We start from the raw sequence: 57,671 nt of genomic DNA, 5'->3' as shown, positions 1-57,671 counted from the left end.
CCCCTTCCGGGGTGCTTTTCACCTTTCCCTCACGGTACTGGTTCACTATCGGTCACTAGGGAGTATTTAGCCTTGGGAGATGGTCCTCCCGGATTCCGACGGAATTTCACGTGTTCCGCCGTACTCAGGATCCACTCAGGAGAGAACGAAGTTTTGACTACAGGGCTGTTACCTTCTATGGCGGGCCTTTCCAGACCTCTTCATCTACCTCGTTCTTTTGTAACTCCGTACAGAGTGTCCTACAACCCCAAGAGGCAAGCCTCTTGGTTTGGGCTGATCCCGTTTCGCTCGCCGCTACTCAGGGAATCGCATTTGCTTTCTCTTCCTCCGGGTACTTAGATGTTTCAGTTCCCCGGGTCTGCCTTCTCATATCCTATGTATTCAGATATGGATACCACTCCATTACGAGTGGTGGGTTTCCCCATTCGGAAATCTCCGGATCAAAGCTTGCTTACAGCTCCCCGAAGCATATCGGTGTTCGTCCCGTCCTTCATCGGCTCCTAGTGCCAAGGCATCCACCGTGCGCCCTTTCTAACTTAACCGTTAAAAAGAATCACTATGTGATATCTTGTCTTACTAATTGAATGTGATGTCTACTGTTATCTAGTTTTCAAAGAACACGTTTCGAAGGAATGATCCTTCAAAACTAAACAAGACAGGGAACGTTCTGTTTATAAGACCCAAGGTCTTATATTCCGTATATATCCTTAGAAAGGAGGTGATCCAGCCGCACCTTCCGATACGGCTACCTTGTTACGACTTCACCCCAATCATCTGTCCCACCTTCGGCGGCTGGCTCCTAAAAGGTTACCTCACCGACTTCGGGTGTTACAAACTCTCGTGGTGTGACGGGCGGTGTGTACAAGGCCCGGGAACGTATTCACCGCGGCATGCTGATCCGCGATTACTAGCGATTCCAGCTTCACGCAGTCGAGTTGCAGACTGCGATCCGAACTGAGAACAGATTTGTGGGATTGGCTTAACCTCGCGGTTTCGCTGCCCTTTGTTCTGTCCATTGTAGCACGTGTGTAGCCCAGGTCATAAGGGGCATGATGATTTGACGTCATCCCCACCTTCCTCCGGTTTGTCACCGGCAGTCACCTTAGAGTGCCCAACTGAATGCTGGCAACTAAGATCAAGGGTTGCGCTCGTTGCGGGACTTAACCCAACATCTCACGACACGAGCTGACGACAACCATGCACCACCTGTCACTCTGCCCCCGAAGGGGACGTCCTATCTCTAGGATTGTCAGAGGATGTCAAGACCTGGTAAGGTTCTTCGCGTTGCTTCGAATTAAACCACATGCTCCACCGCTTGTGCGGGCCCCCGTCAATTCCTTTGAGTTTCAGTCTTGCGACCGTACTCCCCAGGCGGAGTGCTTAATGCGTTAGCTGCAGCACTAAGGGGCGGAAACCCCCTAACACTTAGCACTCATCGTTTACGGCGTGGACTACCAGGGTATCTAATCCTGTTCGCTCCCCACGCTTTCGCTCCTCAGCGTCAGTTACAGACCAGAGAGTCGCCTTCGCCACTGGTGTTCCTCCACATCTCTACGCATTTCACCGCTACACGTGGAATTCCACTCTCCTCTTCTGCACTCAAGTTCCCCAGTTTCCAATGACCCTCCCCGGTTGAGCCGGGGGCTTTCACATCAGACTTAAGAAACCGCCTGCGAGCCCTTTACGCCCAATAATTCCGGACAACGCTTGCCACCTACGTATTACCGCGGCTGCTGGCACGTAGTTAGCCGTGGCTTTCTGGTTAGGTACCGTCAAGGTACCGCCCTATTCGAACGGTACTTGTTCTTCCCTAACAACAGAGCTTTACGATCCGAAAACCTTCATCACTCACGCGGCGTTGCTCCGTCAGACTTTCGTCCATTGCGGAAGATTCCCTACTGCTGCCTCCCGTAGGAGTCTGGGCCGTGTCTCAGTCCCAGTGTGGCCGATCACCCTCTCAGGTCGGCTACGCATCGTCGCCTTGGTGAGCCATTACCTCACCAACTAGCTAATGCGCCGCGGGTCCATCTGTAAGTGGTAGCCGAAGCCACCTTTTATGTTTGAACCATGCGGTTCAAACAACCATCCGGTATTAGCCCCGGTTTCCCGGAGTTATCCCAGTCTTACAGGCAGGTTACCCACGTGTTACTCACCCGTCCGCCGCTAACATCAGGGAGCAAGCTCCCATCTGTCCGCTCGACTTGCATGTATTAGGCACGCCGCCAGCGTTCGTCCTGAGCCAGGATCAAACTCTCCGATAAAAGTTTGACTGACTACGCACATCGCTGTGCGATTTGTTTAAAAATGAATTAACAGGTACGTTTTGTCTTGTTTAGTTTTCAAAGATCATTTTTGTCAACTTCTTTCAAGCGACTTTATTATTATAACTCGTCGACTCACTGAAGTCAATAACTTTTTTGAATTTCTATTATTCGTTATCGCCTTGTTTAGCGGCAACGAATAATAATATACCACCTTGTAAATAATAGCGCAATAGTTTTTTTGAATAAATACTTAGGAATTTAAAAAGAGCAGCATCCCTTTATAAAAAAGGATACTGCTCCTCTTTATTAGCGTTGTCTCATTTGCGGGAATAACAGCACGTCGCGAATAGAAGGAGCATTCGTCAGCAGCATAACCAGACGATCGATACCGATGCCTAAGCCTCCTGTTGGCGGCATACCGTATTCCAGAGCTTCAACAAAGTCTTCATCCATTAGATGAGCTTCATCGTTACCAGCTTCGCGCTCTTTTAATTGATCTTCAAAGCGTTCTCTCTGATCAATAGGGTCATTCAGCTCTGTAAACGCGTTCGCATGTTCACGACCGACGATAAACAGTTCAAAACGGTCTGTAAAACGCGGATCCTCAGGATTTTTCTTAGCTAGAGGAGAAATTTCCACAGGATGTCCGTAAATAAACGTTGGCTGAATAAGTGTTTCTTCAATTTTTTGTTCGAAGAATTCATTGATGATATGACCTACTGTCATAGAATCTTTGATCTCTACGTCATGTTCTTTTGCATATTCGCGTGCTTGCTCAACAGTGACCTCTTCCCAGAAATCAACACCAGTTGCTTCTTTAACTGCGTCAACCATGTGGAGTCTTTTCCACTCCGGTTTAAGATCGATTTGTTCTTCTCCGTATTGGATCGTAGTTGTTCCAAGCACTTCTTGGGCGATATGGGCGACAAGGTTTTCAGTTAAGCTCATGATATCTTTATAGTCCGCATATGCCTCATATAACTCAATCATCGTGAATTCCGGGTTATGGCGTGTAGAGACACCTTCATTACGGAAAACGCGGCCGATTTCATACACTTTTTCTAAACCGCCGACGATTAGACGTTTTAGGTGCAGTTCGATTGCAATACGCATATAGAGCGGAATATCTAACGCATTGTGGTGGGTGATAAACGGACGTGCAGAAGCTCCCCCAGGGATGCTGTGCATTGTTGGTGTTTCCACTTCTAAGTATCCGTGATCATCAAGGTATCTTCTCATAGCTTGAATGATCTTGCTTCGTGTGATGAACGTATGTTTGCTGTCCGGATTTACGATTAGATCCAGATAGCGCTGACGGTAGCGCTGCTCAACGTCTTTTAGACCATGGTATTTGTCAGGAAGCGGACGAAGTGCTTTTGTCAGTAATTCAAAAGAAGTTGCTTTTACAGACAATTCGCCTACATTTGTTTTGAAGACTTTTCCGGTTACGCCGATAAGATCACCAAGGTCAGAAGACTTGAAGATTTCGTATTGGTCGTCACCGACACTGTCTTTTCTTACGTAGATTTGAATTTGGCCTTCTAAATCCTGAAGATGCGCAAAGCCGGCTTTTCCTTTGCCGCGTTTTGTCATCATGCGGCCTGCGATTGTCACTTCGATCGCTTTTTCTTCTAACTCTTCTTTTGTTAGTTCTTGATATGCTGAAATAACTTCCTGAGACTGGTGCGTTCTTTCAAAGCGTGCGCCGAACGGATCAATGCCGTTATCTCTCAGTTGATTCATTTTATCGCGTCTGACTTGCAGCTGATCGTTCAATTCTTCATGGTTATGCTCTTCTTGACTCATTGTTATCACTCCATTACAGATATTGTTTCATGAAAAAAGCAGAAAAACTGCCAGCGCAATACTGGCAGTGAGCAGCAAATAGAAGTAAGTATTATCCTACTTTTGCGTCTTGAAGCTCTTTTGCCTCAACCTCAACAGTAAATGCATCTAAAAGCTGTACAAACTCTTCTCTTGTCTCGCAATGGTTGATTTCATTACGAACCTTCGCATTGCCCTTAACACCTTTCAGATACCAAGCAGCGTGTTTTCTCATTTCTCTTACCGCTACATTTTCACCTTTTAAGTTAATGAGGCGGTCAAGATGCAGTTTGCATACCGCCATTTTTTCGCGCACTTGCGGCTCTTCTTTTAATTCGCCTGTTTCAAGGTATTGAACCGTACGATAAATCATCCACGGATTGCCCAGTGCGGCACGTCCGATCATGACACCGTCTACCCCTGTTTCTTCAAGCATACGTTTAGCATCCTGCGGCGTCTTGACATCGCCGTTTCCGATAACCGGAATCGATACTGATTGTTTTACTTCTTTGATGATATCCCAGTTTGCCGTTCCTTCGTACATCTGCACTCTTGTACGGCCGTGAAGCGCAACAGCTTTTCCGCCCGCACGTTCTACAGCCTGTGCGTTTTTCACTGCGAAAATGTGGTCTCCATCCCAGCCCATTCTCATTTTGACTGTAACTGGTTTATCAACGGAATCCACTACCGCGGACACCATTTCGTAAATCTTATCAGGATCAAGAAGCCATTTGGCGCCCGCATCGCATTTTGTAATCTTAGGTACAGGACATCCCATGTTAATATCAATAATATCAGCAGTTGTGTTTTGGTCTACAAACTTCGCCGCTTCCACAAGGGTTTCCTTTTTTCCTCCGAAAATCTGAAGGCTGAGCGGTTTTTCACGTTCATCAATGTAAAGCATCCCCATTGTTTTTGCATTATTGTAAAGGATCGCTTTGTCACTGACCATTTCAGCGCATACCAATCCGGCTCCGAATTCCTTTACAGTCAATCTGAATGCTGAGTTGCAGACACCAGCCATCGGGGCTAGCACAACCCGGTTTTTCAATTGAATATCACCGATTTTAAACATTTTCCCCCTCCTTTCTCATTTGTTTATTTTTCTGGCGGAGCCAATTCTTCCGCACTTATATTTAAAACCTCTGCAGCATCTTGAATGATGGCAGCTGACGGCAATCGGTTTCCGCGTTCGATTTCGCCGAGAATAGAAACTGATATACCTAACGCTTTTGCAAATCCTTCTTGAGTATAACCTTTCAGCTTTCTGAATGCACGAATTCGTCTACCCCAGATTTCTGCTTCCATACTCTTACACCTTCTTGGTTTGGTTCCGCGTTTTTTGCCTCTTTTTCAACCTGCGGGAAAATCTCCGCAAGCGGCGCAAGGACAAACAAACGCTCATACATTCTCGGGTGCGGAACAATTAGTTGCTCTGTTTCAATATTTTCACGATTAAACAGCAAAATGTCAAGGTCTGCCGTCCGCGGCCCCCACCTTACTTCCCTTGTTCTGCCTAATTCATTTTCTATATGCTGCGTCAGTTTAAGGAGTTCAAATGGGTTAAGCGATGTCTTGATTTCAACGGCCATATTTAAGAATTCATCTTGGTCTTCGTATCCGACCGGATCAGTTTCGTAAATAGACGACACCTTGGTGACTTTCACAGCGTCATGCTGGTGCAGCATGGTCACCGCTTGTCTTAAGTACGTTTCTTTATCTCCAATATTAGACCCTAGTGCAATATAAGCTATGTTGTTCATGATTTTTTTCTCGTGATTTCAATTGCTACTGATTTATAGTGTCCGGGAATCGGCGGGTCGGGCTTAATCACTTTCACAGTACATTGCTGCACCGGCTGAAATTGTTTGAGAACCGTGTCTGCAATGCGTTCTGCCAGTGTTTCTACCAATTTCACAGGCTCCCCCTCTACAATATCTTTACATACGTGATAGAGCTCAGCATAGTTGATCGTATGCTCAAGGTCGTCCGTTTGTCCGGCTTTGCTTAAATCCAGCTCAGCGGTTAAATCAACTTTAAACCGCTGACCGAGCTTGTTTTCTTCTTTGAACACACCGTGGTATCCGTAAAACTCCATGCCTTCTACGTAGACTTTATCCATGGTGCACCCCTCCCTTATTCAGCATTGCGTCCATCATTTTCGCCATTCTGGCAATTTGTTTCACATCATGGACTCTGACAATGTCACAGCCTTTTTGAATGCCGAGACACACAGTTGCGCCCGTTCCCTCAGCCCGCTCCTCAGGCGGAAGATCCAGAACATGTCCGATGAATCTTTTTCGGGAGGTTGCCAGAAGAACCGGATACCCCAGTCCGCTGAAAATCTCGAGCTTGTTCATCACTGCCAGATTGTCATGATAAGTTTTCGCAAAACCGATACCTGGATCAAGGATAATGTTCTTCTCCTCTACTCCGGCCTCAACAGCGATTTTTACACTCTCCATTAAGTCCGACAGCATATCGGGCAATATGTCGTTGTAATTTCTCTCTGGGCGGTTATGCATAAGAACAATGGGAACATTGTGTTCGGCTGCAACGGAAGCCATCTTCGGGTCATGTTTCGCTCCCCAAATATCATTGATGATGGATGCGCCCGCTTTCACAGCTTCATCTGCGACAGAAGCTTTGTACGTATCTACTGAAATCGGCACAGCCAGTTCATTTGTGATCCGTTCAATCACTGGAATGACTCTTGACATCTCCTCATCCTCTGACACATACTCGGCGCCGGGTCTTGTCGATTCTCCTCCGATATCAATGATATGGGCGCCGTCATCGATCATCTCTTTCGCATGCAGCAGCGCCCTGTCCAAGCTGTCATATTTTCCGCCGTCCGAGAAAGAGTCAGGCGTTACGTTTAAAATTCCCATCACCAGCGTCTTCTCTTTATATGATAAAGCGCTGGGCTTGGTATGGATTACTTGTGTTTGGTCTATCGTTTGCTGCGCCATTCTCTTCCTCCCTTTTCATGGATCATGTTCTTTATTTCTTTGTTGTATAGCTTCTGAAGAGCAGCGGCTGCTTCTCCTCTTCGTCCTGCATAGTTTACTTCCTCTATTTTAGTAAATGGGATGATCTCAAGAACAGAGTTTGTCATCCATGCTTCGTCAGCTGACAAAAGAGCCTTCAGCTCATATCGGCCCGTTTTGAGTTCCAATCCTATTTTCTTTGCATTTTCTATGACAAAACGCCTCGTAACACCGTCCAGAATACCGGTATCAAGTGATGGCGTATAGATGCAGCTGCCTTTTCTCCAGAAAACATTTGATATGATGCCTTCTGCAACAGCTCCATCCTCTGTTAAGAAAATTCCTTCGATACGCGGATCATTTCCGATTTCTCTTTTCGCATACATATTATTTAAATAATGATGAGATTTTAACCGAAATGGCCCCTCTGGTGTGTTTCTCCGTAACGATAAAACCTTTCCTTCTTTTTGCGAAGGAAGGCTTTCTGGTTTCAGCTGGTTCATAAAACATAATACAGTGGGCTTATCATATGTCTGGGAGACAAAGCCTTTGTCGCTGATCCCGGCTGATATGTCCAGTCTTACGCGGGCATTGCCATCCTTGATTTCATTCAGCAAAAGAAGCTTGTCCAGCATCTCATGAATCTCATGCTTCGAAACAGTATATTCAATTTGCAGATCGTTAAGCGCGCGCTTAAGCCTTTCTATATGCCAATCAAGCAAAAATGGGGATCCTTCGTAGAGCCTGAAGGTTTCGAAAACACCGATCCCATATAAAAATCCATGGTCAAAAGGAGAAAGAACTGCATCTTTCTCCTCTAGATACCGGCCGTTCACATATATCATCACGCAATAACTTCCTTGCGGTATGTTTCAATGAAATTTCTGAGCATTTCTTTTCCAAAGGAGGTCATAATTGACTCCGGGTGAAATTGCACGCCTTCTATCGGAAGATCATTGTGGCGAATGGCCATAATTTCTCCTTCTTTCGTTTGTGCTGTTACTGTAAAACAGCTTGGCAGGGTCTCAGGTTTTACGATCAGCGAATGGTAACGAGTCGCGACAAGGGGATTTTTCAAACCTTCGAAGATTGTCTTGCCGTCATGCTCGATATCCGAGGTTTTCCCGTGCATAAGCCGCTCTGCCCTAACCACATCGCCGCCAAACACCTGTGCGATGGACTGATGTCCGAGGCATACACCAAAAATGGGGATTCTGCCTGCGAAATGTTTAATAGCTTCAAGGCTGATTCCCGCCTCATCAGGACTGCACGGTCCAGGTGAAATCATCAGAAAATCAGGAGACAGCTCTTCGATTTCTTCGATCGTGATGCTGTCGTTGCGTTTCACAATCAGTTCTTCCCCAAGCTCGCCCAAATACTGCACCAAGTTGTACGTGAATGAATCATAGTTATCAATCATTAAAATCATTTCTCCGCTCACCTCATCTAATTTTTGTCTCTTCTTTGCTCAGCTCTAATGCCTTTTGCATTGCAAAAGCTTTTTTGAATGATTCCCTGTATTCGTGCTTTGGAACGGAATCAATCACAACTCCTGCGCCGGACTGCATAAATGCCTGCCCTCCGGTTGCATAAATGGTTCGAATGACGATATTAAACTGCAGATCGTGATTATACCCAAACCATCCTATAGATCCAGTATAAAGCCCGCGGCGTGTCGGCTCAAGTTCTTCTATAATTTCCATCGTTCTTACTTTGGGAGCACCTGTAATGGTTCCTCCGGGAAATACAGCATGAATAATATCTACCGCGTCATATCCATCCTGCAGTTCACCTTGGACATTAGATACAATATGCATCACATGCGAGTATTTTTCAATTGCCATGAATTCGTTCACGCTCACAGACCCGTAACGTGATACTCGTCCAAGATCATTCCTCTCTAGATCAACCAGCATGACATGTTCTGCGCGTTCTTTTTCATTATGGATCAATTCGTTTGCCAGCGCCTCGTCTTCTTCATCGGTTTCCCCTCTGGAACGGGTGCCTGCAATTGGCCTCGTCTCTAATAGCTTGCCCTTTTTGCTGACAAGCAGTTCAGGCGATCCGCAAATGATTTGGAAATCAGGTGTTTCTAAATAGGCCATATAAGGAGAAGGATTTACTGCTCTCAAAGTCTTGTAAATTTGATATGGGTGGGCAGACAGTGACTGCGACTGTCTGATTGACAAGTTGACTTGAAACACATCTCCGCTGGCGATGTATTGTTTGATTTTCTCTACAGCTTGCGAGAACCCCTCCTCCGTAAATGGTGCCGCGAAGGAGCCGTCTGTTTCATGCTTCATCTCTCGCGAAGAGACAGCAGGGAGCTCAGTCAGCCACAGCCGCTCCAGCTCAGATAGCTTCATATCCGCAGTTGCGTGATCAGAACCATTCACATGAGTAATCAGCCACAGAGACTCTTCTTGATAGTCATAAACTGCTATATCATCAAAAACAAGAAAATAAATATCCGGTGTTTCCAAATCATCTAGTGAGAGCATTTTAAAATTTTCAATGTAACGTGCGTAATCATAGCTGAGAAATCCGATTGCCCCGCCTTGAAAATCCGGAAGCTCGTGATCTGTTTCTGTTTCCAGCGTTTTAAACCAGCTGTGGAAGGCCCGTAATGGGTCACCTTCTTTAAACAGCATCTCATCTCCATGCTTAATTGTGGTTATTCCGTCTTTTCCTTTTACCGTCGCAATCGGATCAAGACCGGCTATGCTGTATCTGCCGCCTCTTGCACTTTCAAGGAGTACATGCTGTTTTCTGGATTGCGCAAGTTTCTCATATTGTTGTAAGAATGAGTCTTTTTGAAAAGGTACTTTTTTGCCTGCCGGTCTGCGTTGTGCCATTGATATCATTCCTCTATTTTCTTTTTTGCTTGTTTTTTTATTGTAAAGCAATCTTGTTATTGAAAAAAGTGAATTTCTCTTCCAAGCATAACATTCGGCGTAGACATGGCATATTTGATGCACGAATATAAAAAAACTCCCGGCAGACCGGGAGTTTGGCATTTTAATCGAATTGATACAGCGGCGTGCTCAGATAACGTTCGCCGTTACTTGGAATGACGGCCAAAACTTTTTTGCCTTTTCCGAGTTTTTTCGCTACTTGAAGAGCAGCGTAAATTGCCGCGCCTGATGAGATGCCTCCGAGAATTCCTTCTTCACGTGCAGCTCTGCGCGCATATTCAAACGCTTCTTCATTCTTCACAGGGAAGATTTCATCGTATACTTCGGTGTTTAAGATGTCTGGCACAAATCCGGCTCCGATTCCCTGAATTTTGTGGGGACCTGGTTTTCCTCCGGCAAGCACTGGAGAATCCGAAGGTTCAACAGCGTAAATTTTGATGGAAGGGTATGCTTCCTTCAGAACTTCGCCCGCTCCCGTAATCGTTCCGCCTGTGCCGATTCCGGCCACAAATGCGTCAATCTGATCATCACCGAATTGCTCAACAATTTCTTTACCTGTTGTTTGGCGGTGAATTTCTGGGTTAGAAGGGTTATTAAACTGCTGCGGCACAAAGTATCCGTGCTTCTCAGCAAGCTCTTCAGCTTTCTGAATGGCGCCTTTCATGCCTTCCGCGCCAGGCGTCAGCACAAGCTCAGCACCGTATGCGCGAAGAAGGTTGCGGCGCTCCATGCTCATTGTATCAGGCATCACCAAAATAGCTTTGAAACCTTTAGCCGCAGCAACCATCGCAAGCCCGATTCCAGTATTTCCGCTTGTCGGTTCAATGATTGTATCGCCGGCTTTTAATTTTCCTTCTTTTTCAGCGGCTTCAATCATAGCTAAACCGATACGGTCTTTTACACTGCTTCCAGGGTTCATATATTCAAGCTTCAAATATACATCCGCACTGTTTTCATCTGTAAGGCGATTTAATTTAACGATTGGCGTATTCCCAATTAATTCAGTAATGGAGTTTGCTACACGTACCATTCTCGACACCTCAATTTCCGACTATTTGTATTGGTATTATGTATATAATCTATCAATTTCAAAATTTTTTGTCAATCACTTAGTACTTTTTTCCCCATAAAACCATGATACATCAGCTTCTTTCCAAAGTGTTTTGACTGAGGCTTTATCACCTAGCTGATCCATTGCGATTTGACGTCTGATCTGATCTTTCACCTCATCGTATGAAAATGTCCTTGCTTTTAGTTTTTCTTTCAGCTGAATGACGGCGTATCCGTTACTGACCTTTATCGGTTTGCCAGACCATTCATCCTCTTTGAGTGTTTTTGCTTCTTCAATGTATGCTGAAGGAATGTTGTCTGATGCTTCTGTAACAAAGCCTAAATCTCCGCCGTATGGCGATGTATACCTGTCTGTAGACCTTTCCGCCGCGACAGCTTCAAAGCTCGATCCGCCATTCAGTTCTTTTAGGACTTCTCTCGCTTCTTCTTCATCTTTTACCACAATATGCCGAATTCGATACGAATCATCAAACTGATACAGCTCTTTATTTTTATTATAGAATGATTTCAATTCTTTGTTTGAGATATCAATATCCCTTGTTAACAATTCTTCAAGGAGGATATTATAACGAATTTGGTCTTTCCACTCTTTCTCAGTCGTATGTTCGTTTTCGTAAAAGGAATTGTTGACCGCTTTAATCAGCAAAAACTCACGATCAATTTCGCTTTTAGATACTTTTAGGTTGTTCTTTTTGGCCAGCTGTTCAACGACTCGGACGTTGATCATATCTTCAAGCGTTGACTTACCATATTGGTCTTCCATTTCTTTTAGCCATTCTTCTCTTGTTACGCTCTTACCTCCGATAGTCGCAATAGACTCACCGGACGATGATGCGCCGGCTTGGGATTTTGTCAGTGTATATGCAACAGATATACAGCAAACCAGCAGCGCCCCTAAAATAATGGTCCAGATTGTTCTTGATTTCAAACCTGCTTTCAGCCCCTTTTCTTAAATTAAAAACCCGCTAAAGAGCTTAGCGGGTAGTTTGGTCACGAAGCCCTTCCAGCTCTTCTTTTGTAAATAAGTACTTTTCATTACAAAAATGGCATACTGCTTCGGCTTGTCCATCTTCTTCTATCATATCTTGAATTTCTTTTTTGCCTAGTCCTAAAATGGCTGTTTCGAAACGTTCTTTTGAACAAGGGCAATGGAATTTAACAGGCATCGTTTCCAAAATCTCAGGCTTCTCGCCTAGGACTTCTTCTAAAATTTCTTCTGGTTTCAGTCCTTTTTGGATGAGCTTGGAAATCGGCTCAACTTGGGATAGACGCTGCTCAATTTTTGTAATCGTTTCATCATCTGTTCCCGGCATAAGCTGAATAATAAAGCCGCCGGCCGCAAGAATGGAGTTGTCAGGGTTTACGAGCACACCGACGCCTACAGATGAAGGAACCTGCTCAGATGACACAAGATAGTAAGTGAAATCATCTCCCAATTCACCCGAAACGATTTCAACTTGTCCTGTGAAGAACTCGCGCAACCCTAAATCTTTTACGACACTTAACGTTCCGCTTGTTCCCACCGCACGTCTGACATCAAGCTTGCCTTGTTCATTTAAATCAAAATGAACTTGCGGGTTAGAGACGTATGCTCTGACTTCCCCTTTGGCATTGGCATCAGCCACAATTGCTCCGATTGGGCCTCCGCCCTCGACTTTCACGGTCAGCTTATCATCGCCCTTCAGCATAGCCCCAAGCATAAGTGAAGCTGTCATTGTACGGCCCAGTGCAGCGGATGCTGTCGGCCACGTACCATGGCGTCTCTGTCCCTCATTTACCATATCAGTTGTTCTCGCTGCATAAGCGCGAACTTTTCCGTCATACGCAAGTGCTTTTACTAAATAATCCATTACAAGACCTCCTATACACTACCTACGCGGTTTCGTTCATAAATCAATTCCAGCCCTTTTAGGGTTAAGAATGGATCTACGATATCTATGCAATCTGATTCGTTTGCAATGAGCGGAGCAAGACCTCCTGTCGCAATGACCTTTGGTTCCTGTTTTGCCTGCCACTTCATTCGCTTGACGATTCCTTCTACTTGACCGACATAGCCAAATAAAATTCCAGATTGCATCGCGCTCACAGTGTTCTTTCCGATAATATTGTCAGGCCGGGTGATTTCGATACGCGGAAGCTTTGCCGCACGCGAGTAAAGCGCCTCTGTCGAAATCGTAATCCCAGGAGCAATCGCCCCGCCCATGTATTGTTTGTTTTCATCAATATAGCAGTACGTTGTAGCAGTTCCGAAATCGACAACAATTAACGGATTGCCGTATAAGTGTATCGCAGCGACAGCATTTACGATTCTGTCTGCTCCTACTTCTTTCGGATTGTCATATTTTATATTTAAACCGGTTTTCATACCCGGACCGACAATTTGCGGTTCGATATGAAAGTATTTTGTGCACATTCTTTCTAAAGCAAACATGATTGGCGGCACTACTGATGAAATAATGATTCCATCTATCTGTTCAAACATGATTCCGGAGTGGTCAAATAAGGAGCGCAAAATCATTCCAAACTCATCTTCTGTTTTATGCCTGCTTGTTTCTATACGCCAGTGATATTCTAATTTTCCATCATGATATACACCAAGTACAGTATTGGTGTTCCCCACATCGATAACCAGTAACAACCTCTATCACCACTTTTGAATAGTTTCTCTACTTTACTTTTTACAAACATTCTACAATACCATACACGATCAGCGGCTCATTTGTAAACAAATCGATACCAGAATTGGATGATTGCAAAAGAGGCTGCCGAGGCATGATTGACATAAAAAAACTGCCGGCATCAGCCGGCAGTTTTCAGAGAAGACGTTACTCTTTTGTATCGTCTTTCTTATCTTCTGTTTTTGTCAGAATGTTTACTTTCACATCATCGTTCTTCTCATCGTCAGAGAAATTGCGCTCAGGCAATGTCCCGTGATCAATAAGGTGTTTGATTTGTTCAGCGTCAAGCGTTTCAACTTTCAGAAGCGTTTGGGCGATCAATTCAAGCTTGTCACGATTTTCAGTCAGGATTTGTTTCGCGCGTTCATAACATTCTTTAATGATACGCTGAATCTCCTGATCGATTTCGTAAGCGATTTGATCACTGTAGTTCTGTTCGTTGTTGAAATCACGGCCTAAGAATACCTGACCGCCTTGAGACTGTCCAAATTGCAACGGTCCCAGTTTTTCCGACATACCGAATTCTGTAACCATTCGTCTTGCAATATTCGTCGCACGCTGGAAGTCATTGTGCGCTCCAGTGCTGACTTCACCGAAGATAATTTCTTCAGCGACACGTCCGCCCAAGAGGCCGACAATTTTATCAAGCAGCTCTGGCTTTGTCTGGAAGTAACGGTCTTCTCTCGGCAGCATAACAGCATAACCGCCAGCCTGGCCGCGAGGAACAATCGTTACTTTATGCACCATATCAGCCTCATCTAAAACGAGTCCGATCACGGTGTGTCCGCCTTCGTGATAAGCCACGATATTGCGTTCTTTCTTGGAGATGACGCGGCTCTTCTTAGCAGGTCCGGCAATAACACGGTCCGTTGCTTCGTCAATATCACGCGCATCGATTTTTTTCTTGTTTTGACGAGCGGCCACGAGAGCAGCTTCGTTCAATAGATTTTCTAAGTCCGCGCCTGAGAATCCTGGTGTTCTCATGGCAATTGATTTCAGATTAACCGTTTCATCCAGCGGTTTATTTCTCGCATGGACTTTCAATACAGCTTCACGGCCAATGACGTCTGGGCGGTCCACTGTGATTTGACGGTCAAAACGTCCCGGACGAAGTAAGGCAGGGTCCAAGATGTCCGCACGGTTCGTCGCAGCAATGATGATAATTCCTTCATTAGCGCTGAATCCGTCCATTTCAACAAGCAATTGGTTAAGCGTCTGTTCACGTTCATCGTGTCCGCCGCCGAGACCTGCTCCACGCTGGCGTCCGACTGCGTCAATTTCATCGATAAAAATCAAACAAGGCGCATTCTTTTTTGCATTTTCAAACAGGTCACGCACACGGGAAGCACCGACACCTACAAACATTTCAACGAAATCAGATCCGCTGATGCTGAAGAAAGGCACGCCGGCTTCACCCGCACAAGCTTTTGCCAGCAATGTTTTACCGGTACCCGGAGGTCCGACTAATAGCACGCCTTTAGGTATTCTTGCGCCAAGCTCAGCAAACTTGCGGGGATCTTTCAGAAACTCAACAACTTCAACAAGCTCTTGCTTTTCTTCGTCAGCCCCTGCAACGTCCTTAAATTTGACGCGTTTCTTTTCCTCTGTATACAGCTTCGCCTTGCTCTTACCAAAGTTCATGACACGGCTGCCGCCGCCTTGAGCCTGATTGAGCAGGAAGAAAAACAGAATAAAGATAATGACAAATGGAATGATGGTCGTCAGGAATGTCACCCATCCGCTTGTTTCTTGAGCGGGCTCAACCTTTACATCTGTCTTTTTCAAAGCATTAAATATCTGGTCTGCTCCCTTTCCTTCAGGAACATGAGTCAAAAAGTATCGATCTTTGTCGTAGTTTTTCAGCTGTCCTTTTACCTCATAAACACCTCTGACAGGCTGAACCGATACGCTATCAACTTTCCCGTCATCCAGGTTATTGATGAACGTACTGTACGACATATTTTCTGTTTTCGGATTTGAGGTCTGGAAGTAGCTCACAACCCCGATTACTACTAATAAAATAAGTAAATAAAAAATGGTATTACGGAAGACCCGATTCATTCCTTACCTCCTCCCACAGTAAGCACAACTATGTTCAATAGTACCATAGAAAATCATTCCAATACAAACAATAACCATCTCGGAAGCAGGCTGCCGATCAGCTTTCATAAACTGCCGGTTTTAACACTCCGATATAAGGCAGATTGCGATAGCGCTCAGCATAATCAAGTCCGTAACCCACAACAAACGCGTCAGGCACTTCAAAGCCTACAAAATCTGCTTTGATGTCCGCTTTTCTTCCGCTCGGTTTATCCAAAAGGGTAACAATCTTAATTGATTTTGCTTTACGGTATCGGAAGAGCTCTACTAGATAACTTAAGGTTAACCCACTGTCGATGATATCTTCAATAATTAAGATGTCCCGGCCCTCTACAGATGTATCCAAATCTTTGATGATTTTTACTTCTCCAGATGAAACCGTAGAATTTCCGTAGCTTGATACATCCATGAAATCCATTTCCAAATATGTATCAATATGCTTGATAAGATCCGCCATAAAAGGAAGTGCTCCTTTTAACACACCGATTGCCAACGGAAATGTATCTTGATACTCGCTCGTTAATTCTGCGCCTAACTCTTTTACTTTCTCCTGTATCTCTTCCTCTGAGATCAGTACTTTCTCGATATCATGTTTCATCATGATTTTGCTTGCCCCCTACACTTTTCATGCTGTCTATATTGTAATACAATGCGGTCGCTGTTTGGAATCACAAGATCTTCAAAAATTGATTTTTTCAAGCCCGGTATCCAGATAATTTCACCGCTTGCATCCGTCACAATCGGCCAGTTGTCTCTTTCTCGGAGAGGCACTTTCTTATCAATAAATATATCCTTTACCTTTTTCGAGCCGTTCATCCCTTTTAGTTTGATCCGGTCTCCAGTTTTTCTCATCCGGATCGTTAAGGGAAATCGCACCTTTTTTTCACTTGTAATAAAAACAGCATTCCCATGTTCTTCAGGCGAATCCGCATAATGCTTTGCCTCTATCAAAAATCCATTGGGGAGCACTGCCGTTTCATCAGCAGCTCCGCTTATCTGGTATTCAAAGGGAACATTTTTGCACTGCCATTGTTCAAATGTAAACAAACATGTCTGATATGATTTGACCACCTTCAGCCCTTGTGGGAAGTCCAATACTCCTGAAGGACCGCCCTTTTCCGCCCAATCAAGAAACTGCTGTATATGATGAGCTGAAAAGGATGATGGACCGTTTTCATAAAGATAGTTTAATATTAGTTGAACTCCTCTTCTTTGTAAAGGCATCGGGAGGGCAAGCAATAGAGAGGAATTGATTTCAACTGATGTATTAGACTTGCTTGTGATTACTTTATTCATTTCATCTTTCGTTAATGACTGTAAGAATTGCTCATCTTCCGTCAGTGCCTCACTGACTTTCTGAAACCTTTTATGCACATCCGGCGACTCCTGTTTTAAAAACGGGAGCACTGTTTTTCTGAATCTGTTTCTTGTGTAGTCGTCTGTGGCGTTGCTTTCATCCGTCCGGTAGCTCAATCCGTTTTTATGGCAATAATGAAGGATCTCTTCCTTTGTAATGGTTAAGAATGGCCTGATGATCCGCCCGGCCCCAAAACGTCTGACCGGCTGCATACCCGCAAGTCCCGCTCCAAGCGTGCCCTTAGCCAGCCGCATAAGCATCGTTTCAACTTGGTCGTCACCATGATGCGCGAGCGCCAGATAGTCCGCTTGATGCTTCGTCATGATTTCCTCAAAAAACTGATAACGGCAATCACGTGCTGCAGCCTGCTTGTTGAGGCCTTTTTCCTGTGCATAAGCGGTTACATTGATTTGAACCGTTTCGCAAGAGAGCTGTTCAGCCTTACAATAAGCTTGGACAAAACGCATGTCTTCCTCAGATTCCAGGCCTCTGAACCGATGGTCGACGTGAGCCGCAATAATGTTCGCTGAACAGCCGTATAATGTATGCAGCGCGTGAAGAAGAGCCATTGAGTCCGGACCGCCGGAAACGCCTACAATAATTGTCGCCCCTTTTAACGTAAGATTGTGTTTATTAAAAAAATCTTCGACACTTTTCACAATATCCTCCTCACAATGAGCAGGTTTTTTAAAGATATTCATATCCTATCACTTTCAATCCTTCCAAGCAAAGAAGAAGCATAGGCTTTGCAGTTCGCGCCATTCAGATTAAGAAAAAGATAATGTAGGCGAAATAAAGCGCTAAAACACTGATTACGATAAGTGTTGTTTCAAATAATCCTCCCGACTTAGCCGGCTTCTGTTTAGGTGTGTATCGCGTCTTTGTTACTTTTCCTTGGCGCGGTTTTTGCTGCCTTTGTCTCGCGGCCGGCCGCGGTGCTGTTTTTACAGCTTGTTTTCTCTGTGCTGCCTTTTGTCCCGCGTCAAGCATCCCCTTTTTCATTTCGTCTGCGGATTGATAATTTCCGTTCAGAGCTGAAAAAAGCACTTTTTTATACTTTTGCAGCAGCGGGTGCCCTTCGATCAGAGAATTAAGCTGTTCCTTAGGCTGGTTTGTTTTCTTGAATTCTTTTTTATACACACTGTTGATCATAATCATGGCAACCGCGAACAGATCATAGGATGGCTCTGCTTTTCTTGTTCCATACCCCCAATAGCCTCTGTCGTAAAACTCCGTATACTCTTTTATCGCCCGGCCTTCCTTTGTCGTGCCGCCTACATCAATACAGCGAATTCTTGCGGGCGGGCCAGTGACGATCAGATTATCAGGTTTTAGATCTCCGAATATCCATCCTTGCTGGTGAAGCGCCGACAGGCTGGATAACAGCTGAATCATCAAAACCGGTATCCATTCCGCTCCTTTATCATTGACATACTTTAAAAGCAGCGGACCTTTTATGTATTCCATTGCATAAAATGAAACTTTCGTATTGGCACTGGGGATATAAGCATCATCCGTATCAAAAAAAGAAGGCCCCATCGTAACGGACTGGGCCTTTGAGAAAGATTTCAAGACATTCACTTCAGAAGTAATAGACAGGCTGTCATCACTCACCTTTAAGGCAACATGTCCATCTGATGCTTCTGCCAAATAAACAATTCCATTAGCCCCTTTTCCAAGCTGTTTACGCAATGTATAAGTGTTTCCGTTCCACTTTCCTTTAATTGCCACACCCGGTTTAAGGCTACATGCCAAACTCGTCAAAGCGTCGTTCATCATCTGCCAGCATGCTCCTTCTTGAGCGGATTTTTTCAAACTGCATTGCCGCTTCACGTATCGCCGGACCTGTCGGCGTGATGCCGCCTGTCGAAAGCTTTGCAAAGAGTGTGGAAAGAGATTGCAGCTTCGGTGTCCAGTTCAGCACAAGCTCGACCTCTTGTTTTTTCCCGGGAAATATACACATGGCAAATTCGTTATTCCCGATTCGGGAATTGAGGCTGACAGACAAATCAATCAGCGCCTCCTTTACTGTAGGAAGCTTAGGCGCCATACTTGCGCTTGTATCCACAAGAACCAAAACCTGAAGATGCACCGTTTCTCCAAGCTCGTCTACCACTTCCATGACTTCGCCGCGTTTTTCCGGAGAAAGCTCTTCCATTTCCACATTCTTTCCGAGAATTTGTTTCAGCTCCTGATTGACTACACCTTGTAAGGTTTGCGTCATCGCTTTTTTTGTTACCATTTGTACGGTTTGTGAAAGCTGAGAAGCATAAACGACCTGATGCACGCCGCCTCCGGCAAGTGCAATCCCTTCGACTTCCTTCATTGCCTCAGGGTCAATTTGATTTTCTTCCATTATCCCTATGACATTTACCGTAATCCCCTGCTCTTTAGCAAAAGCAGCCATTGCAAGAGGGTCTTCCCCGTGGTTCGAGCAGCCATCCGTTATCAGCAAAATTTGATTCAAATGTCCGTTATTCACATTCATTCCTCCTGGAGAATACGAGGATTCTCAGATTCATATATTTCCATCTTCGCCAGAAGAAATTTGATTTATACGGAAGCGCTATGAAATTTCTTGTTTGTTTTGAAAGATGGCAGGGACAGGGATGGATGCCCACTTCGGCGTATTATGATCAATCCGGACGACAACAACTGTCATATCATCCTCAATTTGACCGGATCTCGTACGGATGACTTCTTCCATGAGCAAATCGGCAATCTCCTGCGGGTCATTTGTTTTCAGCCCCTTCATTTTGCGCTTCATCCATAAATCATGATTTTCTACATGCTTAGGCCCCTCAAAAATGCCATCACTCATCATAATTAAGAGGTCACCCGCTTTCAGCTGCTCACTCACAACCTCCACATCGAATTCATTAATAATGCCGATTGGCAGATTACTCGCTTGAACTTTCATGACCTGATCGCCCCGTTTGATAAAGCTTGGCGTCGATCCGACCTTCAAAAACTTACAGCTGGCATCTTGAAGATCGATAATAGACAGGTCAAGCGTGGAATATATCTCATCAGTTGTCCTCAGGGACAGTATACTGTTGATGGTTTTAATCGCTATTTTTTCATCAATGCCGGATTCAAGTATTTTTTCAAGGAGCTTGATCGTTTCATTGCTTTCGAAGTGCGCTCTTGCGCCGTTGCCCATTCCGTCACTGATTGCCGCAGCATACTTTCTGGCCCCAAGCTCCATCATGCTGTAGCTGTCGCCGGAGACAAGGCCGCCTCCCTTCGCGGCGTGGGCAGCACCTGTAGATACCTTGTATGATTTCGTTGATCCAAAGGCGACATGGCTGTATCCATTTGGATGCGGAGAATGCTGTTCGGCTTTCACAAGAATTTGCTCCTCCAGAATGTCAGAAAGCATAGGGGCAATGATTTTTTCACTTTCTCCATGTCCGCTGAACGGAATGGTCATTTCGATATCGATATTTCCTTGTTCAAGGCTATAGATCTCCACATGCTGAATCTCGATTCCAAAATGCTGAAGCGCCTCTATAATCTGCTCTTCCTGAAGAAAGTGCTGTTCGCGCTCTCTTTTTATTTCCCGAGAAAAGTCTGCCATGACCTCAGAAACACCTAAAAGCTGTTCAGCAACAAGCCGCCTGCTGTCCTGCACCTTTTTCTTGAGCGTTAGATGGGCATGATGATGTGCGAGTTCATCCTCAATCAGCTCTTCAACCTGCCTTGATTTCGAGCAATGCTGATGAAATTCTTTTTTCAGCCTTCGGTTTGATGCATATTCTTTTTCTTCTGTTTCAAGCATAACTTGTTTCATTAAGTCATATGTTTTATCAAAGTTCTGTACCCAGCACTTGTTTTTCTTGTAGCATGTCTGACAGGAATGCTCCGTGATTTTGCTTAAAAACAGATCAACTTCGCTGTCATCTGTCTGCTCGTCTGATGCTTGGTAAAAGGTCGCGAAGCTTTCAGACAGCGCGTGAAAAACATTGGAGAACTGATCTACCTTTTGAGCGGTGACATCTCTTATTTTCCTTGCATATTGCTGCTGCTCTTGAAGATGCTCGACGGTTCCCGGAATATATCTCGCCACCTTCCTTGTAATCGATTGAGGTGTAAGTAAAAACAGGCCGACTGCAATTAATGACTCATAGAGCGTTGTCATCAGGCCGGCAGAGCCTTCACCATATAAAGAAATAAGAAGCGATCCGACGATCAGCCCGATTGCTGCGCCCGCTTTTTTCCCTTCCTTCAGCAAACCGCCTAATAGACCTGAAAAAGCGAGCAGACTCATTTGATAGAGGTTTCCGATATTTGCCAGACCGAGAATCAGACCGGTCACAACACCAACCGTACAGCCAATGCTTGCTCCGCCAATAAAGGAAAAACTCAAGACCACATAACGCGCCAATATGTGTTCTGCCTGCATCCCTTGGTAGGACAAGCCGGCAAGCCCCGTCAAAACGGAAGCGATAAGGATCATAAAGCAAATGATTTCTTCTATTTTTAATGATTGTTTTACTTTTTTCACTGTGAAAACCGGAAGACTCTGAAGAAAAATCAGCGTTAAAATAAAGGATAATCCAGCCTCAACAACAGCCATCACATAATCATAGGTTGTGAACGTGCCATTTTGAGCGTAAACAAACCCAGCTCTTGCTGCAGCCATGGAGAAGAACACGACAATCGGGAGTGCTTTCACGCGATCGTCGGTGATGAAAGCCGCCACTTTAGAAAATACGAAGAAGGCCAGCAATGCTCCTAGTATGAGCAAAGAGTGCTTCGGGGAAATGGTCAGCGCACCTGCAAGCACAGCCAGCACCGCATAAAGCGCCTTGTCTCTTCTAATGAGTAGCATCGCTCCAAAGAAAGGAAGTGCGAAAGGAAGCACCTCGGATAATATGAACGCTCGTCCAAGCAAAAATCCGATGACAACATAAATAAATCCTTTATAGAAAAACAGTGAATGCAAATGATGAGTCACCAGCTTCGTGCCCCTGTCCAAAAACGATTGGAGTTTTTCCAAAGCTTGTCCCGTCATTGGCCCGTTCACTCTTCTTTCTGCTTTTTCCATTCCTCTCATCTCCCACCTGTTATATTCGTTGCCTGTCATTATAGCGAAAACACAGATAGGATTTTGTCAAAAGAAGGTAACAATACCATAGAAGTCTTCGACGGTTTCTGCCTTGATATTCGTTTATCAAAAGAATTTCCGGAATGTTGTCTAAAAATGAAAAAACTCGGTTTCTGCAAGAGAAACCGAGTTTTTCAGGATGACCCGTACGGGATTCGAACCCGTGTTACCGCCGTGAAAGGGCGGTGTCTTAACCGCTTGACCAACGGGCCAAACAAATATGATAGCGGCGGAGGGGATCGAACCCCCGACCTCACGGGTATGAACCGTACGCTCTAGCCAGCTGAGCTACACCGCCATATTTTCTGGTGCTTCTAAGCACAAGTTATATAATACAAAGGTTTGTTCCTTTCGTCAACAGAAACTTTAATGTTATAATTTTCAGACTCTTATAGCGGGTGAGGATAATAAAAAAAAGCATCCGTCGGGATGAACGGATGCTTCATTTATTTATAGAAAGCAGCAAGGTTATCCTCTTCTTGCTCCGCGCCCTCCACGTTTTGATTCCGTATTGCGTTTTAAAGATGACAAGCGGTCTTCGCTGTCTTTTAAAAACTTATTCATTTTCTGTTCAAAAGATTCTTTCGGACGGAAATCATTTCTAGGTCTGGCTTGCGGACGGTCTTTAGCTTTTTTAATAGATAAACCAATTTTCCCGTCTTTTTCAACGTTGATGACTTTCACTTCAACTTGGTCGCCGACTTTTAAGTGATCGTTAATGTCTTTGACATAGTTATCAGCTACCTCACTGATGTGAACGAGACCGGTTGAGCCTCCAGGCAATTCAACAAATGCTCCAAAATTTGTAATACCTGTTATTTTCCCTTGCAACTTGCTGCCAACTTCAATCGACATAAAAAAAGTGCTCCTCCTTAGGCTTATAAAAAGATCGTTTGCTTAATTATACCTAAATAAAAATTTAAGTGTCAACAAGGCTACTTGCTCTTCTTCTCCACATTGAAGATAATTTCTCCGTCTCCAGACATGAATAAGTCCCTTCTGGCAAGCTCTGTGACGTAATCCTCATCGTTCAATTTGGATATTTCTTCTTTTAAATCTGTTTGCTTTGTCTTTAAACTCTTCAGTTCCTTTTCAAGCTGTTCTTTCTTTTCTTCTTTTGCGCTAAGGGAAGATGTTTGGGACCATACGGAGCTTGCCAGCACGATTGCCGTCAGGAATACTAGGGCGCCGAAGACCGTTAACCGTCTGTACAGTCCTTTTCGTCTTCTTTTCTTCAGCTGATTTTGCCGCTCTACTTGTTCTTTATATTCGTTTTGTATTTCAGCTATCGTTCGTTCTCTGGAAAAATTCAAACCAGACGGTCCTCCTTTCATCTCTTCAAAAAACGTGTAATGGTCGTTCTTATGGTTACCAATAGTTTCTTCTTCTTTTTAAGAAATCCTGCACCTTTTTCAAAATAACGTCTGAAAGTTAGACGCAGTTTTACAGGAAGAAGTTTCAAACATTGTTTTGCGATAAAACGGATCGGAAAACACAGAATCATGGTTATTTTATATAGACACAACAAGAGAAAAACGATCAGGCTGTATGCTTTCTTTAACAAAAACGCTGCCAGCCAGAGGATCGCTCCGCATGTCCACACAATTGGACGAAAGAACACGTGCTGAATGAGCCTTTTGAAGAATTGATAAACAGAAACAACAAGGTAAATGACGAATTTCAGTATTTTTATATAGATTCGTTTGCAAAGACTCTGATACGTCGCAACGCCGAGCAGAACCGCTAAAAAGATGTACAGCCTGAATTCTCCCTCATTTACATGAAGCAAGACATAAAAGAATAGCAGCCCTTGCAAAATCCAGAAAAGAATATCATGAATAAATAATAGCCATCTGGCTGTTTTGGCACGAATGACAAAGAGCCGGTATGTATCAAGCGATGCGCCAAGCCAGAGACCCATACCGGACATCGCCAGCATTGTATAGAATTGTGTCGTCAGCGTCATTTAAACAACTTGCTAAAAAACCCTTTAGCTTTATCCCCTTGTTGTTCGTCTAAGTACACTAGATCAAATACCCTGCCTTTAATAGAAACAATCCCTTTTTCCACATCCAAATTTTTCATCTGCAGGTTTTGCCCTCTGACTGAGAGCATTCCCATTACCGTTTCCAGCAGGAATTCTTCATTATCAAAGCTCTCCACCTGCTTAACCCCAGAAATATCTAAATGCTTCCGGCCTTTCATTGTCACATCATGCTGCTCCGGAACAGACGAAGAACCTTTTTGCTCATAATATGAATTCATCTATTCAGCCCCCATATCCTCGATACTTTTAGCATTATTACTGCATTGTATGAGGCGGGGGATTTTTTTAGAACAAGCCTATTCGCCGAGTTTTTCTTCCTTTAGGATCGTATACATGTTTGCAGCCTCTTCTTTTTTCGTGGTGTCTTTCAACTCATTGACTTGAACCGTCACAAGCTTTTGGCCGAAGCGGACCGTTAGTTCGTCTCCCGGTTTTACATCAGAGCTTGCTTTAGCCTGGTTTCCGTTAATAGAGATTCGCCCTTGGTCAGCTACTTCCTTTGCTAGTGTACGTCGTTTAATCAGCCGTGATACTTTCAAAAATTTATCTAATCTCATAGTTATGATCTCCTCTCAGTTTCTTTTGCTTCATTCCACAGTTTGTCCATGTCCTCAAGAGACATATCAGCCAGCTCGATTCCCTTTTCCCTCGCTGTTTCCTCAATGTAAGAGAACCGTCTCCGGAATTTGTCATTGGTCATGGCCAACGCTTCCTCCGGTTCTATTTTGTAGAAGCGGGCTACATTTACGAGTGCGAATAAAATGTCGCCAAACTCAGCCTTGAGATTGTATTCATGAGGATCTTCAGAAACCTCAGAAGAAAATTCCTTCATTTCCTCGCTTACCTTTTCCCAAATGTCGCTGACGTCTTCCCAGTCAAAACCCGTCTTCGCTGCTTTTTTCTGCAGTTTAGCAGCTTTTGAAAGGGCTGGAAGGGTTTTCGGTACGCTGTCTAATAAGGATGCTTCGGTTGTGTTTTTTTCAGCCTTTTTGATGTCTTCCCAATTTGCCAAAACATCGTTTTCATCCTGAACCTTAACATCTTTAAACACATGGGGATGTCTTCGGACCATTTTTTCACTGATTCCTTTTATGACATCATCAATTGTGAAATAACCTTCATCTTCACCGATTTGCGCATGAAGTAAGACCTGAAGCAAAACATCGCCAAGCTCTTCGATCATATGGTCTGTGTCTTCTTCGTCAATTGCTTCGAGAAGTTCATAACATTCTTCAATCATGTATTGTTTTAATGACTGATGCGTCTGCTTTTTATCCCACGGACATCCATTAGGCCCGCGAAGCTCTCTGATGATGCTTCTGAACGCTGAAAATTCGTGGTAAAGCAGCTTCTCTTCTTTAATCGGCGGAATATATACACTTGTTAAGTTATTTAGGGTGACATTGCGGTCCAGCTCAAATAAAGGCACTGCCTGGATCACCTCGTCACGGCTTCCTGCCGCAGTCACGATCACAACCTCGTAATCGTCAGGCAGCTTTTCCATCAATGTCAGCTTGACTTCAGAAGCTGTCATTTGGTCGTAAACCTGACAAATGATCAGGTGATGTCTGAGCTCAAGCTCATCCGCAGACAGCGTACCGGCATCCACAAATTGAAAGCCTTCAATCGGGTCGATTTGCAAGGCATTAAATGTGGCATCAAGAAAACTTTGTCCTCCTGCGACTTTTACTTGAACGTTTTTCTCTTTCTGACGCTCCGTCAGCAGCTGTACGGTTTTTTCCGCAACAAACGGGTGTCCCGGCACAGCATAAACCACGTCCTCACGCTGTGCCTCCTTAAATAGGATATCAGCGATTTCTTCGTATACGGCATCGAACTGGTCGTGTTTCTCATAAATATCGTCAAAGAAACGGATGTTCTTCGTTTCCTTTTCAAGCTCCTGAATTAAGGGATGATCCTTGGTTCTGACATACAGCGTATCTGCCTTCGTCAACAGCTTGTATATACCAATTGTCAATTGGTCCATGTCACCGGCGCCAAGTCCGACGACTGTAATATTACCCGCCATCTCGTCCTCTCCTTCTTATGATTTTGCTCAGCCTATTGCCAAAAGGCACACTGTTCAGCTCTTCATCTGTAAATATTCCCAACCTCATCATACAATAAATAAACACCGCGCCACCAATGGCGACAGCAGAAATACTTTCAATCACAGCCGCTCCTCTTCCTGATGCTGGAAACAAGAAAGTCCAGAGACGCCTATACGCAAGTAAGACAGCCGACATGAATAGGGAAGATCCAACTACTCGAATCAAAACGCCTCTCAGCTTATTGAGCCATTCCTTCTTCCGAAGCTGATACAAGTTAAGACCGGCGACAGCCGCAAAGGAAGCCGCTGTTGCCAGCGATGCGCCTTCAATCCCGTAGCGCGGTACTAAAAGAGTGTTTAGCACCCATTTCACCGCAACGCCCGCTCCCACCGCTACCGCAGGGAAAACGGTGTGTCCCGCACCCTGCAAAACTGCAGCTGACGTGACTGCCAGAGACGCAAACAATATGGAGCAGCTGAATACTTGTAATGCAGCTGTCCCTTCACCATTTTGAAACAGCATGATATTCACCGGCTCAAGAATGCAAATCAACCCAGCTGACGCGCCTGCCCCCAGTACAAAACACAGTTTTAAAGAAGACGTGGCTTTTTCTTTTATGATCCTCAGCTCATTGTTCTTTACGGCTTTAGAAATATACGGAACGAGTGACGTCGCAATGCTCACCGCGAAAACCGAACCAAGCTGCAGCAAGGGCTGCCCCCGATCATAAATCCCCTTTAGGCGTTTCGCTTCTTCACTTGCCTCACCGCCCGAAAGCAAAGCGTATAAATTCAATGCATCGACAAGCTGGATAAACAAAAGCAGCAAACTGCTTACACAAATGGTAACCGAATATAAAAGCAGTTTTTTTGCCAATTCTTTTGTTGTTATCACATTTTCATTTTTCCAATCTGTTTGGTTGTCTCTTTTTGCTTTGAACCAAAAAACTGCGAGTATGAGTAACGCTACGCAGCTACCGGCAAGAGACCCGGATGCGGCTGCCGCTCCCGCGGTGTAAAGCGAAGCTCCCTTTTTGACGAGCCAAAATGATAAGCTCAAGAGCACCGCAACCCGCAGAAACTGCTCTGTCATCTGCGATAAGGCAGACGGGAGCATATCCTGCCTTCCTTGAAAACCGCCTCTCAGCAATGCGACCAACGGGAACAGCAAAAAGGCATACGCGGTCACTTGAATTAACACTGCCAGGTGTGAATCTCCCATAAAAAAGGCGATTGGAACAGCTCCAAAATATAAACAAAGAAATAACAAAACACCGATTAAAGACAAAAACACCGCTGCTATTTTTAATATGGTGTGATGGCTTTTTTCGCTATAATCATTCATCAGCTTTGATATAATGACCGGAAATCCTGATGTTGACAGCATAACCGCAATACCAAGAAACGGGTATACCTGCTGATATATATAAAATCCAACATCGCCGACAATGTTTTGAAACGGGACTCTGTAAACGGCGCTTAATATTTTTGAGATGACGCCTGCCAGAATTAAAACAAAAGCCCCCTGCCAAATCCAATGCCGTTTAACGCCTATTGAATCATCCATCCAAAAGCTCCTTCCCAACGTCAGAGGCAATACGGTTTACGTATTACCGAGGCACACATAAAAACGAGGTTATTATACCACAACCAACCCTTGGAATCCTTTTTGGGCCTGCATAAAAAAGAACAGCGTCCCCAGGGAGAGCTGTTCTTTTCATACCTATTTTCGATAAAAGGAATAAGACCTACTGTTCCATTTGACGAGCTAAAAATCCAGCAGCTGTCTCAACGGCTTTATGTTCTACTTCGCCCATTGTCTGATCCTTAGAAAAAATCACCACGGCGCCTATCGGATCGCCATTTGCTACAATCGGGCCAATAGTGTAAGAATTCATATCCTCATCTATGCCATTCAAAAGCTGTACTGATTTTGCATCACTTTCAAGCACGGAACTGCGCTGATCCATAGTTCTTTCGAGCATTTCGCTGATCGCTTTGTTTAAGTAGTCTTTTTTTGAGCTGCCAGACACGGCGATATATACGTCACGGTCACAAATAAGGACTGAATGTCCTAGACTGTCGTAAAGCGCGTCTGCATACTCCTTTGCAAAGTCTCCAAGCTCACTGATCGGAGAGTACTTTTTCAAAATCACTTCCCCGTCGCGATCTACAAAAATCTCAAGCGGATCGCCTTCCCTGATTCTCAGAGTTCTGCGAATTTCTTTTGGAATCACGACCCGTCCTAAGTCATCAATACGACGTACGATACCGGTTGCTTTCATCTCTGGTGCCTCTCTTTCATTTGATGGTATATACATGTGGGAAAGACCTAAAGCAGTTACTTTATGTACCTTCCGCCTCGCTTGAAATTAGTATCCGTCACATCAAATGTAATATACACCAGAGAGTAACAAAATTTACGTAGATGAAATGGTTTGCTTTTTCACATCTTTAAGGCCCTTCAGCATGCCCAGCACGGTTTCGAGCCATTCATCGGCACTGCGGCCTTTCGTCTGTATGGAGATTTTGAGTTTTTTTCCTTCCATTCCCAGTCCGATTTGTCTGCCGTATTTATTGCCGAGCTCAAATAGCTTCTGGCCGTCAATTTCAGCACTTGCGTCTTCTGAAATCGTCAATCTGACAGCATCTTTATCCTGCTTAACCAGCTCCACACGCTCTTGTTTCGCATAAACCTTCATTTCCGCAACAGTAAACAAGTATTCAACTTCTTTTGGATAATTGCCAAACCGGTCAATCATTTCGTCTTGAAGCTCATTCTTCTCTTCAATGGTAGCCACAGACCTGAAGCGTTTATACATATCAATTTTTTGTTTGCCGTCTTGGATATAGGTTTCCGGAATATACGCATCAAGCTCGACATCAATTTCTGTTTCAAATTGCTCCGGCTTCGCTGTGTCCCCTTTACGTTCTTCAATGGCCTCTTTCAGCATCTGTGAATAAAGGTCAAATCCGACTGAATCGATGAAGCCATGCTGCTGGGCGCCAAGAAGATTCCCGGCTCCGCGGATCGTTAAGTCACGCATGGCGATTTTAAAGCCGGAACCAAGTTCTGTGAACTCTTTAATGGCCTGCAGCCTTTTTTCAGCGACTTCAGTCAGCACCTTATCCCGACGGTACGTGAAATATGCATACGCCACACGGTTAGAACGGCCGACACGCCCCCGCAGCTGGTAAAGCTGGGAAAGACCCATTTTATCGGCGTCAAATACGATCAGCGTATTGACGTTCGGAATATCAACACCCGTTTCGATAATGGTTGTACTGACGAGAACGTCTGATTCTCCTTCAAGGAAACTTAGCATAACGGTTTCTAATTCATTTTCTGTCATTTTCCCATGCGCATACGCTACCTTCGCATCAGGGACAAGCATTGAGATCTCATCCGCTTTCCGCTCGATATCCTCTACCCGGTTGTACAAGAAATAGACCTGTCCTCCGCGTGCAAGCTCACGTTCAATCGCCTCTCTGACAAGAGCGCCGTTGTATTCCACAACATACGTCTGTACAGGGAAGCGGTTTTCCGGCGGAGTCTCGATCACTGAAAGATCCCTTACGCCAAGCATAGACATATGCAGCGTACGAGGAATCGGTGTCGCCGTTAATGTTAATACATCAACATTGGCTTTGATCTGCTTGATCTTTTCTTTGTGGGTTACACCGAAACGCTGCTCTTCATCAATGATAAGGAGCCCTAAGTCTTTATAAACGACATCTTTTGACAGCAGCCGGTGCGTCCCGATAACGATATCTACAGTACCATTTTTCAATCCTTTGATCGTTTCGTTCGCTTCTTTTCTCGTTCTGAACCTGCTGAGAAGGCCAATATTAATCGGATAGTCTTGGAAGCGCTCAGTAATGGTTTCATAGTGCTGTTGTGCCAAAATGGTTGTCGGGACGAGCAGTGCTACCTGCTTTCCGTCACCAATCGCCTTAAACGCTGCGCGTATGGCAACCTCTGTTTTCCCATAGCCTACATCTCCGCACAGCAAGCGGTCCATCGGACGTTCTCTTTCCATGTCCTGTTTGATCTCATGAATGGAACGAAGCTGATCCTCAGTCTCTTGATAAGGGAACGCTGACTCAAATTCACGCTGCATCTCATGATCTGGAGAAAACGCATAGCCTTTGCTTGCTTCTCTTTCGGCATACAGCTTAATTAAGTCATCGGCAATATCCTGAACAGAGGTCTCTACTTTCTTCTTGACCCGCTTCCATTCGCTTCCGCCTAATTTGTACAGCTTAGGCTCTTTTCCTTCGGAGCCGACATATTTTTGCACCTGATCAATTTGTTCTACAGGAACGTAAAGCTTGTCGCTTCCCTGATAATGGATATTTAAATAGTCTTTATGAATTCCATTGATTTCAAGGGTCTCAATTCCTAAATACTTTCCGATCCCGTGATTAATATGAACGACATAATCACCGATTTGAAGCTCGGAATAGCTTTTAATACGCTCCGCATTGGTCAGCTTCTGTTTTCGCGGCTTCTTTTTCACACGGTTTTTGAACAGTTCTTCTTCCGTAATAACGGCAAGCTTCATTAACGGCAGCTCAAATCCCGACTGAAGCTCGCCTTCCATGATATAAACCTGTCCCTGAACAAGCGCCTTTTTGCTGTCTGTCATGGCGGCTTCGATTTCATAATCAGTCAGAACAGAAGATAATCTCTGTGTACGTTCTTTGTTTGCCCCTAAAAATACAACAGTGAAGTTCGACTTTTTAAAGCGTTCCATTTCACCCGCAAGCACGTTCATTTGGCCATGGAAACTTTGCATTTGTCTGCTCGACACATTGACGATATTTTGCGGACTAGTATGGTGTACATGCCGTAAAAATAAAGAATAGTACAGCAGAGGGCGTTTTTGCCCAGCCACTATTTTCTGGAAGCTGAATGACAAACTGATGTCATGCAAAATCTTCCCTTCCTCAAGAAGATTAGTGATAAATTCCGCTTCTTCTTTTTGAAGCTGTTCTTCCATCTCATGAATCCGGCTGACTTCATCCAAAATCAGAAGCGTATTCTCAGGTGTATAATCTAGTAAACTAGCAGGCTGTTCATAGAAATAAGAGAGATACTTCACCAGCTCCTGATCTGTCTGTCCTTCAGACAAGCGTTCTTTATCATGAGAAATATTGGCGTGAAGAATTTCTTTTTGCTTGTCAGCCTTTAATTTTTTCAGGCTTTCGGCAAGGCCTTTATCGATCTTCTCCATCGCACGCGCTTTTTCTTCAGGTCTGATAATCAATTCCTTCGCGGGACCGATATTGATTGAGGTCAGGGTTTCGATTGACCGTTGATCATCTGAATTAAAGCTGCGGATTGAATCCACTTCAGTGTCAAACAGTTCAATTCTCACCGGATGCTCTGAAGTAAGCGGATAAATATCAATGATTCCTCCGCGAATGCTGAATTCTCCGGGTGCGGAAACCATATCAGACCGCTCATATCCTACCTCCACCAAACGTGATGCAAGCTGATCAGGTTCGATATCATGACCCACTTGAATGAGCATTTGGCTGTTTCTCCACACCTCTACAGGCGGGAGCATTCTTCTGATTGCAGCTACAGGAGCCACGACGATTGGTGCTTCTCCATTCGTTAATCTATTAATGACATCTAATCGCTGCGCCCGCAATTCAGGGCTTGCGACTGCGATTTCTGATGAAATGAGTTCATTGACGGGGTACAAAAGGACAGACCGATCCTCTAGAAGTGAAGTCAGATCATCCGTTACTTTTTGGGCTTGATATAAGTTATGGGTGATTAGAAAGATTGGCTTATTCGTTTCATTAGCCAGAGCGGAAGTAAAAACAGAACGCGCGGAACCCGACAGACCCGCAAGCAGTTGTTCCTTCAGCCCCTCGTGTAAACCGTTGATGATGGATTTAAAGTCATCGCTCTCTTTTATAAAGGTTTGAATGTTGTCCATATAGCCCCTCCTCTCTGTTTCCTGTGAGAACAGAAAAACGCTTTGGTCTAGTGTCTACACCAAAGCTTTTTATTGAATAAATGTGTGATGTTCGTGATAATGCGGATTTCGGTCAAGCGCCTCTTGGCAATCTTCACATATTGTCAAAACATGGACATCTCCATTTTCTTTATAAGAAATCATATCGTTTCTTTCGTCGTTTGTTAAGTGCTGAAATCCAAGTGAGTCAGTCGAAACCATGGAAGATTCGAGACTGCCTACTTTCACTCCGCAATGACGACAATAATAGTGCAAAGCCATACAAGGGACCTCCTGATGAAAAAGTCATTTTGGTGTAGTATGGACTTTGATGATTCATTTTATACCTTTGCGTTAAATTCGTTCATGACTTCTAAAAACGGTTTGCTCAGAGCAGCTTCACAAGCCTTAACAGATTTATCAATCGCTCCATCAATTTCAGGTGCCTCCTCCTTAGTGAAGGAACCTAACACATAATCAACGACCTTCATGCCATTTATAGGCCGGCCGATCCCAATGCGGATGCGGTCAAATTCGGATGTTCCAAGATGCTGGATCAATGACTTAATGCCGTTGTGCCCTCCAGCACTTCCTTTCGTTCTTAAACGGATTTTTCCAGTCGGAAGATCAAGGTCATCGTAAATGACTGTCAAATCTTCATTATCGACATCATAGTAGTCCATTAACGGCCGCAAACATTCTCCTGATAAATTCATATATGTAAGCGGTTTAACAAGTAGAACCTTTTTGCCGGAAACAAATCCGGTTCCATATAATCCGTTGAATTTATTTTGATTCAGCTCTATATTCCATTCCTTCGCAAGCTGATCTATCACCATAAATCCGACATTATGCCGTGTGTTTTCATAGTTCTTCCCCGGGTTTCCGAGACCGGCAATTACAAGCATGGCGAATCCTCCCTTAGTCACATAACTCCCGTCTGTGTATGCGGGCTATAATTCTTCTCATTCTAGCACAAAAGACGTAACCTCGGGAGGGTTACGCCTTAAGCTATTATTGTTCTTTGTTTTCACCTTCAGGCTGAGCATCGGCAGATTCCTCTTCATCTATCTCAGCTGCTTCCTGCTGCTGCGGAGGAAGGATAGAAGCCACGACCTCATCTGATTCATGGTTAAAGGAGTAGTCACCGCCAACAGGCAAATCTGCAATCGTCAGCACTTCATTTACATCGAGCTTTGAAATGTCTGCCTCAATCGTTTGCGGAATGGCTTTTGGCTTAGCCTTTACGGTTAGTTCATACAGCGGCTGCTGCAGCACGCCTCCGTTTTTCACTCCAATGGCCTCACCGGTCAAATGAATCGGCACTTCTACCTCAATGTCTTCACTCATATTAACCACTTGAAAGTCAGCATGAGTGATTTCATTTTTCAGCGGGTCCGTTTGCAGGTCAGTTACCATGACAGAATGCTGTTTTCCGCCGACCTCAAGCGTGAGGACTGTATTTTTCCCTTCGTCTCTCAGCGTTTTGATCAGCTCCACACTGTCTAATGATACAGGTTTGTTTTCCGTGTCTTTCCCATATATGATACCTGGAACATGTCCTGAAGTACGGATATTCCGAAGAGACGAACGAGTAAAGTCCGTTCTTTCTTTTGCCGTTAAAGTTGCCATATTCAGCACCATCCTATTATCGTTTTATTGTCCTATTACAAACAATACCCAAAACGATAAGGATTTAAACCTCAAATATCGGTTTAGCTGAATAGATAGCTGACGGATTGCTGCTCATGAACGCGAATAATCGCTTCAGCCAGAAGCGGTCCGACTGAAAGCTGCTTGAACCGTTCAATTTTCTTTTCTTCAGGAAGCTTGATGCTGTTTGTCACAACAAGCTCTTTGATTGTTGAATTGTTAATCCGTTCAACAGCAGGACCTGAAAGCACAGGGTGTGTGCAGCATGCATATACTTCTTTCGCTCCGTTTTCAACGAGCGCATTAGCAGCAAGTGTAATGGTGCCTGCAGTATCGATAATGTCATCGATAAGGATAGCGGTCTTCCCTTCGATATTACCTACAATATTCATGACTTCCGCCACGTTTGGACGCGGACGGCGTTTGTCGATAATCGCAATCGGCGCTTTTAATCGGTCAGCCAGTTTGCGGGCGCGCGTCACACCGCCGTGGTCTGGTGAAACAATGACGATATCTTCAAGATTTTTGCCTTCAAAATATTCTCCTAAAATCGGAACACCCATTAAGTGGTCAATCGGTATATCAAAGAATCCTTGAATTTGCGGCGCATGCAGGTCAAGTGCAATCACGCGAGTCGCACCGGCTGTTTCAAGCAGGTTAGCGAAGAGTTTTGCTGTAATTGGCTCACGGGATCTTGCTTTTCTGTCTTGACGCGCATAACCGTAGTAAGGAATCACAATGTTAATCGTTTTTGCAGAAGCGCGTTTTAACGCATCTACCATAATCAATAATTCCATAATATGCTCGTTAACGGGGTCACTTGTAGACTGGATGATATAACAGTCACATCCGCGAATACTTTCTTCGATATTAATTTGGACTTCTCCGTCACTGAATCTTTTGACAGAACATTTTCCTAATTGAACTCCAACTATATCTGCGATTTCTTTTGCAAGCTCTGGATTCGAATTCAAAGAAAAAATCTTTAAATTCTTATCTCCGTATTGATTAGACATGGATAAACCTCCGAATTTAGGATTAATTTTTATGAATATTTTTTACATAATCGTCTTTGTTAACTTGTCTCGCTCTGGCAATAGCAAGCGCTTTTCCAGGTACATCTTCCGTAACAGTTGAACCTGCCGCCACATAAGCGCCTTCTCCGACTGTGACAGGGGCAACCAAGTTCGAGTTGCAGCCGATAAACGCGCCATCTTCAATTCTCGTCAAATATTTATTCTTTCCATCATAATTGACAGTTATTGAACCGCAGCCCAGGTTTACATCTGTGCCTACCTCAGCGTCACCGACATAGCTTAAATGAGAAGCCTTGCTTCGGTCTCCGAATTGGGTCTTTTTGATTTCAACAAAATTCCCGATCTTCACTTCATTCCCGATGACAGAATCAGGTCTGATGTGAGCAAAAGGTCCTATGTTAACATCATTCCCCACTTTACTGTGATTGACTACCGATTGCTTAATAACTGTACGGCTGCCAATTGAACTGTTCATAATCTCCGTATGAGGGCCGATAATCGTATCTTCTCCGATTTGCACCTCACCTTTCATCACAGTTCCAGGATAAATCACAGTATCGCTTCCGATGACAGCGTCAGGAGAAATATATGTGTTCATCGGGTCAATCAGCGTTACGCCATTTTGCATATGCCGTTTATTAATACGCTCTTTCATAAATTGTTCTGCCTGAGAAAGAGCAACTCTATCATTAACTCCGAGCGTTTCTTGGAAATTACCAGTCTGGTAAGCGGCAACAGTTTCGCCTTCGTTTTTAAGAATCTCTATGACATCCGGCAAATAATACTCGCCTTGAGCATTATCATTGGACACCTGATCAATGGCCCGGAACAGCGCTTCATTATCAAAACAATACGTGCCGGTATTGATCTCAGTCACAAGACGTTCTTCTTCAGAGGCGTCCTTATGCTCAACGATTTTTTGAACCGCTCCGTTTTCGCCGCGAATAATACGGCCATATCCGGTTGGATCTTCTGCAACTGCAGTTAAAATCGTAGCTTTCGCTTCTCTTTGTGTATGTTCTTTCAGCATCTGTTCCATTGTCTCTGCTGTTAAAAGCGGCGTATCTCCGCAAATGACAATCGTGACGCCTTTTTTGTCAGCAAGAAATGGCTGTGCCTGTTTTACAGCATGAGCAGTGCCAAGCTGTTCTGCTTGAAGCGCGTACTCGCTTTTATCACCAAGCTGCTTTTTCACTTCTTCCGCACCATGTCCGACAATCGTGACAAGCTTTGATAAAGATAACTTTAAGGCTTCGTCCACGACGTGCTCTACCATAGGCTTCCCGCAAACTGGATGAAGGACTTTATAAAGCTTTGATTTCATTCTCGTTCCTTGTCCAGCTGCTAAAACAACTGCAAACCGCTTATCCATTTATTGGCCTCCAATATCCCTTTTATCCATAGAAAAATATATCCTAAATATCTTCTGATTTCAAGGAGACTTCATGAAGTGCAAGAATTTTCTATTGAGCACAATTAAGTTTGAAAAATCAGAATTAAAAAAGGACCGCCGTCAAAAGGCTTTTGTCAGCCCTTGCAGCAGTCCTTGCTTTTTTGGTTATTTTTTAAGAAGCGCCAGCTTCTTCGAATTCTAATGCTTCAGTGTCACCCAAACGATGATACTCATTTAACACGGCATCTTGAATCTTTCCTCGCGTGCTTGAATTAATAGGATGAGCAATATCGCGGAACTCTCCATCAGGGGTGCGTTTACTCGGCATCGCAACGAAAAGACCATTGTTTCCATCAATCACACGAATATCATGAACGACAAATTCGTGATCCAGCGTGATGGATGCAATCGCTCTCATGCGACCATCGGTATTCACGCGGCGTAATCTTACGTCAGTAACTTCCACAGTAGTTCACCACCTTTTCCCTATATAAAAGCATTAGTGTATCAATTCCACGATTTTTCCTGAAATCCTGCTCGTTTTCAAAATATTTTTTGAAAAAATAGGATATAGTTACACAATTAGGTCATAACGCTTTTACTCGGGGCATAAGGTAAATAAAAAAGTGATTCCGAGTTTACCCAGAATCACTTTTTCTTATTATTTTACCAAAGCGATAACTTCAATCTCGACCAGCGCGTCCTTAGGGAGTCTTGCCACTTCAACACAGGATCTCGCCGGTTTGTGTGTGTCAAAATACTGTCCGTACACTTCGTTTACTTCCGCAAACTGTTCCATATCAGCGATAAATACAGTTGCTTTTACAACTGTTTCAAAAGATGCGCCTGCTTCTTCCAGCACCGCTTTTAAGTTGCTGAATACTTGATGAGTCTGCTCCTTAATATCACCATTCACCATTTCGCCTGAAGGGGTCAAAGGGATTTGTCCTGAGCTGTAAAACATATTGTTTACGATAATCCCCTGTGAGTAAGGCCCAATTGCTGCTGGGGCATGTTTTGTGTGGACTGCTTTTGTCATGATTCCGTCTCTCCATTCTTTAAAAGATTGTCTTTAAAAAAACGCAGAAAATTGCCATTCTGAATTTCAATGGACTTCTCTTTCATGTTGATGGTTGAAAGAGTAAGAAGTGACATATATTCATCAACAAGACGTTCATCTACTCCCTCGGCTTCAACCAAGACGCCGATCCCCGCCACATTTGCGTTAAACTCATCCAACAGGTTAATCATACCATTAATTGTGCCGCCCGCTTTCATAAAGTCGTCAATAATGAGTACATTTGAACCCGTTTTCATACTTCTTTTTGCAAGTGACATTGTCTGAATGCGGTTTGAGGAGCCTGAGACGTAATTAATGCTCACTGTTGAGCCTTCTGTGACCTTGTTGTCTTTACGAACGATGACGACCGGCACATTCAGATAGCTCGCAGCTGCGTACGCCAAAGGGATGCCTTTCGTGGCAACGGTCATGACAACATCAATTTCACGGTCTGCAAACACAGAAGCAAACAGCTTCCCTACCTTGGAAAGTACAGATGGCTTTCCTATGATATCCGTTAAGTATACATAACCGCCCGGGAGGATACGCTCAGGATTTGCCAGCGACTGTCCAAGAGTCTGCACAAACTCTTCAGCTTCAGCCTGCTTCATTTTCGGAATATATTTGACGCCTCCGGCAGCTCCGGGAACAGTAAGCAAAGTACCAATCCCCTGCTGCTCAAAGGTTTGCTTAATAATTGTTAAATCTTCACTGATCGATGATTTTGCAGATTCATACCGCTCAGAAAAAAAGGTTAGCGGTATTAACTCGTGCGGATGGGTTAACAAGTAATTTGTTAAGTCCACCAATCTGCCGCTGCGACGAAACTTCATGAACTTACCCCCAAAATCCGAATATTTTAAGATCAATATAACTTAACATACGGATTTAATCAAGCGCGTTCTGTTCGCCGATCATTCTTACGGCATAAACCTGATCGCAGAAGCCTCTTAACCCGTTATAAATTCTTTGCACCTTCGATTCATACTGAACCAACCCAAACACCGTCGGGCCGCTCCCGCTCATTAATACGGCATCTGCGCCAAAGCGTTTCATCTGGTTTTTGATCATCGCGACTTCAGGATGCATATCAAGCGTAACAGATTCAAGCACATTGCCTAAACGGCTGCACATCTTTTGAAAACTCTTTTCCTCTATTGCCTCAATCATGCCATGAACATCAGGATGCTCTACATCATCCACCTTCAGCTGTCTGTACACTTCAGCAGTTGAAACACCGATTGTCGGCTTGGCTAAAATAACCCAGCAATGCGGAGGCGTACCGATATGTTTAATTTTCTCGCCGCGTCCTGTTGCAAGGGCAGTTCCGCCATAGACACAAAATGAAACGTCAGAGCCAATTTCCGCTCCAAGCTCAGCAAGCGTTTCTGCTGAAAGATTTAAATTCCACAGTCTGTTCAGCCCTCTGAGCGTCGCCGCAGCATCACTGCTTCCGCCGGCAAGACCGGCAGCCACCGGAATCGCCTTTGTGATCATGATGGAAACTCCCTTTTTCACGTTGTATCTGTCCTTGATCAGCTTGGCGGCCTGATAAGCTAAATTTCTTTGGTCATCTGGCACAAAACGGTTGTGGGAGGAAACTCTCACTTCATCCCCTGCCAGCTCCGTTAATTCAATCCGATCCGCTAAATCAATCGTCGTCATGATCATTTCGACTTCATGGTAGCCATCCGGGCGTTTTCGGGTGACATCAAGTGACAGATTGATCTTGGCTGGCGCTTTTTCTAAAATACGCATAGCTTTCACCTACTTCTCCATCTAAACATAAGTATGAACATTGTATCACATTTGAAGTTCAGGATGAACATATCCATATTGCAGCCCATTATGTATTTATATCTAACACAAAAAACCGGGGAACGGCATGTCCCCCGGGTCACATCTTTATCGGTTATTCTGATTCTGAGCCATTTGCTGTTCAGCGATTTCAATGGCGCGCTTTACCATGTTACCGGCATCGCGTGCCCGAATTTCGCCCCAGCCGCCATTTTTGACTGTGTCATAAAATCCAAGGTCTTTAGCCAGCTCATATTTAAATTCTTCTGACATAACTCCACGACGTCTGCCCAAACGAAACAACCCCTTTTTTAGAAGTGATAGCCATTCGTGCACGTCACGATAAAATGTGACCGTTTTTATCTTTTGTTTAATCAGAAGAAACTTACGTAAAAATTGCTGGAAACAAAAAAAGGCAAAACAAAAAGCAGTAAACAAAAGGTTCACTGCCCGTTAAAATGCCACTGAGCTTGCGGCGTCATCATTAAATGTCAGCTCAACAGTCTCAGTTAAAATATCAGCGTAACTGTATGAAACTCTTTCAAACGAGTTCTCGTCTTGATCTAGTTGTATCACAAAAACAGAAGGGTACGTCTCAGCTAAAATGCCCGAACGCTCAATCGTTTTTCGGCGGCCACCGTTTGCTTTTAACGTCAGCCTTTTACCTAAATTTCCATCAAGCGATCTTTTAATATCGGACAACGTCTTCGCCATTGCATCCACCTCACTACATTTATTGTACAACATGAGCCCAATTTTGTCAAATAAAATTTAAATTATATCAACGTTAATAAGACATTGTCAATAAAATTATTTTGACAAAATTCTATGATTCCTCAAATATTTTCCGCAAATTTCGGTAAATTATGTATCATTATGCAAAATAAAAAACCCGCATAGACCTCCTATGCAGGTTTTCATCTGTTAATTGGACTTATAAGGCATTCCAATTCTCAGTACTCCTCTTGTTTCAATACCTCCAAGCCCTTTCTCCCTTGTCAGCGTATTCCGAAGCACTTCCCATACATTAATTCGGTCCATAAACGGCGTAAAACTGATTTTCGCGACGATATAAACCGGATCAAGCGCATGTATGTTGACCCTTGATGGTGAACTCGCGAAATTCGCTCCCGCTTTTATGAGTGATTCAAAATGGGATTGGCAGGCCCCTGCAAAAATAACAAGCTGATCTAAGTGAGGGATCTTTTTTCGGGCGTTTTGAACCGTTTCAACAAAGTGCTTTGAATGTCTGTATGCGTTCAAATCATCAATGCCGCCCTTTTGCTTTGAGTACGCATCATGCCCTGTTATCACCAGAATGTCAGGTCGATATTTGTCGAGCAATTCTTCAATAGAAACAGACATTTTCTTTTCATGACAATGAATGCCGTAGACCGGCACTCCAATTTTTTTATAGACATTCAGGCATTTTTTCAGATACGCTTCATCGCCGTCCAGATGAAGCACCTTGCCCGGCATATGAAAATAATGCTCCTGATGCTGATATTGGCTCGTCGCATAGTACTCCTGCTTTTCTCTGAGCAGCTTATAATCCTGGCGGAGTAATTCGAGCGATTCGTTCATTCTGCTCTCCTCTTTCTTTTTCCGCATCATCTGCTCATCTTTTTTCACTGCTACCAGATCAGAAAAATCAGAATCAGCAATCAGCCTGACTTCATCACCATGTAAAATGGCAATTGAATTACCTTTGCTTGTTTGCTCTATTCCTATAATGCGAAACAAAATATCCATTTGATAGGATTTTCTGACTACCATATCCCCTATTTGAAATTGCACGTTCCTCACTCCACACATAGACTAAGCCTCATCATGAAAGAGAAAGAGCCTTGAGAAAGCGCCTTTTTTCGCTGAGTCCAAGTTTTCTTCTCATTGAATGAAAGGTCCTTCTCTAGCCTATGTAGCGGCAGTCTATGTGGTGCGCAAAACAAAAAGCCCTTTTAGAAAAGGGCTTTCCTATTGTTGAAAAAACGCTAAAGTGGTTGCGGCTTAGCGTTTTTTCGTCCTTTCAGCGTGATTGAAAACCCTTGAAGTCTAGGAAAGGCGAGCATCGGAGCGCAGCGAATGTTATAATTCGTGAGCACTGAAGCGCAGCCTTGACAACGAATGCGAGGGTTTGTCGATACGGCTGAAGGCCCTTTTAGAAAAGGGCTTTATACAATCCATTAGACAGCGCTGCAAACTCCTCAATAGACAGGGATTCACCTCGGCGCTTGCCATCAATATTTGTTTCTTCGAGCACTTGCTCAATCTTTGATTTTTGTGCTTTTCCTTCAGGGAGATTGTTAACTAAGTTATTGAGCAGCGTTTTACGGCGCTGAGCAAAGCTTGCCTTGATTAACTGAAAGAAAAAGGCTTCGTTTTCCACATCGACTGCCGGACCATCGCGAAGAATCAGACGAATGACTGCGGAATCTACATTAGGCTGAGGAACAAACACGGTTTTCGGAACGATCATTACCGTTTTGGCTTCTGTATAAAATTGCACCGCGATTGAAAGTGAACCGTATTCCTTAGATGAAGGGTCTGCCGCCATGCGCTCTGCCACTTCTTTTTGCAGCATGACCACAATCCCTTTCAGCGGAAGATGCTCTTCAAGCAATTTCATGATAATCGGTGTTGTCACGTAGTAAGGAAGGTTGGCCACAACCATGATCTCCTCACAGTCTTGAAATTGTTCTTCAATAACGGATTTGACATCAGCCTTTAATACATCCTGATGAATGACAGTGACATTGTCATAAGGAGACAGCGTATCCTTCAGGATCGGTAATAATCGCTGGTCGATCTCAAAGGCCACGACCTTTTTCGCCCGCTTGGCAAGCTGCTCGGTCAAAGCCCCGATTCCCGGGCCGATTTCAATGACACCTGTTTTCTCGGTCACTTCCGCGTGATCGACAATTCTGTCTAAGATGTTCGTATCAATTAAGAAATTCTGTCCTAAGCTCTTTTTAAAAGAAAAACCGTATTTCTTCAGTATCTCTTTCGTTCTAATTGGTGTCGCAATATCTTTATTCATTCTGTTCCTCCCGCATAACGGTATCAAGCGCACTCATAAAATCACCTTTTTTTATCTGAAACATTTGCAGCCGTTTTTGAAGCTGTTTTCCATTTGTATAGCCGATTTTCAATAGATCACCCAGCCGTTCGCGGCGGCGTTTGGCCGCAGATCCGCCAATCAGTCCGGCTTGAATCAGATCCTCAGCCGAAATGTTACTAGGCTGCGCTTCCATCTCTTCGTGCACGTTTTCTAAACATGCCCTAATGCTTTCAATCGATGCGTGCTCCACACCAATTCCCCGCTTGTTTTTAGGTTTGGCAAGATGCTTTGGCAAAAATGCATGCTTACAGCCTGGTACAGCCTCTGAAATGATTTTGCGGATCTTCTCTCCCGGGAAGTCCGGATCAGTTAAAATAATGACGCCTCTGGTCTTCTGAGCCAAACGAATTTGGTCAATCACACGATCATCAATAGCGGAACCATTTGTTTCAATCGTGTCTGCATCTACAGCCAATTTGATGCGGGCCGTATCGTCACGCCCCTCGACCACAATGATCTCTTTAATTTTCATTATTTCCTCCAAGACAAAATAAAAACTTTTGTATATTTATGAAACTTTTTCTTATGTCGAGCGTCTAATAAGCAGAAAATACACTTTGTCTATTATAACGAAAAAAACAGAGGGCGCAAAACCCTCTGAATACATAAGTATATATTAATTTAAGATTTTAATTTTGACTGTTTTATTTCCCCATCGGTACGCCGATGATTTCTCCGGGAAAAAGACGTCTATTTTGTTCCCTTTAATCGCTGAACCAGTATCTGCCGCAATCGCATATCCATAGCCTTCAACGTGGACCTTGGAACCTAGCGGAATGACATTTGGATCTACAGCGATAACTTTCGCATTCGGATTATTTTTCAAATTAACGCCTGTGGCTGTATGTCCTGAACATCCGCTGCAGCTTGCTGTATAAGCTGTGGATGCTACAGTCATGGCTTTGCCTGTTGATTCATTGCTACGGGACACAACTGTTTTTGAATCACCGGAAGCACTGACCTTTTCGATATTTGGACTTGATTGCTTTGTGCCGACAGCAATCACCTTATCTTTGCTTTGTTCAGCGGTTTCTTCTTTTACAAGCTCTCTGGACACTTCTTTGCCGTTTTCTTTAATGACCTCGAAATGTTTTTTAAGCTTGCCTTCTTTTCCTTTTTGGACGACCTTTTCTTCCCCTTTTTCAAGAGAAGCGTCTTCTTGTTTTTTCACATCGAACGCGATTTTCTCTTCAACTACATCGGTGACCTTTTCGATACGAGTAATTGTAATATCAGCCTTTCCTTTCGTCAGCTTTGCATCTAACGCAGGCTTGATTTTATCTTCGTCTTTTATGTTCATCTTTTGCTGTTTTAAAAAGTCAGCGACCGTAGTCGAAGTCGTCCAGATCTTCTTCGGTTTTCCTCCATCATTCACAGTCACCCGGAATGCGGGTTCGATGTTAATCTTCATGTCTTTCGAAATATCTGTATCTATTGCGGGATCAATTTGATCGTGTTCTTTCACATCAACATCTTGTTCGTCCAGTAATGCACCGACCGTTTTTGCTGTTGACCATAATGTCTTTTCTTCCCCGTTTATTGTAAGCTTCACAGGTTTTGCAGCCTTATACACAACGTCCATATCTGCTGTTATCTCTGTCTGTTTAGCAGGTGTGACCTTATCTTCGTCTCTTGTCTCTATATCAAGCGTCTCCAAAAGATCACCGACTGTTTTTGCGTGTGTGCGTATATGTTTCTTTTCGCCATTGATAGAAACTGAGACTGATTGTTTCGTCAGCTCATGAGCCGCGTACGCAGTCCCGCTTCCTGCCAAAAGCAAACAAGCAGCAACCAGAATGACTTTGCTTTTGCTAAGCTTTACGGAAAACAGCTTTTTCATTTTTTGTATGATGAAAAACGCCTCCTTCTCCTCGGAGAGATTATATAGAGTATCTAAAAGGCTGTCAACCCTCCCTTCTCTTTCTCCCAAAAGCTCAGTGTCTTCTTCATTATCCTGAAATACACCGAGAAACGGAAGAGAGACTTGTCGACAAACCTATCCTATGAGGAGAAGAAAGCATGTAGAACTTTTATAGAAAAACGCTGTAAGAGACAAGCTCTTACAAAACCCGCTAGCGTTTTTTGTCAGTTTATACGGAAAAGTCTTTTGGCATTTTCAGTCGTGATTGACGCAATCTCTTCAAAGGTCATTTCTTTTAATTCGGCGATTTGCTCCGCCACATATTTCACATAGCTTGGTTCATTTCTTTTGCCGCGGAAAGGGTGAGGTGTGAGAAACGGGCAGTCCGTTTCAATCAGCAAACGGTCATTCGGTATTTCCTTTACAACTTCCTTTGGCTTCTTCGCATTTTTGAATGTCACCGGTCCCCCAAATGATAAATAAAAATTCATTTTCATGCATTCTCTTGCGACTTCGGCGCTTCCTGTAAAGCAGTGCATGATGCCGCCCACAGCTTCCGCGCCTTCCTCTTTCAAAATCGTCACAACATCCTCCGTTGCGTCACGGTTATGAATGATAATGGGCAGATTGACCTCTTTTGCTAAGGCGATTTGTTTTCTGAACACCTCTTTTTGAACATCTTTAGGTGATTTATCCCAATGATAATCCAGTCCCATTTCCCCTATCGCTACCACTTTTTCATGAGCAGAAAGCTCTTTAATCCAGGCTAAATCTTCATCTGTCATATCAATCGCGTCAACAGGGTGCCAGCCGATGGCTGCATAAATAAAATCATATTCCTCAATCATTTCCATCGCACGGGTAATGGTCGGACGGTCAAAGCCAACTACAACAATCCGTTCTACTTTTTCAGCTTTTGCACGTTCTATCACCTCTTCAAGATCTGTATCATATTGTTCTGCATTTAAATGTGCGTGTGTATCAAACAACATCAGTAAAAAACTCCTTTCTTGTCGAAACACAAAAGGTGTTCGACGAATTGTTACACGTGAAACACCTTTTGTTTGTCATTATTTAATTCTTGTGCCTTTCGGTAACGACTGATCGATAGACACGACTTTTAGTACGCCGTCTGCTTCGCCTGCAAGGATCATACCTTGAGAAAGCTCGCCCCTCAGCTTAACCGGTTTTAGATTTGTTACACATACGAGTTTTTTTCCAACAAGCTCTTCAGGTGTATAATGCTTCGCAATGCCTGATACAACTTGGCGTTTTTCAAAACCAAGATCCAGCTGCAGCTTCAATAAACGGTCTGCTTTTTTCACTGGCTCTGCTTTGATGACCTCTGCGACGCGAAGTTCTACATCCATGAATTGATCAATCGTAATTTCAGGTAAACGATCAACCTCTTGCGGTTCTTCTTCTTTTGTTTCTTCTTTCACTGGCGCTGAGCCCTGCATCTTCCCTTTGATATAAGCAATTTCTTCTTCTGCCTCCAAGCGAGGGAATAACGGCTCGCCTTTTTGTACTTTTGTATCTTTCAGCTGACCGAAAGCTGTAATGCTGTCCCATGCTTTTAACGCTTCATTAGTAATGCCCAGCTGCTCAAACATTTTTTCTGGTGTCTTTGTTAAGAACGGCTGAAGCAACACGGCTGAAATACGCAATGATTCCGCCAGGTGATACATAACGGATTGCAGTTCTTCTTCTTTTGCCGGATCCTTCGCAAGCACCCATGGAGCTGTCTCATCAATGTATTTATTGGTACGGCTGATGAGCTGCCATAGTGTTGAAAGAGCCACTGAGAACTCCATGTGTTCCATTGCTTTCTCGTAGGCCTTCACTGTTTCTTCAGCAACTGAAGTGAGCGCCTGGTCAAATTCCGTTACGGCGCCTTTGTAAGAACCGATTTGTCCGTCAAAATACTTATTGATCATCGCAACCGTACGATTCAATAGGTTTCCTAAATCATTCGCTAAATCATAGTTAATCCGTTCAACAAAACCTTCCGGCGTGAATACACCGTCAGATCCGAATGGCACTTCGCGAAGCAGGTAATAACGAAGTTCGTCTAAACCATAGCGCTCAATTAATGTAACCGGATCTACAACGTTCCCTTTTGATTTCGACATTTTTCCGTCTTTCATCAAAAGCCATCCATGAGCGAATACTTGCTTCGGCAGAGGCAGATCCAGAGCCATCAGCATAATTGGCCAATAAATCGTATGGAATCGCACAATCTCTTTACCGACTAAATGAACATCAGCAGGCCAATATTTTTGATAAAGCTCATCATTTTCTGTATCATAACCGAGTGCTGTTAAATAGTTAAATAGTGCGTCGATCCAAACATATACAACATGCTTTGGATTTTCCGGCACCTTCACGCCCCAGTCAAACGTGGTCCGTGATACAGCCAAATCCTCAAGCCCAGGCTTGATAAAGTTGTTAATCATTTCGTTTTTGCGTGATTCCGGCTGAATGAATGTCGGGTTTTCTTCATAGTATTTCAGAAGACGGTCAGCGTATTTCCCCATACGGAAGAAGTAAGATTCCTCTTTAATCAATTCAACTGGGTGTCCGCTGTCAGGGCTTTTTCCGCCGATAACCTCACCCTTTTCATTCCGCTCGATATCAACCAGCTGCGTTTCCGTGTAGAACGTTTCATCCGGAATACTGTACCAGCCTTCATATTCATCAAGATAGATGTCCCCGTTATCAAGAAGCTTTTGAAACACTTTTTCAATGACAACTTTATGTCGTTTTTCTGTCGTGCGGATAAAATCGTCGTTTGAGATTTCAAGCTGCTTCCACAGTTTCTGAATATCTGCCGCTGCACGATCCACGTACTCCTGAGGTGTAATGTTTTCATGCTCAGCTTTTTGCTGGATCTTTTGTCCATGCTCGTCCGTTCCCGTTAAATAGCGAACATCAAACCCTTTTAATCGTTTGTAGCGCGCCATTGCATCTCCCGCGACTGTGGTATATGCATGGCCAATATGTAATTTTCCGCTCGGATAATAAATCGGTGTTGTAATATAAAATGTATTGTTTTCTTGCGGCATCTTGAAACCTCCTAATCAGAATGTCAAAAAGCTCCCGCCCAAAGGACGAGAGCGGCGATAAGTGCAAAATCATATATGACTATTATTTAGAATTCTCCTTTATCTATGATACCATCTTAGCCTTTAAGATCAAGAATATATACGTATGCCCTGAAAAAGAATAATTAAAATTAAAAATCTTTAATGAAAATAAAAAAAGTCTGTTCGTGTCGAATTTTGTCGTATATAATCAAATGAAATAAAAAACCTTGGTTCGAAAGTCTTGATTTAAAAGGAAATTTAGTAGGATAATAGCTATATTAAAAATTTATAAAATGCTGTTATTCCGGTAATTTTCGAGGCATTACTGACTATTAGAACTAATTCTTACAATCAATAGTAAACAAAAGGATTGACGATTATTGGAAACCTTGTTATGCTATGAAGGTAAGGATTTTGTCGAATAATGACGAAGAAAAATATAATGTAAACAAATAATTATCTCTCGGGAGGAGAATATTTATGAAATCTACTGGTATTGTACGTAAAGTTGATGAATTAGGACGTGTAGTTATTCCTATCGAACTGCGTCGTACTCTTGGAATCGCAGAAAAAGACGCTCTTGAAATTTATGTTGATGATGAAAAAATCATCCTTAAAAAATATAAACCAAACATGACTTGCCAAGTAACTGGTGAAGTTTCTGATGATAACCTTAAACTTGCAGGCGGTAAATTGGTTCTTAGTAAAGAAGGCGCTGAGCAAATCATCAGCGAAATCCAAAACCAGCTTCAAAACCTTAAATAATCATTTCCTGTACAAAAAACGTTCTTGTTATGACACAAGAACGTTTTTTTTATTGCTGAATATGGTAGGCATCGTATACTTCACGCTTTGGAACATTGCGATCAACCGCTGCTTTTTTAATAGCTTCCTTAGATGTAGCGCCTTTCGAGATGTAATGCTCGACATGTTCTTTCGCCGTGAGGGCTTCCCACCATTGTGTCTCTTCATCTGAGTCTTCATGTTTACTTCCTTCTACGACGAGGCAAAACTCACCGCGTATCTGATCCTCATTTGCCCATTCAATGACCTCGGGTATCGTGCCTCTGATGAACTCTTCATATTTCTTAGTCAGTTCGCGCGTTACCGCGATTTCCCGATCTCCTAATATCTCCGCCATCGCCGACAAGGTTTCCTTCAATCTGTGAGGCGCTTCATAAAAGATGATCGTTTCCCGCCTTTTTTTAAGACTTTCAAGCTCCTTTTTCTTTTCTTTCTTCTGCCTGTTGAGAAAACCGTAAAAGAAGAAAGGCTGAGGTACAATCCCTGAAGCGATTAAGGCTGTTAATGCGGCATTTGCTCCTGGCAGCGGAACAACATAACCGCCAATTTCCGTAAAATCCTTCACGATTTCCGCACCCGGATCAGATATCGTCGGCAGCCCGGCATCACTGACAAGAGCAATGTTTTTTCCCGATTTCAGCCATTCAATGATTTTGTGACCGCTGCTTTCTTTATTATGTTCGTGATAGCTAACGAGTGGTGTTTCAATTTCGTATACATGACAAAGCTTTTTCGTTTGTCTCGTATCTTCCGCAGCGATCGCATCCACTGATTTCAGCGTATCAATCGCCCGAAATGTCATATCCTCTAAATTTCCGATTGGGGTTGGGACCAAATAAAGAGTCCCCATGTCCGACTTTCCATTAAAACTCATTTGGCGCCTTAACATATACAGCCTCCTCGCTGTTCCGCTTTTCTTCTATATAAAGCTCTTTTTTCTTTCGAGTCAGTTTTTTGAAATAATATTCCGCCTGCATGGCTTCCCGTTTCGTTGTGAAGGCTTCGGCAAAAATCAATTCAACCGGACGTCTTACTTTTGTATACTTTGCGCCCTTTCCATCATTGTGTGTTTTTACCCGTTTCTGCAAATCGTTGGTATACCCGGCATACCAGCTATTATCCTTACATTTCACGACGTAGAAGAAATGGTTATTTGTCTCCATATAAAATGGTCCTGATTTCTTTCGTATATTCATTTTGTTCGTCATAAACGAACAGAGGAGGAAGGATTTTTAAATCCGGCCGGCCGCCTTTAATCCCTTCAACCAAAATGGTATTAGCTTCTTTCCCTTGCTTCGGATAGACAAATTGCACACGCTTCGGTTCGATTTGATAAGCCTTCATCAATTCAAAAATCTCCAAAAGCCGGCCCGGCCGGTGAACAAGGGCTGCTTTTCCTCCTTGCTTAAGCAGCTTGCTGCTGACTGAAATGACATCCTCCAGTGTGCAGTGAATTTCATGTCTTGCAATCCTGAGGTGCTCATTCATGTTTTGTTCAGTTTGTTTCGGCGTTTTAAAATACGGAGGATTGCAGGTGACAACATCATATCGATTATGTCCCAGCTTCTCCGGCATGTTTTTCAAATCATCGTGTATGATCTGAATCTGATCCTGCAGCTTATTATACTCGACACTGCGAACAGCCATATCCTTCAGCCGTTCTTGAATTTCAACTCCAAGAATGTCTGCTTTTGATCTTGTACTGAGCAGCAGCGGCACAATGCCATTGCCTGTGCACAAATCAACGATGTTTCCTTTTTGAATCGGAACGTAGGCAAATTTGGACAGAAGCACAGCGTCCAATGAAAAAGCAAAAACTGTTGGACTTTGTATGATTTTCATATCCTCTGCCAGCAAATAATCTAATCTTTCATCATCACGTAATGAAACCATTTTCTTATCCTTTCAGTACCTTTGAAAAAGGCTTCCGTCTTATGCGGAAGCCTTTTCCTTATTTTTTATTTAAGAACGACAGACAGAACAGACAATCTTCTTTTCGAACGCTTCCATAGTGGACATTGCAAATATGAAATCCTTCTTGATACAGACGTGCCAGATTATCATACCCTTCCCCTATATCAGTTTGTTCTGTCTTCTGCGTTTTTGATTCTTTTTTATCAGCTTTGAACTTTTCTATCTGCTGCGTCGTATCGTCCAGCCGTTTTCGCAAATGCTTATTTTCAAGCTGTAAATGATGATTTTCCTCAATCATCTCACCGATATGCTGCTTCAAATCCCCCAGCTGCCGGTACAGTGAGCCAATTTGTTCTTCTAAGTTAATGACTGTATCAAATAACTCTTTTTTATCCAAGGTTCCACACCTCGTTAATCTGTGGTTTGTGCGGATACGACGCCCTCTTCCAAGAGCTCTTCCCAAGTATATTCTATCACTTTTTCACGGTTTATCAGTTCCACCTGAAGCACCCGTTCCAGAATATTAAGTCCGACGACCTTTGCAGGGCCGTTTGCTGTCGTAATCATTTCTCCTATATCCGGGAGCTGTTCTTTTGCCGTCTCATATTCATCGTTCTCATATTTTAGACAGCACATCAAACGTCCGCAAAGACCTGAAATCTTCGTAGGATTTAAAGACAAGTTCTGATCCTTGGCCATTTTAATGGAAACGGGTTCAAAATCTCCAAGGAACGTTGAACAGCAAAGCATTCTTCCGCACGGGCCGATTCCTCCGAGCATCTTCGCTTCATCCCTCACTCCGATTTGGCGCAGCTCAATTCTTGTTTTAAAGATAGAAGCCAAATCCTTCACAAGCTCTCTAAAGTCTACTCGGCCGTCAGCAGTGAAGTAAAAAATGACTTTATTGCGGTCAAACGTAAATTCAACATCGACCAGCTTCATATCTAAGCCATGTTCAGCCACTTTCTTTTGGCAGATGGAAAATGCTGATAAAGCTTCCTGTTTGTTTTCTTCTACGATGAGAAGATCGCGCTCGTCAGCCACGCGTATCACTTTTCTAAGGGGCAGCACCACATCATGCTCATCCACCTGTTTATTTGCAATCACAACCTGGCCGTACTCCACGCCTCTGACAGTTTCCACGATTACACAGCTGTCATGTTCTATATGAAATCCATTCGGATCAAAATAATATATTTTACCCGCTTTCTTAAAGCGGACACCAATTACATTGTACAAGCTTATCCCTCCTGCAACATTAACACCAAGTGCTCCATTAATCCTTGTACATTCACATTGGAATGAAGCCGTTTCTTTGCTTCTAAAACAGCAAGTATCTGATTCGTAACGCTTTGTTGTGTTGATTGTAGCGCATGCTGTTTTATTGATTGGAATAAGTCTTGATAAATCAATTTATCTTCATTTCCTATTTGGATGGACAACACATCGCGATATATCAATAAGAGCATATCAAGACCCATTTCTTGATGGGTTTTTTCTTTGAAAAAGGGCATCCATTGATCTTGAATAAAGAAAAAAGCATGTCCTTTCCGCTGGTGTAGGACTTCATACAATTTTATCACTTTCGCTCTAGACTCTGCAAACTCATCATTTCGACTTAATTCGACTGCTTCTGCTACATTGTTGGTCATGTTCGCCAGAAGCCTTGCCATATGAGGCGAAACATCCTGTTCGATCAGTCTGTCTTCAATTGCTTTCGGCTGCAAAGGTTGAAAAGGAAGGGTTTGGCACCTTGAAATGATGGTGTCCAATAACCTTTGGGGCTGCTCAGTGATGAGGATAGCCATTGTGTCCTTATTCGGTTCTTCTAAAAATTTCAGCAGGCTGTTCGCTGCATTTGCTGTCATTTGATCTGCGTGCGAAATAATATAAAGCTTTTTATGCGATTCAAGCCCTGTCTTAGAAAACTCCTCTTGAAGCGCCTGTATTTGCGCCTTTTTGATCGATAAACCGTCAGGCTGGACAAGATGGAGATCAGGATGGTTCCCTGATTCTATCCGCTTACAGTTTCGGCAGCTCTCACAAGGCTCCGTGCCGTCCTCCAGACAAAAAAAGCTTTTCGCAAGAAGCAGTGCGGCATCAAGCTTGCCTGTTCCTTTTTTCCCCTCAAACAAATAAGCGTGTGATAGTCTGTCTTTCTCAATACTATTATATAAAAGCTTCATCACTCTGGGCTGAAGCTCAGTCATTTCCTTCCAGGATATTGCCATTGTATCACTCTCTATGTGTAAAGGTTAATCAATAAACCTTTTATTTCGCCAATACGCTCCAGCAAATCAATTGCCGGTTTTTCCTGATCCATCATCTCTTCCGTAAGCTGCAGCAATTTGTCATCTATTTCTTTCACAAGACCAAGTGTTCGGCTGTTGCCATACAGGTCAAAGCTTTGCGATGTTTCATGTGAAAGACCGCTGTCTACAGCTTCTTTGACAAAACGCTTCACAAGTCCTTTAAATCTCGCTAGATCTTTAAAATTCCGGGACTTCGTCAGTCTTTTTCCAAACGCCTCTATATCTGATAGCAGTCTGGTGAGCTGATCAAATTTCAATTTGCTGCTTTGGTTTTCCATTGATGTTTTAAACGAAGCTGTGATCTCAGATGTTTTCACAGAAGGAAGCTGCTTATTATCTATAAATGTACGTATATCTTTATTAATTTTCACAGTTTCAAATCCTTAAAATTGATGAAATTCATCGACTGGAAGGACAAATACTGTCGCTCCGCCAACTTCAACTTCGACTGGATAAGGGACATATGAATCAGCATTTCCGCCCATTGGAGATACAGGGGCAATCATCTGATCACGCTTCTGTCCGTTTTCTTTGATGAGACTAAGTGCTTTATTGACGCGTATATCCTCGACACCAATTATAAACGTTGTATTGCCTGATTTAAGAAATCCTCCCGTCGTCGCAAGCTTTGTGACTCTAAAATTGTGATCTGTTAAAGTTTTCAAAAGTCGGTTGCTGTCCTGATCTTGTACAACTGCCACTATTAATTTCATCTGTGAAGGCCTCCTTTAGATTGGAAACAACAATGATCTCATTTACATTATTATATCAACTATTGGGAAACAGGTCACAATTGAATTTTTTTTAACGCTTCATTGATAACCTTTAGAACGTCCTGAACGACGAGGTCTTTGGATTGGCTGGCATCAATTGGATGAAATCTTTTCGGGAATCGCTTCATCAGCTCTTGATAACCTTCCTGCACCTTTGAATGGAAGCTTAATTTTTCTAAATCAAGCCGGTTTTTCTCCCGTGAGCCGTTTGCATGAATCCGTTTCAGCCCTTCTTTCGGATCAATTGAAAAATAAACCGTTACATGGGGCATCATATCTCCGATGGCAAATTCATTAATTGACAGAACCTCATCAATTCCAAGTCCTCTTGCATACCCTTGGTAGGCGAGCGAACTGTCTATGAACCTATCGCAAAGAACCACATGCCCCTGCTCTAAGGCTGGTTTTACTTTTTCAATTAAATGCTGGCGCCGTGCAGCCGCATATAAGAGAGCTTCTGTTTTTGGGTCCATTAATGTATTCTTCTCATTCAGAATGACCTCTCGAATTTGTTCCGCAATATCGATGCCGCCTGGCTCTCGGGTTGCCGTAACCTGAAGGCCTTCTGCTGTCAGTATGTTTTTGATTTCCTGCAGAACAGTCGTTTTTCCTGCACCTTCAGGACCTTCGAATGTAATAAATAAACCGTTCATGATTTCTCCTCTTCTATATAAACAAGTAGTTGTTTCTCTTTAATTTTCATATTCCCTTGAACATGCGTTTTCATGCTGATCAAGCGGCTGAGCTTTTCCACACTTTCCTTCGTTATTCTTTCTCCCGCCATAACCATCGGGATACCCGGAGGATAAGGAATGATATCCTCTGCGTTCAGCCGGCCCGCTGCTTCATTAAAGTCTACATACTCTTTCTTGAATGTATGTAAGACCTTTTTTTGATAAGGCAATACAGTAACAGGCTGCGCTCCCCATTCTGCAGAAACAAACATCTGATCGGGAGGCGTTTTTTCAATCTCTTCATCAATGCTTTTCATGGTTTCAGCGTTTATTCTGCGTGCTCCTCCCAATGGAAGAACGAGCAGTACTTGATTTTCATCAGCAAGCTCAGTGAATATATTGGCGCGCTCTAATATGTTTTGCAGCGTGTACCCAGAATGGCCGCGTTTTGAACGAATGGTGAGCTTCAGCGGATCCGTTGTCATCCGTGGGTCGGCCGGTTTGACAGCTTCTGCATTTGTAAGTGAATCAAACGTTTGTTTAAGTGATTGTATTCGCTGCATAATGTCAGGAAGCTTCTGTTCTTCTATAATACGCTGCACATAAGCACGAGCAATGTCTAACGAAGCCATAATCGGATAGGACGGGCTGCTGCTTTGTAATCGTTTTAGATAATCTGCAACCCGATCCCGGTTAACTCTGCAGCCTTTGCCAATGTGCAAATATGAACCCATCGTCATGGCAGGCAGCGTTTTGTGGGCCGACTGCACAACAATATCTGCACCCATTTTTAAAGCTGAGACTGGAAAAGGCTCTTCCAAAACAAAATGTGCACCATGTGCTTCATCCACCAAAACAGGAATCCCGTAATGATGTGCCTCTGAAATGATTTCGGTCAAATCAGCACTATGCCCGTAATAAGTCGGATTGGTCAGCACCAAGCCTTTTGCATGTGGATATGCCGCCAAAGCTTCTTTAATGGTATCAAGCGGGACGTGCGTAGGCACATGCATCGCTTTATCAATGTCAGGTGCGAGATAAACCGGCTCTGCGCCAGCCAAATCAACAGCATGAAATACAGATTTATGACAGTTTCTTTGAACCAAAATTGGACCACCCGGTTCACAAACAGATAAAATCATTGCTAAGTTTCCGACAGTCGTTCCATTCACCAGAAAAAAACTTTCCGCCGATCCATATAATTGACTGACAAGCTCTTGAGCTTCCTTAATCACCCCAGAAGGATGATGGAGATCGTCCAGTCCTGACAGTTCAGTTACATCAATGGTGAGAAGCGGATCGAATATTGACTTAGCGTCATCAAAAAAGACATCTCCATTGTGATGTCCCGGAACATGAAATGAATGAGAATTTCTTCTTGCATGTTGAATCAATGCTTTATATAAAGGTGTGTTCATGAAAACAATCCTTTGAATGTGTCTTCTTACACTTTATTATATCGTGCCTCCGTCAGAACTTAAAGCTAGACTTCCTGGTAACTACCTTTCCTTTATGGTAAGCAGCTTTTGTTTCAGATCGCCTTCCATCATCACGAGCTCTTCTTCTGCCTGGCGGCGTTTCATTCGACCCTCTTCTTGTATGGTCAATGTTTCTTCCAGCGTACTGATTAAGCTTTCCTGTACCTTCTTTAACGTATCGATATCAACAAGACCTCGTTCATTTGCCCGCACGGTTTCAATTGTATTGGTTTTCAAAAGCTCCGCATTCTTCAACAAAAGCTCGTTTGTTGTATCAGTTACTTTTTGTTGGGCGTCCACTGCATTGCGCTGCCTTAAAAGTGTCAGCGCAATCGCTACTTGGTTTTTCCAAAGCGGAATCGCAGTCACAATGGAGGACTGGATTTTTTCAGCTAACGTCTGGTTTGTATTCTGAATCAATCTGATTTGCGGAGCGCTTTGGATTGTAATTTGCCTGCTCAGCAGCAAATCATGCACCCGTTTATCTAACCGGTCAGCAAACTGAAGCAGATCATTTACTTCTTGAACGGCCATTTGGTTGTGCTCACTTGATTCGGCCTGTTGCTTCAGTTCAGGAATCGTTTTTGTTTCTAATTCCTCAAGCTTCAGTTCCCCTGCGGCAATATAAACATTCAGCGCTGCGAAATACTCTTTGTTTTTTTCATATAGCTGCTCTAACAGTTTATTGTCACTGATTAAAGCATTTTTAGAATGCTCCAGCTTCAAGCTGATTCTGTCTATCTGCACGCTGGTCTTTTGATATTTAGACAGAACCTCCTGAAGAGAATTCGATACTCTTCCAAACATGCGTGCCAAAAAACCCTTTTTCTTGGACTGGAGATCCTCAGGATTTACTTGCTCCAGCTTTTTCATCAGCTCTCCAAGTATTTCACCAATCTCTCCGACATCCTTCTTTTGAACATGATCAATCATGGTATGAGAAAAATCCAGCAATTTTGATTGAGCCTGTGAACCGTATAAAACAATGCTCTGCATATTTTTATGGTCGATCTGTCCAGCGAGCTGAATTGCCTTTTCTTTGTTTTCTTTAGGAAGGACATCAACAAGGCGTACTTGCTGCTGTCTTGCTTTTACGGCCTCCGCCTCGGATATCTCTATATCACCGAAAGGGTCCGCCAATAATTCATCTATATGAAGGCCGCTTTGATCTCTGCTCATCGCTCTTACCCTCTTCCATTATTTCTTTAATGAATGCTTTGCTGCATCTAATTCAAATTGAAGATCAACAATTTCATCACCCATTAATTGAGTTAAATCCTCCTCTAAACGCTTGGTCAATTCAGCAAGTGTGATACGCGCCTCACTCAACGACATCGACAGTTCTTTGCTTTTTTTCGGGTGAGATGATAGAAAGGCATACTTCTCTGTCAGTTCAACAACCGAATCAAGGGTTTGATAAAAAAAGCGCTCAGCCTGGTAAAACCGTTTCGGCTCTTTTTTTGTGAGAACATAAATCCTTCTGACAAGTCTCAGCATTTCAGCATTTTGTTTAAACATTTGAATGCTTTTTGCCTGAAATAACGCTTTCCGAAGGCGTATGATTTTCCGCCTTGATTCCTCGAGATTTTTCTTAATGTAGGCATATTCTCTGCCTGTCAGTCCATGCCTTTTAAGAAATAACCGTCTCGCATTCCAGATGCCAGCTGTATATACGACTATCCCAGAAGCAAGCCCATAAACAAAAGATAAAAAAAGCGACTGGTTCAAACCGAAAAAGCTCAATATCCCTATAAAGACAAAAGTCGCACTGCTTGTTAAACTCCATATCAAAAAGTGAAGAAACCTCTGCATGAGATAATCGACTCCTGTGTATATACTCAGTTTTAATATTATTATCTACTACGTTCAGTCCCTAAACAAGTTTCATCTTCTTTTTGTTAACCCCTTCACGATGAAAGAATACAAAAAAAGACCTTTTCAGGTCTAAGAATATAATGGCGGTGTATGAATGCTCTTTAGTTTTTTCACGTAATAGGCATAGTCAGGATCGGCAGTTGATGTAGAAATTACTTTTCTCTCACAATCTAAGCATATGAATTTCGTATAAAGATGAATACCCCTATTCTTCTCTTGATCACATATCACACATGTATAATTAGGTTTAACAGTTTCGTCCATCATCCCCACCTCCGTACAATTAGCCTTCCCTGAAACTTGATATTGTATACACTATTTAGATCCTTTTGAAACTTGGAATCAGTATATGGGCTATATAAGCTGTCGGTGTTTGTATTTGTTTGATTTTACTGATCTAGAATAAACAAAAAACCCAGCTCAATGAGCTGGGTTTTACCTTGCTTGGCGGCGTCCTA

The 57,671-nt window shown here is 43.4% G+C and carries 59 protein-coding genes, 2 tRNA genes and 3 rRNA genes (2 of these 64 cut by a window edge); 1 reads left to right on the top strand and 63 read right to left on the bottom strand.

From position 1 onward, the window contains the following. The 49 genes from G4P54_RS00490 to metG all read right to left on the bottom strand — a co-directional run. Positions 1–542 (bottom strand): 23S ribosomal RNA (locus G4P54_RS00490) (it extends 2,386 nt beyond the left edge of the window). A gap of 169 nt (positions 543–711) precedes the next feature. After that, positions 712–2,261 (bottom strand): 16S ribosomal RNA (locus G4P54_RS00485). The 16S and 23S rRNA genes sit together here, the layout of an rRNA operon. A gap of 309 nt (positions 2,262–2,570) precedes the next feature. Next, positions 2,571–4,070: a lysine--tRNA ligase gene (gene lysS, locus G4P54_RS00480; RefSeq protein WP_024713093.1), complete on the bottom strand. Its 1,500-nt coding sequence runs from the start codon at positions 4,068–4,070 to the stop codon at positions 2,571–2,573. A 91-nt stretch (positions 4,071–4,161) separates the two neighbouring features. Beyond that, positions 4,162–5,163, bottom strand: a complete 1,002-nt coding sequence (dusB, locus tag G4P54_RS00475; protein WP_167871485.1) for a tRNA dihydrouridine synthase DusB — start codon at positions 5,161–5,163, stop codon at positions 4,162–4,164. A gap of 23 nt (positions 5,164–5,186) precedes the next feature. Beyond that, complete coding sequence (locus tag G4P54_RS00470; RefSeq protein WP_024713091.1) at positions 5,187–5,396, bottom strand: helix-turn-helix domain-containing protein; 210 nt, start codon at positions 5,394–5,396, stop codon at positions 5,187–5,189. Then, positions 5,348–5,851 carry a 2-amino-4-hydroxy-6-hydroxymethyldihydropteridine diphosphokinase gene (folK, locus tag G4P54_RS00465; RefSeq protein WP_167871484.1) on the bottom strand — a complete coding sequence of 168 codons (504 nt, stop codon included), beginning with the start codon at positions 5,849–5,851 and terminating at the stop codon, positions 5,348–5,350. Before folK ends, G4P54_RS00470 begins: the two co-directional genes overlap by 49 nt. Beyond that, positions 5,848–6,210, bottom strand: a complete 363-nt coding sequence (gene folB / locus G4P54_RS00460; protein ID WP_024713089.1) for a dihydroneopterin aldolase — start codon at positions 6,208–6,210, stop codon at positions 5,848–5,850. Before folB ends, folK begins: the two co-directional genes overlap by 4 nt. Then, the gene (gene folP, locus G4P54_RS00455) at positions 6,203–7,060 is read right to left on the bottom strand and encodes a dihydropteroate synthase (protein WP_167871483.1); all 858 of its coding nucleotides are present in this window, start codon (positions 7,058–7,060) and stop codon (positions 6,203–6,205) included. Before folP ends, folB begins: the two co-directional genes overlap by 8 nt. Then, positions 7,042–7,923 carry an aminodeoxychorismate lyase gene (gene pabC, locus G4P54_RS00450; RefSeq protein ID WP_167873790.1) on the bottom strand — a complete coding sequence of 294 codons (882 nt, stop codon included), beginning with the start codon at positions 7,921–7,923 and terminating at the stop codon, positions 7,042–7,044. Before pabC ends, folP begins: the two co-directional genes overlap by 19 nt. Next, entirely contained in the window at positions 7,923–8,507 is a 585-nt protein-coding gene (gene pabA / locus G4P54_RS00445) for an aminodeoxychorismate/anthranilate synthase component II (RefSeq protein ID WP_024713086.1), read from the bottom strand. The genes pabC and pabA overlap by 1 nt, the downstream gene beginning before the upstream one ends. 13 nt (positions 8,508–8,520) lie before the next feature. Next, a complete protein-coding gene (locus G4P54_RS00440) occupies positions 8,521–9,933 on the bottom strand; it encodes an anthranilate synthase component I family protein (RefSeq protein WP_167871482.1) in 1,413 nt (470 codons plus the stop codon). A 163-nt stretch (positions 9,934–10,096) separates the two neighbouring features. Beyond that, a complete protein-coding gene (gene cysK / locus G4P54_RS00435) occupies positions 10,097–11,023 on the bottom strand; it encodes a cysteine synthase A (RefSeq protein ID WP_167871481.1) in 927 nt (308 codons plus the stop codon). A gap of 75 nt (positions 11,024–11,098) precedes the next feature. After that, on the bottom strand, positions 11,099–11,992 hold the full coding sequence (locus tag G4P54_RS00430; RefSeq protein WP_167871480.1) for a peptidyl-prolyl cis-trans isomerase: 894 nt from the start codon (positions 11,990–11,992) through the stop codon (positions 11,099–11,101). Between the two features lie 46 nt (positions 11,993–12,038). Next, the gene (gene hslO, locus G4P54_RS00425) at positions 12,039–12,914 is read right to left on the bottom strand and encodes a redox-regulated molecular chaperone HslO (RefSeq protein WP_024713082.1); all 876 of its coding nucleotides are present in this window, start codon (positions 12,912–12,914) and stop codon (positions 12,039–12,041) included. A gap of 11 nt (positions 12,915–12,925) precedes the next feature. Continuing rightward, the gene (locus G4P54_RS00420; RefSeq protein WP_024713081.1) at positions 12,926–13,702 is read right to left on the bottom strand and encodes a type III pantothenate kinase; all 777 of its coding nucleotides are present in this window, start codon (positions 13,700–13,702) and stop codon (positions 12,926–12,928) included. A gap of 187 nt (positions 13,703–13,889) precedes the next feature. Beyond that, positions 13,890–15,803 carry an ATP-dependent zinc metalloprotease FtsH gene (gene ftsH, locus G4P54_RS00415; protein WP_024713080.1) on the bottom strand — a complete coding sequence of 638 codons (1,914 nt, stop codon included), beginning with the start codon at positions 15,801–15,803 and terminating at the stop codon, positions 13,890–13,892. 97 nt (positions 15,804–15,900) lie between these two features. Further along, entirely contained in the window at positions 15,901–16,443 is a 543-nt protein-coding gene (gene hpt, locus G4P54_RS00410; RefSeq protein ID WP_019713025.1) for a hypoxanthine phosphoribosyltransferase, read from the bottom strand. Beyond that, positions 16,440–17,858 carry a tRNA lysidine(34) synthetase TilS gene (tilS, locus tag G4P54_RS00405; RefSeq protein WP_167871479.1) on the bottom strand — a complete coding sequence of 473 codons (1,419 nt, stop codon included), beginning with the start codon at positions 17,856–17,858 and terminating at the stop codon, positions 16,440–16,442. The genes hpt and tilS overlap by 4 nt, the downstream gene beginning before the upstream one ends. A gap of 103 nt (positions 17,859–17,961) precedes the next feature. Then, on the bottom strand, positions 17,962–18,978 hold the full coding sequence (gene prkT / locus G4P54_RS00400; RefSeq protein ID WP_167871478.1) for a serine/threonine protein kinase PrkT: 1,017 nt from the start codon (positions 18,976–18,978) through the stop codon (positions 17,962–17,964). Further along, positions 18,944–19,681, bottom strand: a complete 738-nt coding sequence (locus G4P54_RS00395) for a vWA domain-containing protein (RefSeq protein WP_024713077.1) — start codon at positions 19,679–19,681, stop codon at positions 18,944–18,946. Before G4P54_RS00395 ends, prkT begins: the two co-directional genes overlap by 35 nt. Before the next feature lie 84 nt (positions 19,682–19,765). Then, positions 19,766–22,249 (bottom strand): stage II sporulation protein E, encoded by a 2,484-nt coding sequence (spoIIE, locus tag G4P54_RS00390; protein WP_167871477.1) that lies wholly within the window; start codon positions 22,247–22,249, stop codon positions 19,766–19,768. Positions 22,250–22,449: 200 nt separating this feature from the next. After that, a tRNA-Glu gene (locus G4P54_RS00385) sits at positions 22,450–22,521 on the bottom strand. A 12-nt stretch (positions 22,522–22,533) separates the two neighbouring features. Continuing rightward, positions 22,534–22,607 (bottom strand) — tRNA-Met (locus G4P54_RS00380). Between the two features lie 170 nt (positions 22,608–22,777). Beyond that, complete coding sequence (locus tag G4P54_RS00375; protein WP_003218379.1) at positions 22,778–23,164, bottom strand: S1 domain-containing RNA-binding protein; 387 nt, start codon at positions 23,162–23,164, stop codon at positions 22,778–22,780. Between the two features lie 80 nt (positions 23,165–23,244). Further along, positions 23,245–23,622 (bottom strand): cell division protein DivIC, encoded by a 378-nt coding sequence (gene divIC, locus G4P54_RS00370; protein ID WP_167871476.1) that lies wholly within the window; start codon positions 23,620–23,622, stop codon positions 23,245–23,247. 17 nt (positions 23,623–23,639) lie between these two features. Continuing rightward, on the bottom strand, positions 23,640–24,275 hold the full coding sequence (yabQ, locus tag G4P54_RS00365; protein WP_024713074.1) for a spore cortex biosynthesis protein YabQ: 636 nt from the start codon (positions 24,273–24,275) through the stop codon (positions 23,640–23,642). Further along, complete coding sequence (gene yabP, locus G4P54_RS00360) at positions 24,272–24,574, bottom strand: sporulation protein YabP (protein ID WP_003242114.1); 303 nt, start codon at positions 24,572–24,574, stop codon at positions 24,272–24,274. Before yabP ends, yabQ begins: the two co-directional genes overlap by 4 nt. Positions 24,575–24,652: 78 nt before the next feature. Further along, the gene (locus G4P54_RS00355) at positions 24,653–24,913 is read right to left on the bottom strand and encodes an RNA-binding S4 domain-containing protein (RefSeq protein ID WP_003226716.1); all 261 of its coding nucleotides are present in this window, start codon (positions 24,911–24,913) and stop codon (positions 24,653–24,655) included. A gap of 2 nt (positions 24,914–24,915) precedes the next feature. Beyond that, positions 24,916–26,385 carry a bifunctional methyltransferase/pyrophosphohydrolase YabN gene (yabN, locus tag G4P54_RS00350; protein ID WP_167871475.1) on the bottom strand — a complete coding sequence of 490 codons (1,470 nt, stop codon included), beginning with the start codon at positions 26,383–26,385 and terminating at the stop codon, positions 24,916–24,918. Further along, positions 26,375–27,973 (bottom strand): putative polysaccharide biosynthesis protein, encoded by a 1,599-nt coding sequence (locus G4P54_RS00345; protein WP_167871474.1) that lies wholly within the window; start codon positions 27,971–27,973, stop codon positions 26,375–26,377. Before G4P54_RS00345 ends, yabN begins: the two co-directional genes overlap by 11 nt. Positions 27,974–28,154: 181 nt before the next feature. Further along, positions 28,155–28,691 (bottom strand): stage V sporulation protein T, encoded by a 537-nt coding sequence (gene spoVT, locus G4P54_RS00340; RefSeq protein ID WP_167871473.1) that lies wholly within the window; start codon positions 28,689–28,691, stop codon positions 28,155–28,157. A gap of 135 nt (positions 28,692–28,826) precedes the next feature. Beyond that, the gene (gene mfd / locus G4P54_RS00335; RefSeq protein ID WP_167871472.1) at positions 28,827–32,360 is read right to left on the bottom strand and encodes a transcription-repair coupling factor; all 3,534 of its coding nucleotides are present in this window, start codon (positions 32,358–32,360) and stop codon (positions 28,827–28,829) included. A gap of 69 nt (positions 32,361–32,429) precedes the next feature. Continuing rightward, positions 32,430–32,660 (bottom strand): anti-sigma-F factor Fin, encoded by a 231-nt coding sequence (fin, locus tag G4P54_RS00330; protein WP_024713069.1) that lies wholly within the window; start codon positions 32,658–32,660, stop codon positions 32,430–32,432. Positions 32,661–32,719: 59 nt separating this feature from the next. Continuing rightward, a complete protein-coding gene (gene pth / locus G4P54_RS00325) occupies positions 32,720–33,286 on the bottom strand; it encodes an aminoacyl-tRNA hydrolase (RefSeq protein ID WP_167871471.1) in 567 nt (188 codons plus the stop codon). A 106-nt stretch (positions 33,287–33,392) separates the two neighbouring features. Continuing rightward, positions 33,393–34,010, bottom strand: coding sequence for a 50S ribosomal protein L25/general stress protein Ctc (locus G4P54_RS00320; RefSeq protein ID WP_024713067.1), 618 nt, complete (start codon positions 34,008–34,010; stop codon positions 33,393–33,395). An 83-nt stretch (positions 34,011–34,093) separates the two neighbouring features. Further along, positions 34,094–35,047: a ribose-phosphate diphosphokinase gene (locus G4P54_RS00315; protein ID WP_024713066.1), complete on the bottom strand. Its 954-nt coding sequence runs from the start codon at positions 35,045–35,047 to the stop codon at positions 34,094–34,096. A gap of 22 nt (positions 35,048–35,069) precedes the next feature. Beyond that, positions 35,070–36,440, bottom strand: a complete 1,371-nt coding sequence (gene glmU / locus G4P54_RS00310) for a bifunctional UDP-N-acetylglucosamine diphosphorylase/glucosamine-1-phosphate N-acetyltransferase GlmU (protein ID WP_024713065.1) — start codon at positions 36,438–36,440, stop codon at positions 35,070–35,072. A 193-nt stretch (positions 36,441–36,633) separates the two neighbouring features. Further along, positions 36,634–36,927, bottom strand: coding sequence for a septation regulator SpoVG (gene spoVG / locus G4P54_RS00305; protein WP_003218346.1), 294 nt, complete (start codon positions 36,925–36,927; stop codon positions 36,634–36,636). Positions 36,928–37,122: 195 nt separating this feature from the next. Continuing rightward, positions 37,123–37,500: a 2-iminobutanoate/2-iminopropanoate deaminase gene (ridA, locus tag G4P54_RS00300; RefSeq protein WP_003226738.1), complete on the bottom strand. Its 378-nt coding sequence runs from the start codon at positions 37,498–37,500 to the stop codon at positions 37,123–37,125. After that, entirely contained in the window at positions 37,497–38,354 is an 858-nt protein-coding gene (gene purR / locus G4P54_RS00295; protein ID WP_024713064.1) for a pur operon repressor, read from the bottom strand. Before purR ends, ridA begins: the two co-directional genes overlap by 4 nt. A 55-nt stretch (positions 38,355–38,409) precedes the next feature. Then, on the bottom strand, positions 38,410–39,279 hold the full coding sequence (gene ispE / locus G4P54_RS00290; RefSeq protein ID WP_024713063.1) for a 4-(cytidine 5'-diphospho)-2-C-methyl-D-erythritol kinase: 870 nt from the start codon (positions 39,277–39,279) through the stop codon (positions 38,410–38,412). Between the two features lie 147 nt (positions 39,280–39,426). Beyond that, a complete protein-coding gene (locus G4P54_RS00285; RefSeq protein ID WP_024713062.1) occupies positions 39,427–39,612 on the bottom strand; it encodes a small, acid-soluble spore protein, alpha/beta type in 186 nt (61 codons plus the stop codon). A gap of 159 nt (positions 39,613–39,771) precedes the next feature. Beyond that, entirely contained in the window at positions 39,772–40,032 is a 261-nt protein-coding gene (veg, locus tag G4P54_RS00280; protein WP_003218330.1) for a biofilm formation stimulator Veg, read from the bottom strand. A 210-nt stretch (positions 40,033–40,242) separates the two neighbouring features. Beyond that, entirely contained in the window at positions 40,243–41,115 is an 873-nt protein-coding gene (gene prtG, locus G4P54_RS00275) for a sporulation-specific protease PrtG (RefSeq protein ID WP_167871470.1), read from the bottom strand. A 361-nt stretch (positions 41,116–41,476) separates the two neighbouring features. Next, the gene (rsmA, locus tag G4P54_RS00270) at positions 41,477–42,355 is read right to left on the bottom strand and encodes a 16S rRNA (adenine(1518)-N(6)/adenine(1519)-N(6))-dimethyltransferase RsmA (protein WP_024713060.1); all 879 of its coding nucleotides are present in this window, start codon (positions 42,353–42,355) and stop codon (positions 41,477–41,479) included. After that, the gene (gene rnmV, locus G4P54_RS00265) at positions 42,348–42,908 is read right to left on the bottom strand and encodes a ribonuclease M5 (RefSeq protein ID WP_167871469.1); all 561 of its coding nucleotides are present in this window, start codon (positions 42,906–42,908) and stop codon (positions 42,348–42,350) included. Before rnmV ends, rsmA begins: the two co-directional genes overlap by 8 nt. A gap of 144 nt (positions 42,909–43,052) precedes the next feature. Beyond that, entirely contained in the window at positions 43,053–44,366 is a 1,314-nt protein-coding gene (locus G4P54_RS00260; protein WP_167871468.1) for a ubiquitin-like domain-containing protein, read from the bottom strand. 155 nt (positions 44,367–44,521) lie between these two features. Beyond that, entirely contained in the window at positions 44,522–45,289 is a 768-nt protein-coding gene (locus tag G4P54_RS00255) for a TatD family hydrolase (RefSeq protein ID WP_024713057.1), read from the bottom strand. A 78-nt stretch (positions 45,290–45,367) separates the two neighbouring features. Then, a complete protein-coding gene (gene metG / locus G4P54_RS00250; protein WP_167871467.1) occupies positions 45,368–47,362 on the bottom strand; it encodes a methionine--tRNA ligase in 1,995 nt (664 codons plus the stop codon). 495 nt (positions 47,363–47,857) lie between these two features. Between metG and abrB the strand changes: the two genes are divergently transcribed. After that, positions 47,858–48,148 (top strand): transition state genes transcriptional regulator AbrB, encoded by a 291-nt coding sequence (gene abrB, locus G4P54_RS00245; protein WP_003226760.1) that lies wholly within the window; start codon positions 47,858–47,860, stop codon positions 48,146–48,148. Positions 48,149–48,197: 49 nt separating this feature from the next. On the opposite strand, the gene rsmI is transcribed toward abrB, so the two are convergent. The 14 genes from rsmI to rrf all read right to left on the bottom strand — a co-directional run. Further along, on the bottom strand, positions 48,198–49,076 hold the full coding sequence (gene rsmI / locus G4P54_RS00240; RefSeq protein WP_024713055.1) for a 16S rRNA (cytidine(1402)-2'-O)-methyltransferase: 879 nt from the start codon (positions 49,074–49,076) through the stop codon (positions 48,198–48,200). Then, positions 49,051–49,350: a GIY-YIG nuclease family protein gene (locus G4P54_RS00235; RefSeq protein ID WP_024713054.1), complete on the bottom strand. Its 300-nt coding sequence runs from the start codon at positions 49,348–49,350 to the stop codon at positions 49,051–49,053. The genes rsmI and G4P54_RS00235 overlap by 26 nt, the downstream gene beginning before the upstream one ends. Next, on the bottom strand, positions 49,337–50,080 hold the full coding sequence (locus G4P54_RS00230; protein WP_024713053.1) for a tRNA1(Val) (adenine(37)-N6)-methyltransferase: 744 nt from the start codon (positions 50,078–50,080) through the stop codon (positions 49,337–49,339). The genes G4P54_RS00235 and G4P54_RS00230 overlap by 14 nt, the downstream gene beginning before the upstream one ends. A 58-nt stretch (positions 50,081–50,138) precedes the next feature. Beyond that, entirely contained in the window at positions 50,139–50,498 is a 360-nt protein-coding gene (gene yabA, locus G4P54_RS00225; RefSeq protein ID WP_003218308.1) for a DNA replication initiation control protein YabA, read from the bottom strand. A gap of 14 nt (positions 50,499–50,512) precedes the next feature. After that, on the bottom strand, positions 50,513–51,340 hold the full coding sequence (gene ricT, locus G4P54_RS00220) for a competence/sporulation regulator complex protein RicT (RefSeq protein WP_024713052.1): 828 nt from the start codon (positions 51,338–51,340) through the stop codon (positions 50,513–50,515). Positions 51,341–51,342: 2 nt separating this feature from the next. Beyond that, complete coding sequence (gene holB, locus G4P54_RS00215) at positions 51,343–52,332, bottom strand: DNA polymerase III subunit delta' (protein WP_024713051.1); 990 nt, start codon at positions 52,330–52,332, stop codon at positions 51,343–51,345. 11 nt (positions 52,333–52,343) lie between these two features. Then, on the bottom strand, positions 52,344–52,784 hold the full coding sequence (locus tag G4P54_RS00210; RefSeq protein WP_024713050.1) for a YaaR family protein: 441 nt from the start codon (positions 52,782–52,784) through the stop codon (positions 52,344–52,346). A 12-nt stretch (positions 52,785–52,796) separates the two neighbouring features. After that, complete coding sequence (gene darA / locus G4P54_RS00205; protein ID WP_024713049.1) at positions 52,797–53,126, bottom strand: cyclic di-AMP receptor DarA; 330 nt, start codon at positions 53,124–53,126, stop codon at positions 52,797–52,799. Between the two features lie 74 nt (positions 53,127–53,200). Then, on the bottom strand, positions 53,201–53,839 hold the full coding sequence (gene tmk, locus G4P54_RS00200) for a dTMP kinase (protein ID WP_167871466.1): 639 nt from the start codon (positions 53,837–53,839) through the stop codon (positions 53,201–53,203). Further along, entirely contained in the window at positions 53,836–55,278 is a 1,443-nt protein-coding gene (locus G4P54_RS00195) for an aminotransferase class I/II-fold pyridoxal phosphate-dependent enzyme (protein WP_167871465.1), read from the bottom strand. The genes tmk and G4P54_RS00195 overlap by 4 nt, the downstream gene beginning before the upstream one ends. 81 nt (positions 55,279–55,359) lie before the next feature. Next, the gene (locus tag G4P54_RS00190) at positions 55,360–56,517 is read right to left on the bottom strand and encodes a toxic anion resistance protein (protein ID WP_167871464.1); all 1,158 of its coding nucleotides are present in this window, start codon (positions 56,515–56,517) and stop codon (positions 55,360–55,362) included. 18 nt (positions 56,518–56,535) lie between these two features. Continuing rightward, complete coding sequence (locus tag G4P54_RS00185) at positions 56,536–57,150, bottom strand: 5-bromo-4-chloroindolyl phosphate hydrolysis family protein (protein ID WP_024713045.1); 615 nt, start codon at positions 57,148–57,150, stop codon at positions 56,536–56,538. Between the two features lie 132 nt (positions 57,151–57,282). Continuing rightward, on the bottom strand, positions 57,283–57,477 hold the full coding sequence (csfB, locus tag G4P54_RS00180) for an anti-sigma-G factor (protein ID WP_032681583.1): 195 nt from the start codon (positions 57,475–57,477) through the stop codon (positions 57,283–57,285). Between the two features lie 178 nt (positions 57,478–57,655). Next, a 5S ribosomal RNA gene (rrf, locus tag G4P54_RS00175) occupies positions 57,656–57,671 on the bottom strand; it runs 100 nt beyond the window's last position.

The sequence above is a fragment of the Bacillus tequilensis genome, assembly GCF_012225885.1.
GTDB classification, from domain to species: Bacteria; Bacillota; Bacilli; order Bacillales; family Bacillaceae; genus Bacillus; species Bacillus tequilensis.
This window is presented reverse-complemented; position numbering and strand designations above follow the sequence as displayed.

Coding starts and splice junctions, on each gene's coding strand:
- dusB (WP_167871485.1), bottom strand. CDS start 5,163: ATGTTTAAAATCGGTGATATTCAATTGAAAAACCGGGTTGTGCTAGCC.
- hpt (WP_019713025.1), bottom strand. CDS start 16,443: ATGATGAAACATGATATCGAGAAAGTACTGATCTCAGAGGAAGAGATA.
- spoIIE (WP_167871477.1), bottom strand. CDS start 22,249: ATGGAAAAAGCAGAAAGAAGAGTGAACGGGCCAATGACGGGACAAGCT.
- prkT (WP_167871478.1), bottom strand. CDS start 18,978: ATGATGAACGACGCTTTGACGAGTTTGGCATGTAGCCTTAAACCGGGT.
- G4P54_RS00190 (WP_167871464.1), bottom strand. CDS start 56,517: ATGAGCAGAGATCAAAGCGGCCTTCATATAGATGAATTATTGGCGGAC.
- G4P54_RS00230 (WP_024713053.1), bottom strand. CDS start 50,080: ATGGTTTCATTACGTGATGATGAAAGATTAGATTATTTGCTGGCAGAG.
- folK (WP_167871484.1), bottom strand. CDS start 5,851: ATGAACAACATAGCTTATATTGCACTAGGGTCTAATATTGGAGATAAA.
- pth (WP_167871471.1), bottom strand. CDS start 33,286: ATGCTTGTAATTGCCGGTCTCGGAAACCCGGGGAAGAACTATGAAAAC.
- cysK (WP_167871481.1), bottom strand. CDS start 11,023: ATGGTACGTGTAGCAAACTCCATTACTGAATTAATTGGGAATACGCCA.
- G4P54_RS00195 (WP_167871465.1), bottom strand. CDS start 55,278: ATGAACACACCTTTATATAAAGCATTGATTCAACATGCAAGAAGAAAT.
- G4P54_RS00345 (WP_167871474.1), bottom strand. CDS start 27,973: ATGGATGATTCAATAGGCGTTAAACGGCATTGGATTTGGCAGGGGGCT.
- G4P54_RS00320 (WP_024713067.1), bottom strand. CDS start 34,010: ATGGCAACTTTAACGGCAAAAGAAAGAACGGACTTTACTCGTTCGTCT.
- tmk (WP_167871466.1), bottom strand. CDS start 53,839: ATGAACGGTTTATTTATTACATTCGAAGGTCCTGAAGGTGCAGGAAAA.
- glmU (WP_024713065.1), bottom strand. CDS start 36,440: ATGGATAAGCGGTTTGCAGTTGTTTTAGCAGCTGGACAAGGAACGAGA.
- rsmA (WP_024713060.1), bottom strand. CDS start 42,355: ATGAATAAAGATATTGCGACACCAATTAGAACGAAAGAGATACTGAAG.
- ftsH (WP_024713080.1), bottom strand. CDS start 15,803: ATGAATCGGGTCTTCCGTAATACCATTTTTTATTTACTTATTTTATTA.
- pabA (WP_024713086.1), bottom strand. CDS start 8,507: ATGATTTTAATGATTGATAACTATGATTCATTCACGTACAACTTGGTG.
- ispE (WP_024713063.1), bottom strand. CDS start 39,279: ATGCGTATTTTAGAAAAAGCGCCAGCCAAGATCAATCTGTCACTTGAT.
- yabP (WP_003242114.1), bottom strand. CDS start 24,574: ATGAATTCATATTATGAGCAAAAAGGTTCTTCGTCTGTTCCGGAGCAG.
- G4P54_RS00235 (WP_024713054.1), bottom strand. CDS start 49,350: ATGGAGACAAATAACCATTTCTTCTACGTCGTGAAATGTAAGGATAAT.
- veg (WP_003218330.1), bottom strand. CDS start 40,032: ATGGCGAAGACGTTGTCCGATATTAAAAGATCGCTTGATGGAAATTTA.
- G4P54_RS00185 (WP_024713045.1), bottom strand. CDS start 57,150: ATGCAGAGGTTTCTTCACTTTTTGATATGGAGTTTAACAAGCAGTGCG.
- mfd (WP_167871472.1), bottom strand. CDS start 32,360: ATGGACAACATTCAAACCTTTATAAAAGAGAGCGATGACTTTAAATCC.
- pabC (WP_167873790.1), bottom strand. CDS start 7,923: ATGATATATGTGAACGGCCGGTATCTAGAGGAGAAAGATGCAGTTCTT.
- G4P54_RS00255 (WP_024713057.1), bottom strand. CDS start 45,289: ATGTTGTTTGATACACACGCACATTTAAATGCAGAACAATATGATACA.
- G4P54_RS00355 (WP_003226716.1), bottom strand. CDS start 24,913: ATGAGATTAGATAAATTTTTGAAAGTATCACGGCTGATTAAACGACGT.
- rsmI (WP_024713055.1), bottom strand. CDS start 49,076: ATGTTAAGGCGCCAAATGAGTTTTAATGGAAAGTCGGACATGGGGACT.
- fin (WP_024713069.1), bottom strand. CDS start 32,660: ATGGCTTTGCACTATTATTGTCGTCATTGCGGAGTGAAAGTAGGCAGT.
- G4P54_RS00470 (WP_024713091.1), bottom strand. CDS start 5,396: ATGGAAGCAGAAATCTGGGGTAGACGAATTCGTGCATTCAGAAAGCTG.
- rnmV (WP_167871469.1), bottom strand. CDS start 42,908: ATGAAAATTAAAGAGATCATTGTGGTCGAGGGGCGTGACGATACGGCC.
- purR (WP_024713064.1), bottom strand. CDS start 38,354: ATGAAGTTTCGTCGCAGCGGCAGATTGGTGGACTTAACAAATTACTTG.
- ridA (WP_003226738.1), bottom strand. CDS start 37,500: ATGACAAAAGCAGTCCACACAAAACATGCCCCAGCAGCAATTGGGCCT.
- folB (WP_024713089.1), bottom strand. CDS start 6,210: ATGGATAAAGTCTACGTAGAAGGCATGGAGTTTTACGGATACCACGGT.
- metG (WP_167871467.1), bottom strand. CDS start 47,362: ATGCCGCAAGAAAACAATACATTTTATATTACAACACCGATTTATTAT.
- hslO (WP_024713082.1), bottom strand. CDS start 12,914: ATGGATTATTTAGTAAAAGCACTTGCGTATGACGGAAAAGTTCGCGCT.
- spoVT (WP_167871473.1), bottom strand. CDS start 28,691: ATGAAAGCAACCGGTATCGTACGTCGTATTGATGACTTAGGACGGGTC.
- lysS (WP_024713093.1), bottom strand. CDS start 4,070: ATGAGTCAAGAAGAGCATAACCATGAAGAATTGAACGATCAGCTGCAA.
- darA (WP_024713049.1), bottom strand. CDS start 53,126: ATGAAATTAATAGTGGCAGTTGTACAAGATCAGGACAGCAACCGACTT.
- folP (WP_167871483.1), bottom strand. CDS start 7,060: ATGGCGCAGCAAACGATAGACCAAACACAAGTAATCCATACCAAGCCC.
- G4P54_RS00375 (WP_003218379.1), bottom strand. CDS start 23,164: ATGTCGATTGAAGTTGGCAGCAAGTTGCAAGGGAAAATAACAGGTATT.
- yabQ (WP_024713074.1), bottom strand. CDS start 24,275: ATGACGCTGACGACACAATTCTATACAATGCTGGCGATGTCCGGTATG.
- yabN (WP_167871475.1), bottom strand. CDS start 26,385: ATGGCGGGTAATATTACAGTCGTCGGACTTGGCGCCGGTGACATGGAC.
- holB (WP_024713051.1), bottom strand. CDS start 52,332: ATGGCAATATCCTGGAAGGAAATGACTGAGCTTCAGCCCAGAGTGATG.
- csfB (WP_032681583.1), bottom strand. CDS start 57,477: ATGGACGAAACTGTTAAACCTAATTATACATGTGTGATATGTGATCAA.
- G4P54_RS00315 (WP_024713066.1), bottom strand. CDS start 35,047: ATGTCTAATCAATACGGAGATAAGAATTTAAAGATTTTTTCTTTGAAT.
- G4P54_RS00440 (WP_167871482.1), bottom strand. CDS start 9,933: ATGGCACAACGCAGACCGGCAGGCAAAAAAGTACCTTTTCAAAAAGAC.